The following is a 56,749-nucleotide window of genomic DNA, read 5'->3' as shown; positions in this document are numbered from 1 at the left end:
GGATTCGGGGACGCGCAGTCGGCGGTGGACCTCGCGCTCTACAGCTCGCAGACCTGGCCGGGCATCACCAAGGGACTGACGGAGCTGACCCAGGGGCGCGGCGACACCCTGCTGCGGCTCGCGGACGTCGCGAACTCGCCCGGTTTCGTCAACCGCGACCTGCAGCAGGCCGTGTTGTGCACCGAGGACGAGCGGATCACCGACCGGGCCGAGGCCGCCGATCAGGATCGCCGGATACGCGCCGCCGCACCGTTTCTCGACGACGGGCACGGCACCGATCAAGCGCCACTGCCGATCTGCGCGTTCTGGCCGGTACCCGTGCGCAGCAAGCCGCACACACCCGAAGTGACCGGCCTGCCGAAGGTCGTGGTGGTGGGGACGACCGGCGATCCGGCGACGCCGTACGCGGGTGGCGTCAATCTGGCCCACGATCTGGGTGCGGTCATGGTGACCTACGAGGGCCTGCAGCACGGCGCGTTCGGTGAAGGCATTGCCTGCGTGGACGATCCGGTGACTCGCTACCTCGTGGATCTGACTCCGCCGCAGGCGGATCTGCACTGCCCCGCCGCCACCTGACGAGTACTCAGGACGCGGTGGTCGAGTTCTGGAACTGGGCCAGCAATTCCCAGGACCAGGTGAGGCGACCGGCCGCCAGGTCCTCGAGAACGCCTTCCAGCCAACGGAGTTCGGCGGCGGTGACCGCACGCTGGAATTCGTCCTCGAGCATGGTGATGCGGGGCAGGCCGTACTGCTGGGCCTGCTCCATGCCGGATTCGATCTCGGCGAGGGTGGCGCGCAGGGCCGTGGCTCGCTTGTCGAGTTCGACGCGGGCGTCGTCGGGGCCCAGCAGCATCAGAAACGACAGGGCCGCAGGGAATTCCGGGAATTCGTTGCGCGGGGTGCTGATCATCTCGTTGATCCAGGTGAGGCAGGCGGCGCGGCCCGCGTCGGTGATCTCGTAGACCGTGCGTTCGGGGTACTGCTGGTCGCGGCCGGTCTCGCGGACCGAGACGAGACCGGCCTCTTGCAGTCGGGCGATCGTCTTGTAGAGCTGGGCGCGCTGGCCGACATTGACGACCTTGTCCTTGCCCCACTCCTTGATGCGGCGCTGGATGGCGTAGGGGTGCATCGGTTCCAGGTGCAGGATGCCGAGCACTGCCATCGCCAGGGGCGAGCGCTTGAACGGGGTGGCCTGCGTCGATGCTGTCATGCCCCCAATCTTACTAGGTGCCCCAAAACTAGTTCCATCGCACTAGTTGCCAAGTAACTAGTTTGTGTGCCACTATTGAGGAGCAGGCGAACCCGACCAGCACCACACTCCGAAAGGACGAGGCAATGAACGCCATCGACACCACCAAGGCCACCGTCTCCACCGACACCGTCAAGATCCACACCGACCACGCCACCGAGAAGCACCTGGGCGACTGGACCCACGCCAGCTCCTTCGAGGTGAAGGCTCGCTACGGCAGCGTCGTCATCGACCTGCGCTCGCCCTGGATCGAGGGTGAGCAGGAGATCGTGGTGAACGCCAATCTCGACCACGCCATGGTCAAGCTGTTGGTCCCCGAGGACGCGGTCATCGATGCGTCCGGGCTGGAGTGGACCGGCCGCGGCAAGGTGAAGGACATGTCCCGCCCGCAGGATGCGTCGGGTCGCGTGGTCCGCCTGGTCGGCACCAGCACCAAGAGCGAGTTCCGCATTCACCGCGGCGGCATCGCGGTGCTGTCGGCGCTGTTCAGCCGCGAGTTCTTCGAGGAGGCCAAGCAGGCCCGCCGCGAGGGCCGCACCCCGACCCTCCCGGACCCGGCCAACGCCCCGCGCTGACCCCGCCGAACCGGTATCGGCCGACGGCGGCTGCAAACGCCGTCGGCCGCGACCAGCCCGAATGACGAACGAATGGCCCGTCCAGCTAGTCACTTTGACTAGCTGGACGGGCCATTGTTGTCTAGATCACACACCGGTGCTTGCATCGACGTATGTTCACGGAGGCTCAGCTGTATTCGCCGGTTACCCAAGGTGCCGACGGCGATGTGACGGTGCACTTGAGCGACGAGCATCCGGGTGTGCACGATCTCGCCTACCGGGCCCGCCGCAATGCGATCGCCGCGAAGGCCCTCGAGTACCGGCCGGGGGAACCGGTCCCCCGGGTCGACTACACCGACGAGGAGCAGGGGGTCTGGCGGATCGTCTCCGCCGAATTGGCCCGCAAGCGCGAGCGGTACGCGTGCACGGAGGTGATCGACGCCGCCGAGCGGCTGGCCCTGCCGTCGGATCACATTCCGCAGCTGGACGAGGTGTCCGCGAAACTGGTGCCGCTCACCGGATTCCGCTACGCGCCCGCCGCCGGACTGGTGCCGCTGCGGGACTTCTTCGGTTCGTTCGCGGATCGGACCTTCCACTCCACCCAGTACATTCGTCATCACTCCGCCCCGCTCTACACTCCGGAGCCGGACGCGGTCCACGAAATCCTCGGGCACGCCAATCAATTGGCCAGTCCCCGCTTCGCCGCCGTGTACGAGACGGTCGGCGCGGCGGTGGCCCGGCTCGAGACCGCCCGGGCGCTGAAGTTCCTGGCCGACGTGTTCTGGTTCTCGATGGAGTTCGGCGTGCTGCGCGAGCACGGCGAGATCCGGTGCTACGGTGCCGGATTGCTGTCCTCCTTCGGCGAGATCGAGGAGTTCCGCGCGGCCGAGTTGCGCCCCTTGGACATTCACGCCATGGGAACCATCGCCTACGACATCACCCACTATCAGCCGATTCTCTACTGCGCCGAATCCGTCAGTGAGATAGAGGATGTGGTGGGCGGGTTCTTCGAGACGATGACCGATGACACGGTGACGCGGCTGGTGAGCGTGAAGCCGGTCTAGAGCGGCATCCCGGCCTCGAGGAAATCGATGACCCGGATGATCTGTTCCGGCTCGAATGTCTCGCGGTCGATGAAGCTCAGCATGGCGCCGCTCAGCGCCCCCGCGAAGATGCGGACCTCGAAATCGCCGGGCGATCTGCCGGTTCGGCGCGCGACCAGTTCGGCGATCAGTTCGTTGCTGCGCTCCAGTTCCCGCGCGACCGCGCCACGCAGTTCCGGCACCGTGGACAACAGCGCCACCCGCTGCCGCTCGAACTCCCGATCTTCGGGGCTGAGGGCGGCGAACGATTCCGTGGTGGATTTCCGGAAGGCGGCCAGCACCGACAGGTCCGCGGGCTGGGATTCGAAGGACGCGATCATGAACGGGTCCATGTCATCGGCCATCGCCACTTGTTCCTTGGACGGGAAGTAGCGGAAGAAGGTGCTGGGCGAGATGTCGGCGGCCGCGGCGATCTGCTCGACCGTGGTCTCGGTGTAACCCTGCTCCCGGAACAGCCGGAACGCCTCCATGCGGATGGCGCGGCGGGTGCGTTCCTTCTTTCGTTCACGCAGGCCGCCCCCGGCCGCGGTTTTCACCGGGGCGGGGGGCGGTGCGGAGGCAGTCTCAGCCGACATGGACCGATTGTCCCGCATCGACATCGATAGGTTCGCCAGACTCCTTGCCTCGGATCACGAAAGTCGCCAGGATCGCGGCGACCACGCAGATCGCGGCACACACCCAGAGCATGGCGCTCATCCCGTCGACGAAGGCCGACTGCACGTGGCCCAGCAGTACCGGGTCGCCGAGCTTGCGGGCCACGCCGACACCGGCGTTCACCCCGTCGGAGATGGGCGAGCGGTCCAGTTCGCCCAGGCTGGAACGGTATTGGGTGGACAGGACGGTGCCGAGGAGGGCGACGCCGATGGTGCCGCCCGCCTGCCGCAGCGCCTGCAACAACGCCGAGCCGGAGCCCGCCCGCGCGGGGTCGAGGTCGTTCATGGCCGCGCTCATGGCCGCGGGCATCACGAATCCCATTCCGGCGCCGATCAGGACGAGCGCTCCGGCGGCGAGTCCGTAGCCGCTGTCCACACTGATCACGGCGCCCAGCCCGATGCCCACGGCGAGCAGCACGAAGCCGGTCACCACCGCCACGCGCATTCCAAACCTCGGCAGCACCTTGTCGACCAGCCGGGTGCCGACCAGGAGTCCGCCGATCATGGGCAGCAGGCGCACACCACTGCCCAGCGTGTTCACGCCGAGCACGGCCTGGAAGTACTGCGGCATGGTGAAGAAGAGGCCGAACATCGCGAAGTTCGCCAGCACCAGGAACACGGTGCCCCAACGGAATCCGGACTCACCGAACAGACCGAGGTCGACCAGCGGATGCGCGGCGCGGCGCTGCCAGAGCACGAAGGCCGCGCCCAGCACCACACCCGCCGCGATGGCAGTCCAGGCCACGGCGTCACTCCAGCCCTCCTGGCCGCAGCGGATGAAACCGTAAGTGATGCCCAGCATTCCGGTTGCCGCCAGCAGCGCACCCGGCACGTCGATGCCGAAGGTGCTGCCGCTCTTGGATTCCGGCACCAGCAGGGCCACCGCGCTCGCGCCGACGATCACCAGCGGCACATTGAGCAGGAAGACCGAACCCCACCAGTAGTGCTGCAGCAGCCAACCGCCCACGATCGGGCCGAGTGGCAGTCCGATGGCGGTCGAGGTGACCCAGATGGTCATGGCGCGCTGCCGGTCACCGGCTTCCGGGAAGAGGGACGGCAGCACGGCCATGGACAACGGCATCATGATCGCCGCGGCCAGCCCGAGCACCACGCGGGCCGCGATGAGCTCACCCGAGGAGGTGGCGAAGGCGCAGGCTATCGAGGCCACGCCGAACAGCACCAGCGCGGCGAGCAGGAACTTCTTGCGTCCGTAGCGGTCGCCGAGGGCACCCGCCGGGAGCATGAAGGCGGCCAGGGCCAGGGTGTAGGCGCTGCTGAACCACTGCAGCGCGGAGGTATCGGCATGCAGGTCGGTCGCGAGGGTGGGCAGGGCGACAGTGAGCACGGTGACGTCGAGTCCGATGGTCAGCATCGCGACGGCCAGGGCTCCCAGCGCCAGCCAGCGGCGCACTCCCTGAGCTTCCATGACAGATCCAATCATTTGAGTGTTACTCGATAATGAGAGAGTCTCTCATTTCATAGAGACTGTCAATTCTTGTCGTGTCATGGGCTCGGGACGGGTCTTGTCATGGACTCGAGACAGTACGAATGGGGTGTGTCACCATTCCGCCTTCTGGTACCGGAGTCCCAGATCCTTGTCGCGACATGAAGTTGCCGTACTGATACCGTCGCGTGGTCCGTTTTGAGATCTTCGACCCCCCAACGGGTCTGGACAGGTGAGGCACGAAATGACCGATCAAGCAACCGAATCCGTCGCCGAGACCCCGCTGCATCTGCAGGGCCGGGACGCCGTCATCGCCGCCGCGGCGCCCGAGGACTGGCGCGAGGGTGCCCCCGACTACCACCTGAGCAAGGAAGTCATCCCGGTCGAGCGCTCCACCCAGCACGCCCCGGATTCCTTGGAGCACATCGTCGAAGAGCTCGTGAAGGTCTTCGAGATGGAGGTCTCGCACAAGAAGGATCCGGCCAAGTGGGTCTCGGTCGTGGCCGAGCACTACCGCGGCCAGGTCAACGGCGGCCAGTGGCAGGACGCCGAGGAGTTCGCCCGCATCGGGTCCTACAACATCCTGATCGGCGAGAACCCCTTCTACGACGTGCAGGGTGAGGACTTCGAGTCCTCGCACCACATCTTCCACACCGCGTTCCCGGGCGGCTTCTTCTGGGAGGTGACCGAGGTGCTGGCCGGTCCGCCGTCCGTCACCTTCAAGTGGCGGCACTGGGGTCGCTACGAGGGTGAGTACAAGGGCCACCAGCCCACCGGCGAGCTCATCGAGATGACCGGCATCACCATTGCCAAGGTCTCCGAGGACCTGCGCATCCTCGAGCTCGAGCACTTCTACGACAACAACAAGCTGCTCGGCCCGCTCGCCCACGGCTGCCCGGTCAACCACACCGCGAACTAGCCTGCGCGACAGCGTCTTCCACTTCGGCGAGCCCCTGATCCCACAGCCCACGAGATCGGGGGCTCACTCGCATCCCGACTGCGCGGCGACACGAGCACAGCAATCCTGTGAACCATCGCGCGCCCGGGCGACCGGTCGGCGTTAAAGTCGGGCGCGATGAGTATCCGCAGGTATTCGCGCCGGGCCATGGGCCACCCGCGCGCCACCCACCGCACCGCCGTGACGGTGGCGGCCGTTCTCACCGCTGTGACCGGGTTCGCCTTCGCGCCGCTCCCGGCGCCCGCGACGGCCCAACCCTCCACCACGACAACGCCGTTCACGACGCCCAATACCGACAGCTGCCCGAACAAGACGTCGCCGCCGGCGCCCATCGACACCTCCGAGGTACCCGAACCCGGGCAGACGGCTCCGGCGGCGCTGCCGATTCCGGACTCTCCGGTCGGCGGCAAGCAGTTGGGTGGCTGCGGCGTGATCCTGCCCTCGGGCGCGGGACCGCTGCCCGAGGGCATCTCGGCCACGGCTTGGGAAGTCGCCGACCTCGATACCGGCAAGGTGATCGCGGCCAAGGATCCGCACGGCCGCTACCGGCCCGCCTCCACCATCAAGGTGCTGCTGGCCTCGGTGGCGATTCCGGCGCTGGATCTGAACAAGACCGTGGTCGGCACCCAGGACGACGCCAACGCCGACGGCACCCGGGTGGGTATCGGGGCGGGCGGGCAGTACACCAACAAGCAGCTGTTCCAGGCCCTGATCATGGCGTCGGGAAATGACGCGGCGCATGCCATCTCGGCCCAGCTGGGCGGGGACGAGGCCACCGTCGCGAAGATGAACGCATTGGCGAAACAGTTGCAGGCGTTGGACACCCGGGCCGCGACTCCGTCGGGTCTGGATGGGCCCGGCATGAGCATCTCGGCCTTCGATCTGGCGCTGCTGTTCCGCCACGCCATGACGCTGCCGCTGTTCGCGGAGCTGATCCACACCGAGCAGGTGGACTTCCCCGGCTTCCCGGCCGATCCGAAAAACCCTGACGACAAGGATCATCCGGGCTTCCCGATCGCCAACGACAACCATCTGCTCTACGAGTACGACGGCGCGATTGGCGGCAAGACCGGGTACACCGACGATGCCCGGCAGACCTTCGTGGCGGCGGCACAGCGCAATGGCCATCGTTATGTGGTGACGTTGTTGAAGGCGGATGTGCGCCCGTTCCGGCCGTGGGAGCAGGCCGCCAAACTCCTCGACTACAGCTTCGCGCTGCCCAGCGGCGCGAATGTGGGCAGCATGCCCGACGAGAACACGAAGACGCCGAATTCCTCGGTGGCACTGGCGAGTCCGCCCGCATCCGACAATGCCGTGCCCGGAGGTGACCTGCGGGGCGATCAGACCACCGGAGACAATCACACGCTACGCATGGTCCTCATCGTCGGCGGCGTGATCCTGATCGTGGTGCTGCTGCTGGCCGCGCGCCGCCTGAGCCGCCGTCGGTGAGATTCAGCGGCGGCGCAGCATCGAAAGCGCGGTCGCGGCAAGGGCTCCCGCGCCGAACAGCGCCGCGCCCGTCGCGGTGGAGAGTCCGCCGACCGCCGCGCGCGGCCGGATGACGGCCGGGGCGGGCGCCGGAATGTCGGCGGGCACCTCGTTTTCCGAGGCGGTGGCGGCCCAGGCGGTGGCGAACAGGATGATGCGGGCGGTGAAGTAGCTGAAGACCATCAGGCCGATGATCGGTCCGAAGACCGCGCCCGCGGGCCCGTTGACGACCGTTTTCAGGATGACCGAGGCGAGTTGCTTGAACCCCTCGAAGATCACCGCGGCGATGAGGGCGGCCTTGGCGGCGCTGCGGAAGGTGACCGGGTGCCGCGGCATGCGGGCGATGATCCACACGAACACGGCCCAGTTGGCCAGGATGGCCAGCACCAGGGATGCGATGGTGAGCAGGATCTGTACCCAGCTCGCCTCATGGATGTGCAGCCGTTTCAGCAGCGTGTTGATCAACCCGCTGGAGGCCAGCACCGACAGCCCGATGGAGACGTTGAACGCCACGAACAGTCCGACCAGGGCCAGCAGGTCGGAACCCTTGGATACGAACCAGTTCCGTGGTTTGAACGGCTGATCCCATTGCTCGGTGAGCGCGGCGCGCAGGTTGGCAATCCAGCCGAGTCCCGCGTACAGACCGGTCGCCAGACCGATGCTGCCGACCCCCGCCCGCGACGACACCGCCTTGTGGATCAGGTCGTTGATGGAGCTGCCCGCCGACCCCGGAATGTTCTCCACGATCTTGTTCTGAATATCGGTGAGCAGCTGCGGATTCCGCGACAGCACGAACCCCGCCACCGCGAAACCCACCATCAGCAGCGGAAACAGCGACAGCACCGTGAAATACGTGATGCCCGCGGCGTAGTAGTCACCGCGCTGCCGCTGGTAGCGCCCGCCCGCGCGGACCACGTGATCCAGCCAGGGTCGCCGCTGGATCTGCCGTTCGATCCACGCCTTGACGTTCTCGACAACCTTCCCGAACACCGCCCACCTCCGCCACCGTGCGCGGCGGACGGCCGGAGTCAGCGGGCCAGGAAGCCCACCCGGTCGTACACCTGCGCGAGAGTCCGCCCGGCGACCTCCCGTGCCCGCTCCGCGCCGGTGGCCAGGATACGGTCCAGTTCGCCCTGGTCAGACATGTATTCTTCCACCTTCGTCCGCAACGGTGTCACGAACTCCACGAGTGCGTCCGCCGTGTCCGACTTGAGGTCACCGTATCCCTTACCGGCGTAATCCTGTTCGAGCTTGACGATCGGGGTGTCGGTGAGCGCGCTGAGGATGACCAGCAGATTGCTGATGCCCGCCTTGGTCTCCGGGTCGTAGCGGATCTCGCGCTCGGTGTCGGTGACCGCGGAGCGGATCTTCTTGGCCGAGACCTTGGGATCGTCGAGCAGGTTGAGCAGGCCCGCGGCGGTGGTCGCCGACTTGCTCATCTTCGCGGTCGGATCCTGCAGGTCGTAGATCTTGGCGGTGCCGGTCACGATGTGCGGCTCGGGCACCACGAAGGTCTTCTTGTAGCGAGTGTTGAAGCGCTGCGCCAGGTTTCGGGTCAGCTCCAGGTGCTGGCGCTGATCCTCGCCGACCGGCACCAGCTGGGCGCGGTAGAGCAGGATGTCGGCGGCCATCAGCACCGGGTAGGTGAACAGGCCGACGGTCGCGTTGTCCGCGCCCTGCTTGACCGACTTGTCCTTGAACTGGGTCATCCGCCCGGCCTCGCCGAAGCCGGTGATGCAGTTCAGCACCCAGGCCAGCTCGGCGTGCTCGGGGACTTGCGACTGCACGAACAGCGTCGACTTCTTGGGGTCGACGCCCAGCGCGAGCAGCTGCGCGGCCGAGATCTTGGTCCGCTTGCGCAGTTCCTTGGGGTCCTGGGCCACCGTGATGGCGTGCAGGTCCGGAATGAAGTAGAAGGCGTCGAACTCGTCCTGCAACCGCACCCAATACTGCAGCGCGCCAAGGTAGTTGCCGAGGTGGAAGGAATCGCTGGTGGGCTGGATTCCGGACAGTACCCGCTGCTTACGCTCAGCAGTCGCTTCAGGACTCGACATACCCCGATCTTCGCATGTCGGCTAGGCCGTATTTCTGGCCACCCAGTTACGCGGATCGACCCCCGGCATGCTGGTGCGGCCGGAGCCGACGAGCTGTTGTTCGCGGCGGGTGACCAGCTTGTAGAGGGGGTAGCTGGGGCCGGTCATGGGAGTCGCGAAGGGGTTGCCGACCAGGGGCGGGGAGACGTGGGCGGTGCGGATGGCGCGGGAGAGGGCGCGGTAGGAGGCTTCCTCGCGCAGGCCCCAGCGCAGGTCGTACATGTCGCGGATGCGGCGCGGCAGGCTGCCCTGGACCAGCAGGTTGAAGCCGGACATGGCCTGCTGCACGGGCATCGGGAGGGGGTGGGCGATGCGCTGGCCCATGAGGTACGAGCCGACCAGCTTGGCCTCCTCGGTGAGGAAGGGCTCGTCGGAGGCCAGGTAGCCGTCGAAGTAGTCGCGGAATTCGCGGTAGGTGTAGGGCGCGGCGGTGCGCGGCATGCCGAAGAGTTCACCCCAGCGCACGTAGTCCTGGTAGAGACCCTCGCGTTCGGTCGGGGTCAGGCGGCGGACCAGCAGATCGTGCATGACCTCGGCGGAGTCGAAGGTGAAGGCCATGGTCATGAACATCAGGTGTGGGTCGTTGGCGGAGTAGTGGGTGCCCGCCGGGTTGGCCGTGCCCGCGCTCTCGGGCAGTGCGCCCTCGACGGGGGCGTGCCGCTTGCGGGTGAAAGCCCGTGCGCGATCGGCTTCCTCGCGGGTGCCCAGCGAGACCGCCTCGAACAGGCGGCCGGTCAGCGCGAGCCGGGTGTAGGGGGTGGTCCGATGCTGGGTGTTCTCGGCAGTGCCGACGTAGAGCAAGGGATGGACCGCACCGATCACCAGCGCCCGCTGGCCGTAGGTCAGACCGACCGCGCGCCTGCGCATGACGCGTCTGATCATGGAATCGTCGGAGAAATAACCGCTCTGAGCCGCACGTGCAGGCACCGTTGCCTCCTCATACTGTGATGCGCAGCACCGCATCTGGAAACAGAGTCCCCCAGATCTCGTATTCTGGCAAGATCTACTGCCAGAATCGCCGCCGTGCCAGAATCGGTTCGTGACCGGCCAACGGACCTACGGTGGTATCTCCGCGGACGAGCGCCGCACCCAACGCCGCACCGCCCTGCTCGACACCGCCCTCGACATCCTCGGCACCCAGGGCATCGACAAGCTCACCGTCTCCGCCCTGTGCTCGGGCGCGGGCCTCAACGAGCGCTACTACTACGAGAACTTCGACGGCCGCGACGCCGTCCTCTCGGCCCTCTTCGACGCCATCGCCGAGGAGTTGGCCGCCGCCCTGCTGGCCGGCGTGCACACCGCCCCCGACGACCCGCGCGCCAAGGCGCACGCCGCCATCACCGCGGGCATCGGCGTCCTCACCGACGACCCCCGCAAGGCCCGGGTAGCACTGCTGGTCAGCACCTCGACCCCCGAATTGCGCACCCGCACCACCCACACCATCAAGGCGTTCGCGAATCTCGTTGCCGCCGAAGGCATCGACTTCTACGGTCTCACCGAGGCCGACCCGAACCCCGTAATCGGCTTCCGCGCAACCTATCTCGTCGGCGGCCTGGTCCAAACCCTCAGCGCCTGGCTGGAAGGCGACCTCCCCCTGACCCGCGACGAACTCATCACCGCCACCACCGACGTCTTCGTACTACTGGGTGAGGATCTGGCGCGGCAGATCCGGCGCTGAGACGGTCAGCGCATGACTGCGACCAGGGCTGTGCTGTCCTCGGATTCGACGTAGCAGTGGGCGGGGCCGACCGAGAACTGCACGGCTGCGCCGTCCTTGTCCGGGATGGTGTGCATCCAGCGGATCCGGCTGGTTTGCGGGTGGATGGCGCGCAGGTTGCCTGCGGCCAGGAGGTAGCAGGCGCCCGGTACGGCGTATCCGGCCACCTTGGCGGCCGCGTTGGCGTCGGCCACGGTGAGGGTCCACAGCGGGGCGGCGTCGCCGCCGGGGCGCATGGCGTGCAGTTTCGCGCCGTCGTAGAGGTAGTAGGTGTCGCCGGAACCGAAGACGGCGTCGGCCGGATAGGCCGAGACGGTGGTGTTCCAGAGGGCCGCACCGGTTTTCGGGTCCAGGCCGGAAATGCTGTGTGCGCCGTCGACGGTCAGCACGGCCCCATCGACCAGGGCGGATCCGGGAGCATTGCCGGAGTCGCCGGTGTGCGACCAGACGGTCGCGCCCGTGCCGAGATCGAGGGCGGTGAGATCGCCGCCGGAGCCGCGGGCGTAGAGCAGCGAATCGGTGTCGGGCACGGTGAGGCCGTCGGCGTCGCCGGGCACCTGCCACTTCACGCTCTTGGTCCGCATGTCGACGGCCCACACTTCCCGCGTGCCCTTGTCGGGGCCGGAGGCGGTCAGGTACAGCACCTGATCCCGTACCCCGAACGCCCCTTCCAGGGCGACGCCCTCCAGGGCGTCGAAGGACCACTTCCGCTCCCCCGTCACCGCGTCCAGCGCCAGCGCGCGCTGCACGGGCGCACCGGGTTCCGTTCCGCAGACCACGAATGCGCCGTTCCAGAAGCAGGATCCGCGGCCGATTCCCGACGTGGCGATCGGCAACTGCCACGCCTGCTGCCCGTTCTCGGCCTTCAGTCCCGTCACCCCGGTGTCGGATTCGACCGCGACCGTGCCGGTGCGGTCGTCGCCGTAGCGCACCCCGCGCACGCTGCCCTCGACCTTGTGTTCCCAGGAGACGCTGCCGGAGGCCGCGTTGTCCACGGTGACCCGCGGTCCGGAGGAGCAGGCCGCGGCCGCTCCGGTCGCGACCAGAATCATGCCGCCGCGCAACACGTTTCGACGATGGATCAAGGCCCTACCCCACTCGCTGGACGCACCGTCGCCGACTGGACGCGCTGTCGCCGACTATAGGGGTTGACGGCCCGCCGCAAACACGAAACCGCCCGGCCTTTTCGGATCGAAAAGGCCGGGCGGTCAACGCAACTGCGACTAGCTGGTAGCGCCGGTCTTCGGGTCGAGGGACAGCGCGGGCTGCGCGGCACCCTTGAAGTCGAACATGGCGTCCAGGGTGCCCGCCTTGTCGTCGAAGGAGTCGTCGCCGATGCGGCCGATCTTCCAGTTGTCCTCGATGAACTTCAGCACCGAGGACTGGTCGGTCACGCCGTGGTCGACGAAGTTGGCCTTCGAGTAGGGCGAGATGACCAGCAGCGGCACGCGCTGGCCGTAACCGCAACGACCCTGGTACTTGGCCGGATTCGCCTTGGCGTCACCGCAGGTGCCGGCCGAGGTATAGCCGTCCTGCTCGGAGGCGGAGTTCATGACCAGCTTCGGAGCCTGGTGGTCGTACCAGCCGTCGGAATCGTCGTAGGCGATGACGACCGCGGTGTCCTTCCACTCCGGCAGCTTCTGCAGGTGGTTGATGGAGTCGACCAGGAACTGCTGCTCGTCCAGCGGGTCGGAGTAGGCGGCGTGCCCGTCCTGGTAGCCCGCGGCCTTCAGGTAGCTGACGGCGGGCAGGTTGCCCTTGTCGGCGGCGGCCCAGAAGTCGCTCAGGTCGTACTGGTGGTTGGCCTGATCGGTCTGGCCGATCTTGTCGACCGAGGTCGGCGGCAGGTGGTGCGGGTTGGCCGTCGACTGGAAGTACTGGAACGGCTCGTGGTGGGGGATGTAGTCGCCCTTGGTGTCCCAGCCCTTGTCACCGGTCTTGGCGCCGGTACCGCCCAGGGCCACACCGACATTGTGGGTGGCGCCGCAGACGGCCTTGCCGTCCTTGGTGTCGGTGGGCTTGAAGCCGCCCTGGAAGAAGCCCCAGGAGATGTTCTTCTTGTTGAGCAGGTCACCGACATTGGTGCCGGTCATCTGCACGGTGTCGCGGTTGGAGCAGTCGTCGCCGTACGGCTGCGGGTCGCCGACCACGGTGCCCTGGCCGTTGCCGGCGTTCTCCAGCACGGTGTCGACGGGGAAGGGCTGACCCGGCTTCGGCGGCTCCATCTTGGTGACGCCGTGGGTCTGGCCCGCGACCAGGTTCAGCGCGCCGACGCTGGACGGGCCGAAGGTGGAGGTCCAGGAGTTGTCGCTCATGGCGTAGTGCTGCGCGTAATTCCACAGCGCCGTCACCGAATTGCCGTCGTAGTAGCCCATGACCAGGCCCTGCGGACCGTAGGTCGGCGCCTTGCAGGCCGCACCCTCGGACACGTTGGTGTGCTCGACGAACTGGTCCATCTTGCCGCCGTTGAGGGCGAGCTGCTCGTCCTTGTACTCGTGGTCCTGGTCGCAGGTGATCTGCTGGTTCGGACCGCCGAGACGCATGGGCTGCGCCTTGTTGGGGTTCTTGGTCAGCAGGTCCGGCGTCAGGCCGTTCACGCTCGGGGTGTTCGGCAGCGCGGTGAACTTGGTGCCGTCGGTGTTGGCCGCTGTCGGGTAGGTGCCGAAGTAGTGGTCGAAGGAGACGTTCTCCTGGAAGATCACCACCACGTGCTTGATCGGGGTCGCGGTGTCGGTGTCCGGGGCCGCCTTGTCGGACGACGACGAACACGCGGTGGCGCTCAGCGCGACGAGCGCGGTGAACGCGGCGGCAGCGCGGCTTCGTTTACCGAAGCGACGACGAGCCGAGGCGGGCATGGAACCTCCAGGGTCGATCCGGATCGCGTCAGGCCGCGATCGCATAGCGTGACCATTGCAGCGGTTATGACCTGTTTGTTCGACCGCAGGTTAACGGGAGTGGAAACTCCGGTGAATCAAGAATTCCGGGATTCGGGGTCCAAAACTAGAGGTATTACCGGCAATCCGGGCGGAGGCGCGTCCTGCAACACCACTCGGAAGGCCACACCGTCGGTCGCCCACGCGGCCGCGGCGTCGGCCATGGCGTCGGCGAACCAGGCCCGCTCCCCCGGCTGCTGATCCAGCATCAGCGCGGCGTTCCGTACGACGACCACGTATCCCTGTGCGTCCCCGACGAATTCGTCGAGATCGCGCAGGCATTCGTCGAAGGCGTCCTTGTTCTCCCCGAAGTAGTAGGGGAACTGGAACGCGGCCGCGAACTCGTCGAACACCTCGGCGACCGTGCGCATCTTGCGACCCCGCAGCTCACGCGAGACGAACCCGTCCGGTATCCGGTAACTGACACCGGAGAATTCGGCCGCCCCGATCGGCAGCACCCCGAGCACGGGAGCCGCGGTCTTGCGCGCGGTCTTGTCGGCGGTGACATCGGAAGCGGCGGAGAGGAACTGCGACAGCGGCATCGGCTGGGTCATCAGCGCATCCTCGTGAAGGTCTTGTAGTGGTCGCCCGTGTAATAGGCCGAACCGTCGCTGCCGGTGATGATGCGTTCGGCGTCGCGGCCCTGGCCGGGCTGCTTGGGATTCACATCCCATTCTTGATAGTTGATCGCCTTGCCGGACGAATCCTTGCGCGCCAGACTGCCATCCCGGTTGTTCCAGGTATCGCCGCCGTGCGTGCCGGGCGCATTGGCCGAGCCGGGCCAGCGCCCGGCATCGATCTCGACCAGCGTCTTATAGGCACGGTCGGGAACTCCGGCCACCTTCGTCGGCGCGACCGATTGGTCCACGATGCCGGGCGCACCAGGCTTGGCGGTGGTCCGAACCGTGGTGGTGGCAACGGCTTTGGCGCCGGGGCTGTCCTTGTGTTCGTTGGCCTTGTTGGCCACGAACGCGACGAGCAGCAGGAGCACCGCGACGCCCAGCGTGAGCCAGGCGCGCGTCTTCTTGGAAAGGGTCATCGGTACTGCACCGTGACCGGTGCGTGGTCGGACCAGCGTTCGGCGTAGGTCGCGGCCTTCTCGACCACGGCCTGCTTGGCGCGCGACGCGATGTCGCCGCGGGCCAGCTGGTAGTCGATGCGCCAACCGGCGTCGTTGTCGAAGGCGCGGCCACGGTAGGAGTGCCACGAGTACGGGCCGGGCACACCCGGATTCAGGTCGCGCACCACGTCGCGGTAGCCCGCGGCCAGCATGGACGACACCCAGGCGCGTTCCTGCGGCAGGAAGCCGGCGTTCTTGACGTTGCCCTTCCAGTTCTTGATGTCGAGTTCGGTGTGCCCGATATTCCAGTCGCCCATGATCACGAACTCGCCCGGGTGGGCGAGCATGCGCGCGCCGATGGCGTCGAGGAAGCGGTACTTCTCGTCCTGCATCGGGGTGTCGGCCTCGCCGGTGTGGACATAGACGCTGGCTATGGTCAAATCGTCGAAGTCGGCCTCGACGTAGCGGCCCAGCGTGGCGAATTCCTCGACGGGAGACCAGGTTCCGTCCGCGAGGAGGCCGACCCCGACGCGCACGGCGTCGGGCTGCTTGCGGGACAGGATGGCCACGCCCGCGCGGCCCTTGAGTCCCGGCTCGGCATGGCTCAGGAACCACCCCGCATCGAGTGCGGGCGCTAGTGCGCTACGCGTTTGCTCATCGGTCGCCCGAGTCTCCTGCAGGCAGACGATATCGGCCTCGGTAGCGGCCAGCCACTCGAGCAGTCCCTTGCCCGACGCGGCACGCACCCCATTGACGTTGCACGTACTGATGATTTTCGCCACTTCACGACCGTACAATGCGGCTTACCGACTCTCTTCACGGACATCGAGGTCCAGGAAGGGGTGACGACGATGACGTCAGGCACCGCCAAGCCCTCCACCCCGCCCGCGCCCCTGCGCGCACTCCACACCGGCTCCGGTGAACCCCTGCTCCTGTTGCACGGGTTCATGATGTCCCCGCATTGCTGGGAGCAGGTGGCGCAACGCATGGCCGGCCATTGCGAAGTGTTCGCTCCGGCCTTCGCCGGACATTGGGGCGGACCCGATTTCGACGGCTGGTATCTCGATATCAGCGCCCTGGCCGACCGCGTCGAGGACCAGCTCGACGAGATGGGCTGGCGCACCTGCCATATCGCGGGCAATTCGCTCGGCGGCTGGGTGGGCTTCGAACTGGCCCGCCGCGGCCGGGCCCGCACTCTGACAGCGATCGCTCCCGCCGGTGGCTGGCAAACCCCCTCCACGCAGCAGGTGCGGATCGGGTTGAAGTTCCTGTCGCTGGTGCCGCTCGTGGAGATCGGCAAGCATCTGCCACATGCGGTCGCCTACAGCGCGCTGGCCCGGCAGGTGGTGGCCATGCTGCTCACCAAGCACACCTCGGCGGCCTCGCGCGCCGGCATCGAGGCGGCCATCACCTCGGCCATGCACTGCAAGGCCATGCTGCCGATGCTGGTGAGCGGCCTGCGTTTCCCCGCGCTCGAGGACCTCTCGACGCTGCGCACGCCGGTGCGGCTGCTCATGTGCGAGAACGACCGGGTCATCCCCAACCGGGTCTACGCCCGCCGATTCCTGGAGGAACTCCCGGAATCAGCGGACCGCATCCTGGTGCACGACGTGGGCCACGTCCCCATGCTCGAGGCCCCCGACCGCATCGCGACGCTGATCGCCGAGCACGTCTACGCGAGCCGCACCCGCCTGCGCGCGGTCTGACGGATCACTGCGGCGGAGGCGGCGGAGTCGGAGCCCCGGACGGGACCGGAATCTTCGGGAACGCCAGGGAGTTCGGCCGGGCGATGGCCTCCGTCACCGCCTCGGTGCGGGTGATGCCCAGGGCGCGGTCGCGGGCCGCGCCCGGATCCCAGCCGGTGGCAACGACTTTGGTCTGCACCAGGATGGCGATCAGCAGGATCACCACGCCGATGGCCAGCGACGCCAGCACCGCGCCCGCACCGCCGAGTTTGGCGGCGGTGCCGATCGCGGTGCCGAACCAGCCGAAGTCGGCGTCACCGAAGGTGGTGTTCTCCTCGCCGAAGGGGCCCAGCACCTTCAGCAGGATGGCGGGCAGGAAGGTGATGAGGCAGCCGTTGACGAACGCGCCCGCCACAGCGCCGCGGCGACCGCCGGTGGCATTGCCGTAGACACCGGCCGCGCCGCCGGTGAAGAAGTGCGGGACCAGCCCCGGCAGCACCAGTGCCCAGCCGAAGAGCGGGTTGAAGATCCAGCTCAGCAGGCCCAGGCTGACCAGGCCGCCGACGAAGCTGCTGATGAAGCCGAGCAGGACGGCGTTCTGCGCATACGGGAAAACGATCGGGGCGTCCAGGGCCGGAATCGCCCCGGGCACCACCTTTTCCGCGATGCCCTGGAAGGCGGGCACCAGCTCGCCGAGGATGGTGCGAACACCGAAGAGGATGACCGCCACCGCGATTCCGAAGGCCAGACCCTGCCCGACGCCCTTCATCAGGTAGTTGCCGACATTGGTCGCGCCGGTGTCGAACGCCTTGAACGCGGTGTCCTGTCCGGCACGGGCGAGGTAGGCCAGCGCCAGCACGAGATACAGCAGCACCATGGACAGCGCGGTCGCCACCATCGAATCCCGCAGGAAGCGCAGCCCTTCCGGGAGATCCATCTCCTCGGTGCTGCGACTGCGCTTGCCGACCAGCTGCCCGGTCGCGCCCGCGGCGATGTATCCCGCCGTGCCGAAGTGTCCGATGGCCACGTCGTCGCCGCCGGTGATCCGCCGCGTATACGCCTGCGCCAACGCCGGGAACGACACCATGACGATGCCCAGCAGAATGCCGCCCGCGATCACCACCACCGGCGTGGACAGGCCCGCCACCGCCAACACCATGGTGAGCAGGGTCGCCATGAACAGCATGTGGTGGCCGGTGAGGAACACGTAGCGCAGCGGCGTGAACCTCGCCAGCACCAGGCTGATCGCGAAGCCGAGGATCATCAGCCAGGTCACCTGCGCGCCATACTCTTTCTGCGCGATCGCCACGATGGCCTCGTTGGTGGGGATGACGCCGTGCGCACCCAGCGCGCCCTGGATCATGACGCCCAGCGGCTTCAGTGATTCCACCACCAGTCCCGCACCCGCACCGATGAGCAGGAAGCCCAGCGTCGCCTTGATGGCGCTGCCCGCCACCTGCCCGGCCGATTTGCGCAGCGCGATCAGACCGACGGCGGTGATGATGCCGATCAGATAGGCGGGCTGACTGAGGATTTCGTTGACGACGAACTGGGCGATGGCCAGTACGACATTCATGCTGCCCGCCTTCCTAGACGTCGAAGAGTTCGCGCAGGGCCCGGTCGACTTCGCCCGCGCTGGTGAAGTTTTCGATCACGCGCACCGGAATGCCGACATCCCCAAGGGTTTTGGCGATCTCACCGGAGGTGAGGACGGCGACGGCCTCCCCCGCCTTGCCCTTGGCGGAGATGGTGTCGGTGGCCTCGACGGTGATGTACGGGGACCAGTGCCAGCGGTCGAGCACGGATTCGAGGGTGCTCTTGAGAAACAGGCTGGTGCCGACGCCGTTGCCGCAGACGGTGAGGATCTTCAGCGGACCCGACCGCGGGCGGCCGGTGGCCGGGGCGGCGGAAACCTTTGCCGGGGCGGGCTTTTCAGCGGTTCGCGCCGCGATCACCGCGTCGTCGAGCAGCAGGGCGCGCAGCTGCCGCGGTGTCTGCACGGCGCGCAATACCTCCTCCGCCCCCGGTTCCAGCAGCACCTTGGCGAGCGCCGCCATGGCGTCGGTGTGCACCTCGGAGTCGGCGGCGGCCAGCGCCACCACCAGATCGACCGGGTCGTTGGGGCTGTCGAACTCCACCGGCTTGTCCAGCCGCACCCACGACATCCCGGTCCGATGCACCGCCGGTGACGGCCGCGCATGCGCGAACGCGAAGCCCGGCGCGATGACGATGTAGGGCCCGTTCTCCTCGACATTGCCGATCATTTCCGAGGTGTAGTCGGGCGTGGTCACGCCGGTGGCAACCAGCAAATCACCGGCGGCGCGAATCGCCGCCCGCCAGTCCTCGGCGTGACCGTGCAGATCGATCGCTTCCGCAGGGAGCAAATCCACCAGCGATGTCATGCCTGGATCCTCGCACGAATCGGCAACCGGCAAATATTCGGCACACCGGACGGCCATCCGGCTTCCCGGTCGGCTCCGAATCACTCACGGCCTCCGGCACACCCGGCGTTACCGGGAACAGTGCGCCGGAAGCCGTTCTCTTACATAGGATTACTGCCACAACGGAGTCCCTCGAAAAGGGTGTGGAAGATGACGGATCAAACGCAGGTCGACCAGTCCAAGCCGAGCATCGCCCGCGTGTACGACTATCTCCTGGGTGGCAAGGACAACTACGCGGTCGACCGGGAGATCGGGGACTTCTTCATCAAGGATCTGCCCGGTTCGGTGGATATCGCCTACGCCAACCGCAATTGCCTGGTCCGCGCGGTTGGCGAGATCTCCCGCAGTGGCATCCGGCAGTTCGTCGATATCGGCAGTGGTCTGCCCACCGCCGACAATGTGCACCAGGTGGCGCAGCGGCATCTGACCGACCCGCACGTGGTCTACGTCGACAACGACCCGATCGTGCTGGCCCACGGCCGCGCCCTGCTGGAAACCGACGAGCACACCACCGTCATCCAGGCCGATCTGCGTGACTCCGAGGCCATCCGCAATCACCCGGAAGTGGCCCGCCTCATCGACTTCACCCAGCCGGTGGCCGTCATCTTCAGCGCCATCCTGCACCACCTCAACAATGACGAGAAGCCCGAACAGGTGGTCCGCTTCTGGGCCGACCAGATCCCGTCCGGCAGCATGCTCTACATCTCCCACTTCCGCTCCGGCTTCAACGAGGAAACCCGGGTAGCCGAGCAAAAACTGCAATCCACCTTCGGTCGCGGCCGCTGGCGCACCGACGAGGAAATCCTCTCCCTCTTCGGCGATCTCGAAATCCTCGAGCCCGGCCTGGTCCCCTGCACCCTCTGGCGCCCCGAACCCACCGCCGACGGCGTCCCCCGCATCGGCAGCGACCACCACGACCTGAGCGTCTGGGAACAGCTCATCTCGGCGGCGCTGTCCCGGAAACCGTAGCGGTTAGCGGAGGCGGTGCCGACGCCGCGAAACCTGTCTGGAAATTTCACATTTGAGATTTGAGACTCACAGCGTTCATTGAGCTGAATTCACAGTGAGCGGGGTTAATGTCGTCGAGTCAACGGCCGATACGAGCGCTCCCGACCGGACATCACCCTGTTTCGTGAAAGGAAGTTTCGTCATGCGTGCTGTTCGATTCGCTGTGCTCGCTGGAGGATTGCTGCTCGGTCTGGCCGTGCCCTCCATCGCCTCCGCAGATCCGGTGAGCTGCGGCAACGACCTCAATGGCTGCGCGACCACCTGTCGTGACACCATCGGCAACCCGAACGTCCGGCTCAATGACTGCGTCATGACCGACTCCGGCTGGACCTGCTCCGCCTGCCTGTACAACTCGGAGACGTAGTCCGCGACAAGACGTAGTCGAAGCCGGGTGCGGGTCGGATCGGAATCCGGCCCGCAATCCGGGCGCGAACATACACAGTTGTACGTAAGTGTAAGATCCTCACATGACCAGCTCCGCCGTCTCGAAACAGCCGCGCCGCACCCAGGAGCAGCGCAGCACCGAGACGCGCACGCGATTGCTGGACGCCACCATCGAATGCCTCGTCGAATACGGGTATGCCGGCACCACCACACCGCGGGTCGCGGAGCGTGCGGGTGTCACCCGGGGTGCGCAGGTGCATCACTTCGGTTCCAAGACCGACCTGGTGGTGGCCGCCGTCAGCCATCTGGCGCAGCGCCGTACCGAGGCCGCCATGAAGGAGATCGCGCGGATGCGCGCGGGCGGCGATCCGCTCGGCAGCGCACTGGAATACATGTGGGAGCTGCATCAGGGCCCGCTGTTCATCGCGGCCGTCGAGCTGTGGGTGGCCAGCCGGACCGATCGCATGCTGGCCGCCGAGGTCGAGAAGGTCGAGCCGTTCGTCAACAACGCCGTGCTGCTGGCGGTTGCCCAGCTGGTGCCGAATGAGCTCTACCGCAAGAGCGTTCGCGATTTCGCGTACACCGCCATGGACACGCTGCGCGGAATCCTGGTGAGCAACTTCATCTCTCCCGATACCGAGCGGGCGCACCGGCGCTGGCAGCGGGCGTCCGCGCAGCTGCGCCTGGCCGCCGACGCGGGCATGCCGGACATTCGCATCGCCGACTGATCCGGCCGTAACTCCGGCACCACCCCGAAGCCGCGTCGGTCGATACCGACGCGGCTGTATGTGCCGCTGCATCAATCCGACCTCTTGATCTTGTCACTCCTGCCGGGATTCATCGCACCCTCTTGCCTACTTACATACAGCTTTGTATGTTTGTTTACGCACCACTACGTGAGGAGTTCGATGACGAACAAGGTCTACGTCGTCGGCGTCGGCATGACGAAGTTCGAGAAGCCGGGGCGGCGCAAGAACGAGGACGGCAGTGCCTGGGACTACCCGGACATGGCCCGCGAGTCGGGGACCAAGGCCCTCGCGGATGCCGGAATCGACTACCGCGAGGTCGAGCAGGCCTACGTCGGCTACGTCTACGGTGAATCCACCTCCGGCCAGCGCGCCGTCTACGAGCTGGGCATGACCGGCATCCCGGTGGTCAATGTCAACAACAACTGCTCCACCGGCTCGACCGCGCTCTACCTTGCGGCACAGGCGATTCGCGGCGGCCTGGCCGACTGCACGCTGGCCCTGGGCTTCGAGAAGATGCAGCCGGGCTCGCTGGGCTCCACCTGGGACGACCGCGAACAGCCGATGGCGCGCCACATCATGGCGCTCGCGGAGATCTCCGAGGTGCTGTTCCCGGTGGCCCCGTGGATGTTCGGCGCGGCCGGGCGCGAGCACATGAAGAAGTACGGCACCACCGCCGAGCACTTCGCCAAGATCGGCTACAAGAACCACAAGCACTCGGTCAACAACCCGTATTCGCAGTTCCAGGACGAGTATTCGCTCGAGGACATCCTGGGCTCGCGGATGATCTACGACCCGCTGACCAAGCTGCAATGCTCGCCGACCTCCGACGGCTCCGGCGCGGTCATCCTCGCCTCCGAGGCGTTCGTGGACCGCCACGACCTGTCGCGGCAGGCGGTCGAGATCGTCGGCCAGGCCATGACCACCGACTTCGGATCCACGTTCGACGGGTCCGCCAAGAACCTCATCGGCTACGACATGAATGTCGAAGCCGCGCGCAAGGTCTACGCGCAGGCCGGGCTCGGACCCGAGGACTTCCAGGTCATCGAGCTTCACGACTGCTTCTCCGCCAACGAGTTGCTGACCTACGAGGCGCTCGGCCTGGCCAAGGAGGGCGAGGCCGGACACCTCATCGACTCCGGCGCCACCACCTACGGCGGCAAGTGGGTCGTGAACCCGTCCGGCGGACTCATTTCCAAGGGACATCCTTTGGGCGCAACGGGTTTGGCGCAGTGCAGCGAGCTCACCTGGCAGCTGCGCGGCACGGCCGCGAAGCGGCAGGTCGACAACGTCACCGCCGCGCTGCAGCACAACATCGGACTCGGCGGCGCGGCCGTCGTCACCGCCTACCAGCGCGCCGACCGCTGACAACTCGACGAGGAGCGAATCACCATGGGACACATCGAAGCCAGCAAAGAACTGAACGCCACCCCGGACGGGCTGTGGGCGGTCGTCTCCGACCCGCAGACCTGGGACAAGTGGTTCTCCATCCACGAGCGCTGGATGGAGGAGCCGCCCGCCGTGCTCGCCCCCGGCGCAAAGCTGACCGCCAAGATCATGATGCTCGGCATGGCCAACAAGATCGAGTGGGTGGTCGAGAGCGTCGACACCCCGAATCGCCTGGTGCTCAGCGGAACCGGCATGGCCGGGGTGAAGGTGCAGTTCGCCTTCGACATCACCCCCGAGGGCGACGGCAGCAAGTTCTCGGTCTCCGGTGATTTCGAGGGCGCGCTGATCAAGGGCGCGCTGGGCAAGGCGGTGGAGAAGGATGGCCTCACGCAGCTGGACAAAACTCTCGCCGCGCTCGACGCTCTCGCCACGGCCTGAGCGGGTCGAGATGGCTTCCACAGCTGTCGAATTCGACGCGACCGGACTGGGCACCTGGTCCGATGAGGAGGCGTTCGAGGTCACGCGCGAGCGGATCGCCGAATACGCCGCCGCCACCAACGATCCCATCCCGGCACACCTGAAAGGCGATGTGGCGCCGCCGGTCTTCGCCATCGTGCCGGTGTTCGACGCCATGATGGTGCCGGTCATCGAGGTGGCGCCGATGAACATTTTCGGGCGGGTGGTGCACGGGGAGCAGGACTTCCACTTCCACCGGCCCATCCGGCCCGGCGACAAGCTGCTGTCACGGGCCAAGGCCATCGGCTACGAGGGCAAGGACAACGGCTCGACCATCACCATCCTCATCGAAAGTCGGTCCGAGGACGGCGAACTGGTCAACGAGCAGTATCTGACCGCGTTCTTCCGCAATGTCGACGCGGGCGAGCAGGTCGGCGACCACGCCCCCGCGCACCGGTTCGATGCGGCGCTGCTGGAGCAGTCGCCGCTGGCGACGGCCGCGGCGCACGTGGACGCCGACCAGACCTATCGCTACTCCCCCGCCTCCGGCGATCCGGTGCCGCTGCACCTCGACGAGCAGGTGGCCAAGGATGCCGGGCTGCCCGGCATCATCGCGCACGGCCTGTGCACGATGGCCATGTCCTCGTGGGGTGTGCTGAACGAGGTCGCGGGCGCGGATGTGGCTCGGCTGCAACGGTATGCGGTGCGCTTCTCGAAGCTGGTGTTCCCCAACGACGACCTGACCACCCAGATCTGGAAGGTCGGCAGCAGCGACGGGATCACCACCTACGCCTTCCGGACCGTGCGCGGCGACGACACCGTGCTCAGCGACGGTCTCGCCGAAATTTCCGACAACTGAGGAGACATTCATGGGTGCACTCGACGGACGGGTCGCCATCATCACCGGGGCCGGTCGGGGGATCGGCCGCGAGCACGCGCTGCTTTTCGCGCGTGAGGGCGCGGCAGTTGTGGTCAATGATCTCGGCGGCAGCAATGCCGGTGAGGGCGTCGATACCGGCCCGGCACACGACGTTGTGAACGAGATCGTCGCCGCAGGGGGGCGCGCGATCGCCAACACCGACAGCGTGACCGACTGGCAGGGCGCGAAAGCCCTGGTGGATCAGGCTGTTTCGGAGTTCGGGCGGCTGGATGTCGTGGTGAACAATGCGGGCATCCTGCGCGACGCCTTCCTGGCCAGCATGGACGAGTCGCAGTGGGACGCGGTCGTGGCCGTGCACCTGAAGGGGCACGCGGCGGTGCTGCGGCACGCGGCAGCGTACTGGAAGGAGCAGTCCAAGGCCGGGAATCAGCCCAGCGCCGCGGTCATCAACACCGCCTCGGCATCGGGCGTCACCGTGCCGAATGCCGGGCAGGCGAATTACGGTGCGGCCAAGGCCGGTATCGCGGCGCTCACCCTGGTGGCCGCCGACGAACTGGCCCGCTACGGCGTCCGCGTGAACGCCATCGCACCGATCGCCCGCACCCGCCTCACCCTGGCGACCCCGGGCATGGGCCAGATGATGGCGGCCGAACAAGCCGGATTGGAAGAAGGCGAGTTCGATGCCTTCAGTCCGGCCAATATCTCCCCGCTGGTGGCGTATCTTGCCACCGAGAAGTGCCCGATCACCGGCAAGGTGTTCGCGGTGCAGGGCGGCGCGATCTCCGAACTGGCGGGGTGGCACGACGTGGCGACCATCGAGACCGAAGGCCCGTGGTCCATCGACGATATCGCCGGGCGACTGCCGTAAACAGGAAGGCGGACAACGATGTTCGAATGGTCCGAGACCGATGAGCTGATCCGGGGCGCGGTCCGTAGCTTCATCGACAAGGAGCTGCGCCCGCACCTGGACGCCCTCGACAGCGGGGACATGCTGCCCTACCCGATTATTCGGAAGCTGTTCTCCGAGTTCGGCATCGACGCCCTGGGCGCCGAGTCGATCGGCAAGCTGCTGGCCCGGCAACGCAAGCGGGAAGAGGCGATCGCGGCCGGGGAGCCACTGCCGGAGAAGAAGGCGAAGTCCGGCGACGGCGGGCCCTTCTCCGGGCAGGAATCGCTGATGGCGGTGCTGGTCAGCGAACTGTCCGGGGTGTGCATGGGCCTGGTCACCGCGATGGGTGTGAGCATCGGGCTCGGGGCCACCACCATCCTCTCGCGCGGCACGCTGGCGCAGAAGGAACGCTGGCTGCCCGATATCGTGACCATGAAAAAGGTTGCGGCATGGGCGATCACGGAACCGGACTCGGGCTCGGACGCCTTCGGCGGCATGAAGACCTATGTCCGCCGCGACGGGGACGACTACATCCTCAACGGCCAGAAGACCTTCATCACCAACGGCCCCTACGCCGACACCGTCGTCGTCTACGCCAAACTGGACGAGGGTGACGGCGTCGACAAACGTGACCGCAAGGTGCTGACCTTCGTGCTCGACAAGGGCATGGAAGGCTTCACCCAGGGCAAGCCGTTCAAGAAGATGGGCCTGCACGCCTCGCCCACCGGTGAATTGTTCTTCGACAATGTGCGATTGGGCCGCGACCGCCTCCTCGGCGAGACCGAGGCGCACGAGAGCGGCGACGGACGCGAAAGCGCCCGTTCGAGTTTCACCGCCGAACGTATCGGCGTCGCCTTCATGGCGTTGGGCATCGTCAACGAATGCCACCGGCTGTGCGTGGATTACGCGAAAACCCGCAAGCTGTGGGGTCAGGAGATCGGCCGCTTCCAACTCGTCCAGCTCAAACTGGCCAAAATGGAAGTCGCCCGCATCAACGTGCAGAACATGGTCTTCAACGCCCTCGAACGCTCCAGCGCCGGGAAACCCCCAACCCTGGCCGAGGCGTCCGCCATGAAGCTGTACTGCTCCGAAATCGCCACCGAAGTAGCGATGGACGCCGTCCAACTCTTCGGCGGCAACGGCTACATGTCGGAATACCACGTGGAACAGCTGGCCCGAGACGCCAAGTCCCTCATGATCTACGCGGGCAGCAACGAAATCCAGATCACCCACGTCGCCAAGGGCCTGCTCGCCCACTAGGCGAGCAGCGGGGCCGCCGCCTGTCGCCGGCGGCGGCCCCACCACTACCACCCCGATGAATTCGGCGGACTACGGGCGTCAACACTCGTACGCAGTCCGTAGGAATCGGAGGAGGCTCGCCATGCCGAAGTTCGTCACGATCGGGTACGGGGATCGAGCGGGGTACGACGCTACCGCCGCGGCGGTACGGGATGCGGCGCACGCGCACGACGCACGCCTGCGGGCGGGCGGCGTCGAGATGGGGATCGCCGGTTCGCCGGTGCAGGTACGCAATCACGACGGCGCGGGTACGACAGTGACGGACGGTTCGTTCCTGTCGTCGACGCTGCCGGTCGCCGGGTTCGCGATCATCGAGGCCGAGACACTGGAGGAGGCCGTCCGGCTCGTGTCGCAGACGCCCTGCGCGGTAGCGCGCGGGGTGGTCGAGGTGTGGCCGCTGCGCGAAACGCCCTAGGACGAGGCCGAATTCGCCGCCGGGTAGGTCGCGGTGAGCTGGGCGGTGGCCAGGGTGTGGGCGTCGATGGCGGCGCGGGCGGTTGCGTTGTCGGCGCCGTCGGGGAGGTTAAGGGACGCGGTATCGAGGGCGTACACCGTGACGGTGTAGCGGTGCGGTAGTCCGGGCGGCGGGCAGGGGCCGTCGTAGTGCGGCTGGAAGCTGGAATTCGCCGCCTGGCGGGCCAGCGGGCTGGCGGCGGGCAGGCCCTCCGGCAGCGCGGTGATCGACGACGCGATATCGAAAGCCACCCAGTGCCAGGCGCCGCCGAACGGAGCGTCCGGGTCGAACATCGTCACGGCGTAACTCTCGGCCGATGCGGGGCCGTCGGACCAGCTCAGATCGGGTGAGCGGTCATGTCCACCGCACAGCGGAAGCAGTTGGGCCGCAGCGACGGTCGAACCGTCGGGCATGGCGACGCTGGTCACGGACATGGGCGGCGCCGCCGACGCGGCGCCGCGGTGACGGCGAGCCCGGCCAGGGCGAGCGCACACGACAGCTGCTTGATGTTCATCCGACTACCTCCCACGGTGTGTCTCTGATGGTTGAATCCTGCTGATTGTCAACGGTTCTCGTAGGTGCCATCGAGGCGAGCGCGCCCGATCACATGTCCGGCGAGCGCCGTCACCACCTGGTCGAGCGTCGCACCGGCCGCCAGCTCGCAACGCCGGTCGAGAGCGAAGAGCTGGAAGACGTACGCGTGCGGCCCATGCGAGGGAACCGGCATCGGACCCGCCCAGCCCCGGCGGCCGAGCGGACCTTTTCCGTGCCGAAGTCCTTGGATCGGACTGGGATTGGCGAGGGCGTTCTCGGGCAGGCCCTCCAGCGCGGGGTCGACGCCGAGTGCGAGGGCGTGAATCGCGGCCGTCCCGAACGGCACATCCGGATCCTCCACGATCAACACCAGGTCGACGGTCCCGACAGGCGGACGCGTCCAGGCCAGCGCGGGTGAGATGTTCGCCCCGAACACCCGGCCCCGATGCTTGGCCGGGATGGGTGCGCCATGGTCGAAGGCGGGACTGGTCAGCGTGAAGTTCTCCGGCGCCTGCAACTCCGGTCGAGCCCAGGCGAGGGTGTGGTGCCCCGCGCGCCGATTGCGCAGTAGGACACCAATGGGATTGGCGGGCATACGATCTCCTTGTTTCCGGCCGTGTTCAGTAACGCGCGAGCCTGGCGAACAGCTCGAGAGCCGCAGCGACCTGCTCGATCTCCTCGGCCGAGAGCGTCGCGTTCATCGCACGCGTAAGCCAGTCCTGCCGGGCGAGTTCCCCGGTCCGATACTGTTCGCGCGCACTGTCGGTAATGGCGAGCACACTCTTGCGGCCGTCACTGGGATCCGCACTCCGCGTGACCATCCCGGCAGCCTCCAACGCAGCCACAATGGCCCCCATCGATTGCGGCCGTATCCCTTCGGCCCGAGCAAGCTCCGTAGCCGTCCGCGCCCCGTCCCGCTCCAGCCGAATCAACGTGGAAATCTGCGACTTCGTCAGCCCGCTCTCCTCGGTCTGCTCCCGCACCCGCCGCACCAGCTGCCCAACCACCACCCGAACCTCCGCGGCCACCTCGGAAGCCCTCGATTCCCGCTCGTCTGCCATACCCGACGCTAACACATACTCAGCCAACTGCGAAGTTGCCTTACTAGTTTGTAGGCAAAAGCGGGCCCGGCGGGTGGAAATCGACAGCGATCAGTGAGTGCGGCGGGCCAGGAAGGTGGTGGCGGCGAAGAGGAGGGTGCCCAGGACTGCGAGGCCTGCGCCGACTGCGGCGGGGGCGGTGTAGCCCATGCCCGCGGCGATCACCAGGCCACCGACCCAGGCGCCGGAGGCATTGGCGATGTTGAGCGCGGCGTGGTTCAGGGCCGCAGCCAAGGTTTGTGCGTCGTGGGCGACATCCATCAGGCGGGTCTGCAGGGCCGGGGCCAGGGAGGCTCCTGACGCACCGACCAGGAAGGCGCCGATGGCCGCCGTGTACGGATTGTGGGCCGCTGCAACGAATCCCGCGAGAATGACCACCATGGCCAGCATCGAGGCGTAGATGGCGCGATCCACGCCGCGGTCGGCGAGGACACCGCCGATGATGTTGCCCGCCACCATGCCGAGGCCGAAGAGCATGAGCACCACGGGGACCAGACCGACGGACAGACCGGCGACGTCGGTGAGGGTGGTGGTGATGTAGGTGTAGACGGCGAACATGCCGCCGAAGCCGACCGCGCCGACCAGCAAGGTCAGCAGCACCTGGGGACGGCGCAGGGCGGTCAGTTCGGTGCGGGGGTCGGTCATGCGGACGCCGTGCAGTTCCGGAACGAAGCGGAAGATGGCGGCGACGGTGGCGAAACCGATGACCGCGACCACCACGAAAGCGTCCCGCCAACCGAGATGCTGGCCCAGCCAGGTGGCGGCGGGAACGCCGACGACATTGGCGGCGCTCAGGCCCAGCATAACGGCAGCTACCGCTTTGGCCCGTTGCCCCACCGGCGCGAGCGAGGCCGCCGCCAGCGAGGCCACACCGAAGTACGCCCCGTGCGGCAGGCCCGAGACGAAGCGGGCAATGGTCAGGGTCGCGAAGCTGGGCGCGATCACGCTGGCCGCATTACCCAGCGCGAATGCCGCCATCAACACCATCAGCAGGCGCTTGCGCGGCACCCGGGCGCACAGCGCGGCGATCACCGGAGCGCCGATCACCACACCCAGCGCGTAGGCCGAAACAATGTGCCCGGCAGTCGGTTCGGAGACCTTCATGGAGGTGGCGATATCCGGCAGCAAACCCATGGTGACGAATTCGGTGGTACCGATCCCGAATCCGCCCAGCGCCAGCGCCAGCATGGCGGGGATGTGCCAGCTGTCGCGCGGGGCCGCGGCGAACGCCGATTCATCGGTGGCCGCCGCGACGGGACGGCTCATCTCGTCGGGGGTCGATGCGGCGGTGGCGGCGGAGACAGATTCGGGCACAACCAAGCGCAACACAGTGGCGAACCATCCCGATACCGTCCAGTCCGGTGATTTCACTCACCGACCGGCGCGAACCATGGGACCGCTCACTCCGCCGCGACCGACCCGCAACGGCACTCCCGATCAGGCCGGAGCGTCGAGAATGGCGCGATCCAGTTCGGTGAGCGGCGCGGCCACCGGGAAGTTGCTGCGGAAGACATCCTGAGGGTCGTTGCGGCGCTTGATGTCCCGCAGGCGGTCCAGAGTCGCGGATTCGAAGGCGTCGGACGGAGTGTCTCCGGCGTCCAAGTAGGTGAAGGGTTTACGACCCGACGAGTAGATCGACAACTCGGTCGCGACCTCGGCGCGACGCTCCAGCACGGCCGCCGCGTGCTGCGGCGATGGGGCCGGGCCGAGCATGGACAGCAGGAACGGCTCCGTAATCCCGCCCGCCACACCGGCATCCGCGGACGGACGCGTCAGCGCCCCGCCCAGATGCCGCACCTGCACCAGGGCCAGCGGATACACCGAGCCGTTCGGTGCGGCCGCCGCGAGCAGGGAATCACCGACCTCCGTGGAGAATTCGGTGAGCAGCTCCCCGCGCACCCGGGCCGGAGTGGGATCGACCGGCTCCATGCAGATGCCGCCGATCTCGGTGGGATCCAAGGGGCGGCGGGTATCGAGCACCACGCCCGGGATCTCGTCGAACAGGCGCAGCGGACCGGTGACGTCCCCCTGCGCGAGCACATCCACGGCCACCATGGACTGTCCGCGCAGAAACTCGGGAACCGAAGGGAAGGGCGGGAATTGGATGAACGTGAGCCACACGCTCAGCTCCTCGGCCGCGACCGCGGTCACCTCCCGGAAGGCGGCCAGCACCGCTTCGCCCCGCTCCGCCGGCCACAGCAGGCGACCACCGAAAAGCGCACCGGCCTCGAACAATTCGAATTCCAGCGCGGTCACCAGCGCATAGTCACCCCCGCCGCCGCGCAGCGCCCAGAACAGCTCCGGCTCCGAATTCGCGCTCACCCGAACCCGATTCCCGTCACCGGTCACCACGTCCAGCGCCCGGACCAGATTGGCCGCCTGCCCCCGGCTCCGCGCGAACCACCCCAGGCCACCGCCCAGGGTGTATCCGGTCAACCCGACCACCGGCGAACTCCCCATCGCGCCCACCAGCCCGTGCTTCGCGGACTCGGCGATGACGCCACCCCACTGCACGCCCGCCTGCACCCAGGCGACCCGCGCCTCGGCGTCGATCTCGACGCCGTTCAAGGACCCGGTCTTCACCAGCACGGTCCCATCGGCGGCCGCGGTGGGCGTGTGCCCGGTGGCCCGCGTGCTCACCGCCAGGCCGGAGCGGCTCGCATAGTGCACCACCGCCGCGGCATCATCGGCGTCGGCGACCTCGACCACGGCCGAAACCTGCTGCTCCACAGACAGATTCCAGGCCCGGCGAGCTTCCGCGAACCCGTCCTCCCCCGCCCCGAACACCCGTCCGCGCACCACGCGCCGCAAATCGTCACCGATTGCCGACATAGCTCCTCCTTCACCGCCGCGCCGCGCCGCGGTCCACCCCTCGAGAGACCGCGACGAGACAACTCATCGTCGCGATCGGATCATGACCGTTTCATGACCAGACCATGATCACCCGAAAACAGTTCGGGCACCCGCCCACCCACCCGGATTCAGGTGGGGGCAGGTGCCCGTTGTGGCGCGGTGGATGTTCAGGCCGGGACTGTGGTCCCGGCCCCCATCGTCCACCGCTTCGCGCTGTTCACGTTCGTCGGCGCGGAAATCCCAACTCTCGAAACCCTCAGGGGCAAGCCCCTGAAACCCCGAGAGAGGCAGAGCGTTTCGGGGCGAGCCCCGGGCCTTGCTAGCGAATCTCGCGGGCCAGGTTGGCGTCCAGCACGCCGAGGAACTCCTCGGTGGTCAGGTAGCCCTGGTCGCCGCCGACCAGCAGCGCGAGGTCCTTGGTCATCTGGCCGGACTCGACCGTCTTGATGACGACATCCTCGAGCGTCTGGGCGAAGCCGATCACCTCGGGGGTGTTGTCCAGCTTGCCGCGGTGGGCCAGGCCACGCGTCCACGCGAAGATCGAGGCGATCGGGTTCGTGGAGGTGGGCTTGCCCTGCTGGTGCTGACGGTAGTGCCGGGTGACGGTGCCGTGTGCGGCCTCGGCCTCACAGGTGCGGCCGTCCGGGGTCAGCAGCACGGAGGTCATCAGACCCAGCGAGCCGAAGCCCTGCGCCACGGTGTCGGACTGCACGTCGCCGTCGTAGTTCTTGCAGGCCCAGACGTAGCCACCCTCCCACTTGAGCGCGGAGGCGACCATGTCGTCGATGAGACGGTGCTCGTAGGTCAGGCCCGCCGCGGCGAACTCGTCCTTGAACTCGGTCTCGAAGATCTCCTGGAAGGTGTCCTTGAACATGCCGTCGTAGGCCTTCAGGATGGTGTTCTTCGTCGACATGTACACCGGGTAGTTCTGCTGCAGGCCGTAGTTCAGCGAGGCCCGCGCGAAGTCCCGGATGGACTCCTGGAAGTTGTACATGCCCATCACCACGCCGCCGTCTTCCGGCATGCGCACGACCTCGTGCTGGATCGGCTCGGAGCCGTCCTCCGGCGTGAAGGTCAGGGTGACGGTGCCCGCCTGGTGCACCTTGAAATCGGTGGCACGGTACTGGTCACCGAAGGCGTGGCGGCCGATGATGATCGGCTTGGTCCAGCCCGGCACCAGCCGCGGGACGTTCGAGATGATGATCGGCGCGCGGAAGATCGTGCCGCCGAGGATGTTGCGGATGGTGCCGTTGGGCGACCGCCACATCTTCTTGAGATCGAACTCCTCGACGCGAGCCTCGTCAGGGGTGATCGTCGCGCACTTGACGCCGACGCCGTGCTTCTTGATGGCGTTGGCCGCGTCGATCGTGACCTGATCATCGGTCTTGTCGCGGTACTCGATGCCGAGGTCGTAGTACTCGAGGTTCACATCGAGATACGGGACGATCAGCTTGTCCTTGATGAACTGCCAGATAATCCGGGTCATCTCGTCGCCATCGAGTTCGACGACGGTCCCTTCAACCTTGATCTTGGACATGGATCTTCGTGTCCTCCTAGGAAGGTGGTGCTCCCATTGCACGGCCGGTGAGCACCGCTTGTAGCGGACCCCAGCTGTTCAACAGACAACGTATACGCATGGCGCTCGGCACGGGACCTGTGGTGCCAAGTCCACGTACGCTGTGGCGTCAAGCAAGACAAGCGTACTGCTGCTATCGATCTCACCGCGACGGCGGCCCCCGCTGTGCGGGAATTCAGTGCGGTTACCGATAAGTAGCTTTTCGCGTGACTTTCGGCACTTCCCAGCATGCGAAAAGGAAAGGGCCCTGGCAACCCCTCATCCCGCGCAATGCGGAATGGGGGTGCCACGGCCCACGGATATATCTTTTCGCCGGTCAGGCGCTGCGTTCAGACAGCGACAGCAACGGCGTGCTCGTCGCCCTCGAGCAGGTTTTCCGGCTTGTCGCGGATCATGAAGGCCGCGATCGGAATGCAGAGCAGGAAGAACACCGCACCGATCAGGAACGCGACGCTGTAGGAGTGCACCGACGCGCGTTCCATCACATGGTCGATGGTCCCGTTGTTGCGCACGTACCGCTGGGCCACCTGCACCGAGATGGTGGTCAGCAACGCGGTACCGATCGAACCGCCGACCTGCTGCGCGGCATTCAGCAGCGCACTGGCGACACCCGAGTCCTCGGCCTCGACCTGGTGCAGCGCGGTGGTCTGCATGGACACGAACAGGAAGCCCATGCCCAGCGCGATCAGGATCATGGCGGGCAGCAGGGCGACCGCGTAGCTGTCGCCGTACTCCAGCCGCGACAGCCACAGCAGGCCCGCCGCGCCGAACACCGAACCCGTCAGCATCAGCGGACGCGGCCCGATCTTCGGCAGCACCGTCGAGGCGATACCCGCCGACACCACGATCCCGGCCGGGAACGGCAGGAACGCCACACCCGTCTTCAGCGCCGAATAGTGCTGCACGATCTGCAGGTAGAAGCTCAGGTTCAGGAACATGGCGAACATCGCGATCGGCACCAGCAGCGCGATCAGGTACGCGCCGCCGCGGTTGATCTCGGCCGGAATACGCAGCGGCAGCAGCGGATTCGCGGTGCGGCGTTCGATGGCCACGAAGGCCGCCAGCAATGCCACGCCCGCCACGAACAGCGCCAGCGTGGTGGCGGCGGTCCAGCCGTCGGAGGCCGCGCGGCTGAAGCCGTAGACGATGGAGATCAGACCCAGGGTGACGGTGACCGCGCCGGGCAGGTCGTAGCCGCCGGTGCGGGGTGCGGGCACATCCTTGATCACGAAGATGAACGCGCCGACCAGGGCCAGCAGCGCGACCGGGGTGTTCACCAGCAGTGACCAGCGCCAGTCCGCGTACTCGACCAGCGCGCCACCGGCGATCAGGCCGAGCGCCGCACCGGCACCGGACACCGCGGCAAACACGCCGAAGGCGCGAGCGCGTTCCTTGGCCTCGGTGAAGGTCACCGACACCAGCGACAGGGCCGCGGGAGCCAGCAGTGCGCCGAACGCGCCCTGCAACGCACGGCCCGCGAACAGTTCGGCCGAGTTCTGCGCGAGACCGGCTACCGCGGAGGCGGCGGCGAAGCCGACCAGGCCGATCATCAGGATCCGGCGGCGGCCGAGGTAGTCGGCGAGGCGGCCGCCGAGCAGCAGCAGACCACCGAAAATCAGAGTGTAAGCGGTGAAGATCCACTGCTTGTCGCCGTCGCTGATGTGCAGATCCTGCTGCGCGAACGGCATGGCGATGGTGACGATCGTGGCGTCCAGAACCACCATGAGCTGTGCCATGGCGATCACCGCCAGCGCCCACCAGCGCCTGGAATCTTTTGCGGGACTTGCTATTTCGTCGGACTCGAGAGCATCCGTGGCTACGGTCATGAGCCTCTCCTCTAGGGGGTGCGAAGGCAGCTGTCACCATAGTGGCCCCCACCGACAATTGGCGTCAAGGGAAAAATGTCGCAGTGCGACAGTTGTCATATCGGGACAAGAAGAGCCCGGAATCCACTAACATGGGGTCATGTCGGAGTTGTCGAGCCACATCGGTGTGGTCATGCGCCATCGCCCCGGCCTGCGCGAACGCAAGAAGCAGCAGACCCGGGATCGGATCATCGACGTTGCCCTGCGCCTGTGCGACGAACAGGGCTTCGATGCCACCACCGTCGAACAGATCGCGGACGCGGCCGATGTCTCACCGCGCACCGTGAACCGGTACTTCGACAGCAAAGAGGCGATCGTCATCGCCCCCATCGAAGGCTTCGGTTACGCCCTCGCCGACGCGCTGCGCGTGCAGCCCGTCACCGGCGACGAGATGCAGGCGCTGCTCGATGCTTTCCTGGCGGTCGTGGACCAGATCATCGAATCCGATGCGCCGGTGCCCTTCCGGTGGTTCCAGCAAATGCAGCGCATCACGCGCGACAGCGTCGCCGTGCGCGCGCTCAGCATGGAATCGGCCGACACCAAGACCCGTGCCATGACCGAAGTCCTCGCCCAGCGCCTCGGGCTGCCCGAGGAGCACCTCACCGTGCGGCTCATCGCCGGCACCTGGCACAGCATCGTCCGGGTGGGCATGGAGTGCGAATTCGAGGCCGAATCCGACTTCGCGGGCTGCACAGCCCCCGCCACGGCCCGCCTGCTCGCCGACAATGTGCTGGCCGCCTTCCACGAATTCCGGCGTGTCTGTTGCGGATCCACTGTGGCGAGCCCCACTTCCGAGACTGCCGCCTCCGCCCGCTAGAATCTCGCAAAGGTCCAGAGCATCAGCGTTAAGGCCCCGGCTTGCTGATCGGCAACCCTCCAGCTGCGGTGGGGTGCTTCCGGGTGCAGACCGGGCGTTCGAAGGCCGAACGCAAGCGCAATCAGGAGGTCTACCGAAATGTGTTGTTGTCGAAGCCCATTCGCTTCTAGATAACGTCAAACTTCCCGCCATTCGGCGACCTTGTTTTTGGAGCAGAACACATGAGTGACTCGACCGCGCCCGCGGCCGTCGTGGCTGACGGCACCCTGGATCCGGCCAACTGGTCCTTCGAGACCAAGCAGATTCACGCCGGACAGAGCCCCGATCCGGCCACCGGAGCCCGCGCACTGCCCATCTACCAGACCACTTCCTACGCCTTCCGCGACACCGATCACGCCGCCGCGCTGTTCGGTCTCGCCGAGCCGGGCAACATCTACACCCGCATCATGAACCCCACCCAGGACGCGGTGGAGCAGCGAGTCGCCGCCCTCGAGGGTGGCGTGGCGGCCTTGCTGCTGGCCTCCGGGCAGGCTGCGGAGACCTACGCAATCCTGAATCTGGCCGAGGCGGGCGACCACATCGTGGCCAGCCCGCACCTCTACGGCGGCACCTACAACCTGCTGCACTACTCGCTGCCCAAGCTGGGCATCGAGGTCAGCTTCGTCACCGATCCCGACGATCTGGACCAGTGGCGCGCGGCCGTTCGCCCGAACACCAAGGCGTTCTACGGTGAGACCGTTGCCAATCCGAGCAGCTCGGTCTTCGACATTCCGGGTATCGCCGAGGTCGCGCACGCCGCGGGCGTGCCGCTCATCGTGGACAACACCGTCGCCACGCCGTACCTGATCCAGCCGCTGCAGCTGGGCGCGGACATCGTCGTGCACTCGGCCACCAAGTACCTGGGTGGGCACGGTTCCGCGGTCGCGGGTGTGATCGTCGACGGCGGCACCTTCGACTGGACGGTGCAGAACGAGACGGGCGAGTCCCGTTTCCCCGGCTTCACCACCCCCGACCCGAGCTACAACGGCGTGGTGTTCGCCGATCTGGGCGCGCCCGCGTTCGCGCTCAAGGCGCGCGTGCAGTTGCTGCGTGATCTGGGCGCGGCGGTTTCGCCGTTCAATGCCTTCCTCATCGCGCAGGGCATCGAGACGCTGAGCCTTCGTGTGGAGCGGCACGTGACCAATGCGCAGGCGGTCGCGGAGTTCCTCGAGGCCCAGTCCAGCGTCGAGAAGGTGTACTACGCAGGGCTTCCCAGCTCGCCGTGGCATGAGCGTGGCAAACAGCTGGCACCCAAGGGTGTGGGCGCCATCGTGTCCTTCGAGCTGGCCGGCGGCATCGACGCCGGCAAGAAGTTCGTGGAGGCGCTGGTGCTGCACAGCCATGTCGCTAACATCGGGGATGTGCGCTCGCTCGTCATCCACCCGGCTTCCACCACGCATTCCCAGCTGACGCCCGCCGAACAGCTGGCGTCCGGCGTCACGCCTGGTCTGGTGCGGTTGGCCGTGGGTATCGAGGGCATCGACGACATCCTGGCGGATCTGCGGGCCGGACTGACGGCGGCGGCAAGTTGACCGTGAACATCGAATCGAGCACCTCCCGTCCGGCGGCGGAGCTTTTGCTCCCGCCGCCGGACGGGACGCTCGGAACCATCGCCATCGGGGATGTGGAGCTGGAGAACGGCGCCGTCATCCCCGATGTGACGCTGGCCGTGCAGCGGTGGGGCGAACTCTCGGCGAACGCGGACAACGTGGTGCTCATCGAGCACGCGCTGACCGGCGACTCGCACGTGGTGGGCCCCGCCGATGTGCACCACAGCCAGCCCGGCTGGTGGGACGGCATCATCGGGCCCGGTGCCGCGGTGGACACCCGCGAATGGTGTGTCATCGCCACCAACGTGCTCGGCGGCTGTAAGGGCAGCACCGGCCCGGCCTCCCTGGCCCCGGACGGAAAGCCTTGGGGCGCAAGGTTTCCCGAGATCTCCATCCGGGATCAGGTGACCGCGGAGCGCAAACTGTTCGACCTGCTCGGCATCGACCGCCTGGCCGCCGCGATCGGCGGTTCCATGGGCGGTATGCGGGTGCTCGAGTGGATGATCGGCAGCCCCGAACGCATCGGCGCGGCCCTGGTGCTGGCGGTCGGCGCGCGCGCCACCGCCGACCAGATCGGTACCCAGACCACCCAGGTCGCCGCGATCACGGCCGATCCGGACTGGCAGGGCGGCAACTACCACGGCACCGGGCGCGCGCCCATGACCGGCATGGGCATCGCCCGGCGCATCGCGCACCTGACCTACCGCACCGAGTCCGAGCTCGACCACCGTTTCGAGAATCATGCCCAGGGGGACGAGAACCCTTGGGCGGGTGGGCGTTACGCGGTGCAGAGCTACCTGGAGTACCAGGCCGACAAGCTCATCTCGCGCTTCGACCCGGCCACCTACGTGCTGCTCACCGAGGCCATGAACCGCTACGACGTGGGCCGCGGGCGCGGCGGCGTCGCGGCGGCGCTGGCGGCCACGCCGGTGCCGTGTGTGATCGGCGGGGTGGACTCGGATCGGCTCTACCCGTTGCGCACCCAGCAGGAGCTGGCCGATCTGCTGCCCGGTTCCAAGGGGCTGGAGGTCATCCACTCGCGGGACGGCCACGACGGCTTCCTGACCGAGTTCGACGCGGTGAGCAAGCTGGTGCTCGAGACCATGGATCTGGCGCGCGCCCAGCGGGTGTCGCACCGCTGAATAAGCGCTGCCCGACCGCTGTCTCTACGCTGCCTCAGCGGGCGGCGCGTTACCTCACGTATCGTGGCTGTTTCGCGTGAATTGTCCTGACGCGCTTCCGGTTTCGTCGACATGACACCTCCGTAACCGGTGGCCCCGAATACGTGTGCGCGGGGCCTTCCGGTCGTAATCTGTCAGACATGACCGCCGCATTCGATGACATGGATCTCCGCGATCTCGTCGATCTGCTCTCCGAGGACGAGCAGCGTGAACTCCGCCCGGCCATACTCCGCGTCCTGCACAGACTTCCCGACCAGGAAGTACTACGCCGAGAACTCGGCCGCCGCATCACCACCGTCTAGCAAATCCCCGATCGCCTTTTCAGCGCCGCGACTCCGGTCGCGGCCCCGACCTCGGCCGCTTAAGTGACACCGAGGCTGCTGATGGTCGCGGCCAGCGCGATGATCGCGCCGCCCAGCACCGTCAGCCACCCGACATCGAAACCCTTGCTGCGCACCGCGAGCAGGCCCACCCGCTCGGTCGGCAATGCCATCCGCAGCGCCGCCGCGAGCAGCGTCGCCCCGCCGAAGATGTAGGTCCCGCGCCGCCAGCGATCCCAGGCCAGGAACACGATGGCCACCACCAGCACCGCTCCCACCAGCATCATGGGCAGATTCTCACGCAGGAACTCCCCCGCACGGCTGCTGCGACTCTCGGGTGCGGCATGGGCTGGACTCACCGCACGAGCTTATCCGGCGCTCTGAGATGCTGGAGCCCGTGTTCCATCTCGTGTTCTTCGAACCCCGCATCTTTCGACACACGACGACGACGATCGGTGCCCGCCCGGACACAGATGATCACCCCGACCTTATGACCACCCGGGTGATTCACGGCGAACCTTCCCGCCGGCAAGCGGGGTTTGCCGGGCCCGGAATCGCGCTGTCCGGACTGATCACGGCGGAGCCCACCTCCGTCGTCGGCTTCTGACTTGCTCGACGAAGGCACGTATCTGTGCTCGACCTCGACGACGCACCGGCTGCTGCACGACCACGGCGAGGTACGCGGCGAACCCGGGCCGGTTCCGATGGTCTTCCACCCCATCCAGGCTGCCGAGCACGGCCTGGATCAACGAACCGGCGAAGGAGAACATCAACACCGAATTCGCGGCATGACCGTCTCACCGGGTTTGACAGATTCCGAGGTGGTCCGCGATCCGACGTTTGTCTGGCGTTACTGAACCTCAATTCGTGAAGTCGTCATGATCGGTTGGCGGGGTCGAGGCCGGTCGCGGCCAAGCAGCCGTCGATTAGGTGGGGACGGTGCTGGATGCGTTTGAGGCCGGTGCGGAGGGCGGCGATGAGGTGCTCGGTCGGTGAAAGCGGTGTTGGCCATGGGCCGCCGCAGCAGTGACCAGACCACCTCGACCAGGTTGAGATCCGCGGCGTAAGCGGGCAACTGGTAGACCGTGAGCCAGTCGTGGTCGGCAACGAACTGCCGCGTTGGCGGCATGGTGTGGGTGCCCAGGTTGTCCCAGACCACCACCAGCAGCGCGCCGAGTTGATGGTGGGCGCAGATGAGCAGGTCGCGGTAGTCGGTCCAGGCGAAACTCTTTCTCCGGTTACGGTTTTCGCTGTCGCGGCGGGGCCGGTAGATCAGCCTCGACCGGTGGCCGGGCCGGTAACAGGCCAGCGCGGCGATCGAGATCCGGCGTCGGGAACGGCCCCGCACGGTCACGACCGGGGTATGTCCGCGCGGTGCCCAGGTGCGGGCGGTCGGCGGCGTCATCGAGAACCCAGCTTCGTCTTCGAAGACAAGCCATCCGCCCGACGCCGCCGCACTCGTTTACCTGCGGCCACTGCTCTTTCACCCAGACCGCCACCGCGCCGCCTCCAACCGCAACCGCTCCCGCGCCTGCCGACCCCGCTCCGTCAACCCGCCTCCCTGGGCATACCTCACCCGACAGGTCTACCTCGAAAGCCCGCCAGCACGGTCATGCCCCCACGACATCACCCATTAAGGCTCAGTAGGTGTCCGGCTACCTGGTTTTGCCAATCCGCCCAACTCGGTAAAGCAAGCACGCCGGAAGAGGCATCGGCCAACTCCAATGGGATTGATCGCGGTCTCCGCGCGGGTGCGGTCTGTGGTTTCTCGAGAGCGAATCCCGTCGGCTGGCGGTACGGTGTCATACCCGTCGTTCGCCGCGCACATAGCAATCCACTGGCTATTCCAGGGGTAGGTCCACCGGAGCGACACTCCGCAGGGCGGATCCCGGGAGTAACGGCACGCTTTCAGTGTTGGACGCATGTGTAGTAGCGTCCGTGTTGCTGAATTGAAGGTAAGGGCGAAGGGGAACTATGTCTTACGATGCTACGCCGCCGACGTTGGGGGGTACATCGCTAACCGTGCCGTCCGGTCAGACCGTCGACAGTGTGACGGACTGGTTCACAGAACTTGGTGCGGATGCGCTGTTGAAGTCTGAAATTCAGCGCCAATATCCGGTGAACTTTCTGGACTTCCTCGGGCAAAGCCGCCTCTTGGTCGATAGCCTGGTGCCTACGCAGCTCAGTAATAATCCGAGCGGCTGGCATCCGTACTCGATTGCCGCCCTAAGCGAGCACCTCGCCTTCTGCAGCTTCACACATTGGCTGATGTGGCACGTGACCAATCTCTCGGTGCTTCCTGTATGGATGTCGGACAACGAGCATGTCCGTCGAGCCTATGTGGATGAATTGAGTCAGGGTATCGTTGGATCTTTCGGAATGTCGGAGAGAACAGCTGGTGCCGACTGGCGGGCAACCGCTATGAGGGTGCTCGAAGATTCCACGGGGTACGTAGCCAGCGGTCGAAAAGACTACACCGGCAATGCGAACGTTTCGACGATAATCACGACATTTGCGCGTAAGGATTCTGGAGGCGACCGCGATTATCTCCTCTTTCGAGCGAGCTCAAGGAATCCCGGTTTCACCCTGCTGGGCAATTCGGTTGCGGAGCAGATGTACGTCGCCGAGTTCGAACTGGATTCATATAAAGTCTCGGAAAATGATGTAATTTCTCGTGGCCCTCAGGCATTCGCGGATGCAGTCAATACGATCAATATCGGCAAGTTCAACCTGGCAACTGCTGCCGTAGGATTAGCGTCTCGCGCACTGATTGAGACCTACCGTCACACTTGCAGCCGTCAGATTTTTGGTCGCAAGGTAAGTGAATTCGGGCAGAATTCCATGGCTATGGAACGCGCGGCGATCCGGCTCGTCGCCATGAAGGCATACACTGCTCGATGTGTCGATCACATGACCTCGGCTAATTCTGACGACAATCGATACGTCGTCCTGAACTCTATCGCCAAAGTTAAGGTGACGGAGGATGCAACGGCTGTCGTGCATTCGCTCTCGGATGTTATCTCAGCAAAGGCCTTTGAAGCCGATTCGGTCTTTCGCGTTATCCAGAAGTTCGTTGAGTACCTTCCACGATTGGAGGGCACGAAGTACGTGAACCTAATGCAGTCGATTCGTGCGGCCAAGGGCTTTTTCAACCCGTCGACCCCTGAATTCAGATCTCCGCGGCGGACCTTGCATGCCGGTGAGTCTCCGGCATACCTGTTGACGCGACGGACCCTCGGCGGTATCGAAGGTGTCTCGTTCGCACCTTGGTCCGAGGCGCTTGGCAAGATTGATCACCTTCCTTCTGCGAAGTCCTTTGGTCACCTCCTCGAGCAGTTGAAGCCTCATTTCGACGTCGATATTGACCAAAAGGACCAGCGTAAGGTTCTTGCTCTTGGCGAACTGTTTGCACACGCAGTCTACGGTTCAATTATCGCCGAATATGCGGCGATCGAATCAGATGACGAGATCTGGAGCGCGGTATTTAGCATTCTGCTTGAAGATTTCGTCGCAATCATCGTCAGATCAACGAATGAACTGCCTGATCTTCAGGAAATTGCCGAGACGGCCATGCGGTCCGTATACGAGTCGCGCTCGGATTGGCCTATCGAACGTCTTCAGAATTATCTTGAAGGCAGCCTGAAGTCTTGCAATCTCATTTCGTGAGTACCAATCTGGATGGTGGAATCGCATTATGGCGGAGATGACCGGGAACCGATTCCCTCTTACTTCTGCACAGAAGTACATTTGGCTACTTCGAGAAATCAATCCGGATAGTCCGGTCCTCGTCCTCTCTACAGTTCTCCACATTCCAGGTTTCATAGACTTCGAGATCTTCCGCAAAGCTGTTGAGCTTCTCCTCCAAGAGGTTGATGCCCTTCGGAGTAGAGTGTACGTCGAGGACGGAGAAGTCTTCCAAGCCGTCACCGACAAGCAGCCCACAGTCGTATCGTTCTTTGATCTTTCCCTGGAGGTCGACCCGGAGAAATCGGCCGAGCAGCACATTCAGGAGGAGCTGAAAAAGGTCGTCAACCCCGATGATGCCCCTTTTGTCATTCAATTGATCAAGCTGTCGGAGAATGGCTACCTGTCGTTGCAGCGATTCCATCATCTGATGATAGACGGCTGGAGTGAAGGTCTTATATTCCAGAGGCAAGCTGAGATCTATACGCGCCTGCTCTCGGGTGAAGAGGTGGGGCTGACTCCATTTGGCCCCCTTAGCGTTCTGATCGAGTCCGAAGAGGAATACCGATCATCGGGCGAGTTCGAGAAAGACTCCGAATTCTGGCGCTCATGCCTGACGGGCGATCATGACCCGGCGGCCTTGTCCACCAAGCCGGATATCTTTCCGAGTCAGCTGTGGCGCTGCACTAAGGACCTTGATTCCGTGGTCTCAGCTGGACTGGAGCAGCTGAGCAGGGATGTCGGAGCTAGGACCTCTTCGATCGCGGTCGGTTCTGTCGCCATTTATCTGCATTCCATGACCGGTGCCCGAAAGTTGACACTTGGCCTGGCGGTTGGCGCTCGGCGATCTGCTGAAACCAGAATGGTTCCGGGCATGATGGCGAATGTCGTGCCTCTGCAGCTCGAACTTTCGCCAGACGATACCCTAAAAGAATATATTGAACGTATCTCCACTGCGGTTGCCGGTGCGCTTCGCCATCAGCGGTACCAAGGTGTTGATATAAAAAAGGATCAAGCACAGGTAGCCAATGGAGTTATCGAGTTCGGCGCGATTGTCAACATCTCCAATTTTGAATTCGACATCTGCTTCGACTCGACCGTCGCTGCTGTCGACTATTCATGCACCGGGCCCGCTGAAGATATTTCATTTCAATTTATTTCCAAATCTGGCGACTGGCGTGTTGAGGTAGTTGCGAACTCGAACCGCTATCAAAAGATGGAAGTCGACAGCCATATCCGTCGGTTTTCCGAATTGATTGGAGCCCTGGCACAATCGGCACCCGAGACTCGTGTGTCGAGCCTGGGGGTGCTCTCGGCGCAGGAACGGCAGCAGTTGGCGGTCTGGAACGACACCGCTGTCGAGGTTCCGACCGCGACTCTGCCCGAACTGTTCACCGCGCAGGCCGAGGCGACTCCCGACGCGACCGCGGTCGTATTCGGCGAGGCCGGCCGTACCTACCGTGAACTCGACATCCGCGCCAACCAGATCGCCCACTGGCTCACCGAGCAGGGGGTGGGACCCGAGCAGTTCGTCGCGGTGTGCATGCCCCGCTCGATAGAGCTGATCGCCACCATGCTGGGCATCAGCAAAGCCGGCGCGGCGTGGTTGCCGATCGACCCGAATTATCCGGCCGACCGCATCGCCTACATGCTCGACGATGCCCGACCGGTCCTGGTCGTGACGAATACCCACACGGAGGCGAAGCTGCCGGCGTCGGCGACTATCGCAAATATCGAGGAACAGACATTCGGCGTACGCGTGCCCACAGCGGACGCCAGGAAGATGCCGAACAAGCCGTCGCTTGATAGCCCGGCTTATGTTATCTACACCTCCGGTTCCACTGGGGCCCCCAAGGGCGTCGTGGTCACCCATGCAGGTTTCGGCAGCCTGATGACGGCGCACCGTGTGCACCTGGGGGTCGGCAGGACAAGTCGTGTCTTGCAATTTGCATCGGTTAGTTTCGACGCTTCTGTGTGGGAGCTGTGCCAGGCGCTGCTATCCGGCGGTTGTTTGGTGCTCGAGTCCGCGGATCAGATTGCCGCGGGCGCCGACTTGTTGAGAGCGGTCCGAAAGCATTCGGTGACGCATATAACATTGCCTCCGGCGGTAATGACTGTCGTTGAACAAGCGGGCGGGCTACCTCCGGGCGTGACTCTGGTTACCGCTGGTGAGGCTTTGGACGCAGCGTTGGTTGCGAGGTCATCCAATGGACGTCGCATGATCAACGCTTACGGCCCCACAGAAGCCACTGTATGTGTGTCGATGAGCGCTCCTCTATATGCGGAGGAGCGGACTGTTCCGCCGATCGGTGCGCCGATCGCGAACATGCGGACGCTGGTGCTTGATGCGTGGTTGCGTCCCGTACCCACCGGCGTGGTGGGTGAGTTGTATGTGGCCGGTGTCGGTTTGGCGCGGGGTTATCTGGGTCGGCCGGGTTTGACCGCGGTCCGGTTCGTGGCCGATCCGTTCGCTGTCGAGCCCGGTGAGCGCATGTACCGCACTGGTGATCTGGTGCGTTGGAACACCGACGGCCAGCTGGTGTTCGTCGGTCGTGCCGATGATCAGGTGAAGGTGCGTGGCTTCAGAATCGAGCTCGGTGAGGTTGAGGCCGCGCTGGCGGCGTGCCCGGGTGTCGGGCAGGCCGTGGTCGTGGCCCATGACAGCCAGACCGGCAAACGGCTGGTCGGGTATGTGACCGCTGCCGACAACGCCACCGGTTTCGAGACCGCTGCGGTGCGTGAGTTCGTGGCCGCGCGACTGCCGGAGTACATGGTGCCCGCGACGGTGATGGTGCTCGAGGCGTTGCCGTTGAACCCCAACGGCAAGGTCGACCGTAAGGCGCTGCCCGAACCGGTATTCACCGGTGGGGAGTACCGTGCCCCGCGTACTCCGCAGGAAGAACTGTTGTGCGGGATGTTCTCCACTGTTCTGGGTGTGGAACGTGTCGGTATCGACGACTCGTTCTTCGACCTGGGTGGCGACTCGATCGTCGCGATCCAGCTGGTGTCGCGGGCGCGGGTGGCCGGGCTGGTGTTCGGTGTTCGTGATGTGTTCGCCCACCGCAGCGTTGCAGAACTGGTGGCAGTGGCCACCGAAACCAACACCGAGATCCCGGTCGAGGTCCCCGGCGCGGGGATCGGTGAGCTGTCGGCCACCCCGGTCATGCAGGCCGTCGCTGCGCGGGGTGGCCGGCTGGACGGGTTCTTCCAGTCGATGGGCACACCGCTGCCGTTCGGCGCTGGGCACGATCATGTGCTGGCCGCGGTGCAGGCGCTGCTGGATCATCACGACGCGTTGCGCCTACAGCTGTCGTGGCCCCTGCAGCCCGGCGCCGCGCAGGAACTGCGTGTGTTGCCGGTCGGTGCGGTGGTTGCCGACCAGGTGCTGTGCCGTGTCGATGTGACCGGTGTGGCCGATTCGGAGCTGGGTGCCCTCGTTGCCGCGCAGACCCGTGCCGCGCAGGCGCGACTGGCACCGGAAATCGCGGTGATGGTGCAGGCGGTGTGGTTCGACGCGGGCGCCTCGAAGCCGGGCGCGTTGCTGCTGGTGATCAATCATTGGGTTGTCGATGGTGTGTCGTGGCGGATCCTGATTCCCGACACGATGGCTGCGGTCACCGCGGCCATGGCCGGGCAGCCGCCGTTGCTGGCGCCGGTGCCGACTTCCTTGCGTCGCTGGACTCAGCGACTGGTCGAACACGCTGCTACGCGGGAAACCGAATTGGTTCTGTGGCAGCGGATCCGCGCTACCGCCGATCCGTTGCTCGGTATCCGCGCGTTGGATCCGGCGCAGGACACCACCGCTACCTCCGCGGCGTTGGTGTTGCGGTTGCCCACCGAGGTGACTGCTTCGTTGTTGGCTGCTGTTCCGGCAGCATTCCAGAGTGAGATCAACGATGTGCTGCTGGCGGCGCTGGCACGTGCTGTCCGCCGGTGGCGCGGCACCGACGATGCGGTGCTGGTCGATCTGGAAGGCCACGGCCGCGAGGAATTCGCGGTCGATCTGGACCTCTCACGCACCGTGGGCTGGTTTACCTCCCTGTACCCGGTATGTCTGGACCCCGGCACCGGTGATGCCGTGTCCGCGGTCAAACGTGTCAAGGAACAACTGCGGGCTATTCCCGACAAGGGACTGGGCTACGGACTGCTGCGTTATCTGAACCCGCACACCGCCACACAGTTGACCGGGCCGAGCCCGCAGATCGGGTTCAACTACCTTGGCCGCTTCCGCACCGACAACACCCACCACACCGACGGCACTGATGGCGATATCGGCACACAGTCCAACGTCTGGCAGGTCCTGACCGGGCTGGCTGCCGGCGCGGACACCGATATGCCCTTGGCTCACGTGGTCGAGGTCAACGCCGCCGTCGACGACAACGGTGATGGCCCGGTGCTGTCGGCGGTGTGGTCGTGGGCGCAGAATCTGCTCGACCAGACCCATGTACGGCAGCTGGCACAGGCCTGGTTCGAAGAACTGACCGAGCTGGTGACAGTCGTGGCTGCGGGCAGCGGTGGCCACACGGTCTCGGATTTCGCGCTGGTGTCTTTGACCCGGCCCGAGATCGAAACGCTCGAAACCGAACTTCACACCACCGGTGAAGTGGTGGATGTGCGCCCACCTGATACGGCAACGGCACTCTATTGAGTGCGTGCTAGTTGTGTTGTGTGGTGTTGGATCGGATCCTGTTCCAATTTCACGCCGCGGTCGGTGCCCTGGAACGGCGATGTTCCGGGGGCCACCCAAACCTAACCCCGCCGAGAGCGGCCGGGACCGAGCCGCCGCCCGCAACATGGGCACTTCGATGCGGACTACTCCCCCGTACGGCTGCTGCGACTCTCGGGTGCGGCATGGGCTGGACTCACCGCACGAGCTTATCCGGCGCTCTGAGATGCTGGAGCCCGTGTTCCATCTCGTGTTCTTCGAACCCCGCATCCCGCCCAATACCGGCAATGCCATTCGGCTGGCCGCCGGTACCGGCTGCGCGCTGCACCTGATCGAACCGCTGGGCTTCGACCTATCCGAGCCGAAGCTACGCCGGGCCGGGTTGGACTACCACGACCTGGCCGTTGTCACCGTGCACCAGAGTCTCGCGGCCGCCTGGGAAGTCATCGCGCCCGAGCGGGTCTTCGCCTTCACCGCGACGGCCACCACCCACAACACCGACATCGCCTATCGCGACGGCGATGTCCTACTCTTCGGCCCCGAGCCCACCGGCCTACCCGAAGAAGTCCTCGCCGACCCCCACGTCACCGAGCAACTCCGCATCCCCATGCTCCCTGGCCGCCGATCCATGAACCTGTCCAACGCCGCCGCCGTCGCCGTATACGAGGCGTGGCGGCAGATGGGTTTCCCGGGCGCGGTCTAGTGACAGGGGATAATCGGGACGAATCCGTCCTCGTTCCGCGAACTCCGGAGGCTCCGGGCATGGCGAAATACCCTGATGACGTGTCGATTCCACACGTCGAGCGAGCCGATATCCCCGATCACATGACATGGGAAGAGCTCGAACAGCTCCCGGAGGAGATCGCGAATCGGATCGAACTCTGGCGAGGGCGGGTCGTCTGGGTGCGCCATGCCCCCGGCGAGCATCAGATTTTCACTCGCCGCCTGACCAACAGCCTCGAACTGTGGGCGCGCAAAGACATGTCGTCTCACCCGGAGCACTGCTGGATCACCAACTCGGAGACGAATATCTTCTTCGGAACGAGCGGTAAGTCCGACTTCGTGACCCCGGACTTTCTGGTTCACCGTTGTCTGGGGGCGGCCTGGCAGGATGTCCGCGCCGCCGATGTCCTGCTCGCCGGCGAGGTCCTGTCACCGTCCAACACGCCATCCGAGATCGTGGCCAAGAAGTCCCGCTATGCGGAAGCTGGAATCCCCTGGTATTGGGAGGTGGAACCGACTCGAGAGACAAGCACGGTCGTGACCATTCGCGCGTATGTGCTGGAGACCGGGCACGGGGAGTTGCCGGTAGGTGTTCATCCGCTACATCCGGTGAACTACATCCTCGCTGGTGAATGGATCCGTGCCGACGCCAACGATATCGAGATCGATCACCCGTTTCCGATTCGTATCCCGTGGACCGAGCTCGAATACTGACATCAGTCGTCGATTTCGAAGCGTTTGAAGCGGGAGGTCGCGCCGGCGGTGAGGCGGACCGCGGACTTGGGGACGCCGTAGTGGGTGGCGAGTAGTTCGATGGCGGCCTTGTTGGCCTTGCCTTCCACCGCCGGGGCGCGCACGTACAGCTGTAGCGCCCCGTCGTCGAGAATCTCGACCAGCGGTCCCTTCTTACTGCCGGGCTTGATGGTCGCCCGGACCACTGTGGGCATGCGCACTCCTCTCCGGATAAGCGATCGTGACGAACAGACCGTAGTGTCGCGTATGCCGTGGCGGCAGGGAGGTCGCCCAGACAAAGGAATGTTCAACATGGTCAAGCGTTTACTCATGCTGCTGTCAGCCGTGGTGGGGGTGATCCTGCTGGCGACGGGGACGGCTGCGGCCGGGCCGGTCACCGTGCACGATGATTCCAAGGTGCTGGATGTCACCAAGGTGACCAATGCCGCCATGCAACTCTCGGATCCGGTGCAGATCTTCACCACCGAGAAGTTCTCCGATGATCACGGCAAGTTCGATCAGGAAGCCCAGAGCCACGTCACGGGTACCTCCGACGTGGTGCTGGCGATCAATACCAAGTCGAAGTTCCTGAGCATCCGGACCGGTGCGAATTCGCACATCAAGGACACCTCGTCCGCCGGCGCGGCCTTCAAGAGCGCCTTCGGCAACAACGACTACACGGACGCGACCATCGCGGCCCTGGGCGCGCTGAAGTCGTCCACCGGCGCGGGCGCGCCCACCGGCGCCAAGGCCGGTAACCCGGCGCCCGCACCGGTCGCCAAGCCCGCCTCCAAGAGCAGCGGCTTCGGCTGGCTGGGCCTGCTGTGCCCGGTCATCGTCATCGGCGGCATCATCGCGGCCGTGGTGGCGTTCATGCGGCGTCGCCGCAACCCGCCGCCGCCCCCGATGGGTGGCCCCGGCGGCGGTTTCGGCGGCGGCTACGCGCCCGGCGGTCCGGGCTACGGCGGACCCGGTTACGGCGCTCCGGGTTACGGCCCGCCGCCCGGTCGCCCGGGCATGAGTCCCGGTGCCGCAGCAGGTTTGGGCGCGGTCGGCGGTGCCGTCGGCGGCGGCCTGCTCGGCTACGAACTCGGCCGCATGGAAGGCGAACACGAAGAGCGCGGCCGCGATAACTACGGCCCGCCCCCGGAATCCGGTGGCGGCGGCTACGACCCCGGCAACCAGCAGTGGGGCGGCGGAGGCGGCGACTACGACTTCGGCGGTGGCGGCGGCGATTTCGGTGGCGGCGGCGGTGACTTCGGCGGCGGCGACTCCGGCGGTGGCGGCGGCGACTTCTGACCGCAGCGAAACATCAGGGCGTGCCCGGTACTTCACCCGAAGTACCGGGCACGCCCGTTTCGACCGGAGACCTGCTACCCGGGTGGGGCAGCGACCGCCTGCATGCGGGTGTGGATGGCACGCATGCGGTCGACGGCAGCCGGGTGGCTGCTGAGCAGTCCGGCGCGCAGCGGGCGTGGGCCCGCGGCCATTTCGAGGTTGGCCCAGGCTTCGAGCACGGAATACAGGGCGGGGCCGTAGCCGAGGTCGACGGCGGTGCGGTCAGCGCGGAGTTCCTCGTTGCGGGACAACGCCGCCTGCAGGAACGGCATGGCCAGCACCAGCATGACCAGCACGACTGCGCCGCCGGGCCCGACCACTTGCTCGAAGGCCCGGAAGAAGCCGTAGACGAGGCCGAGGCCGCCACAGACGAAGACCAGCCACAGCACGGGCGCGAGTTCGCTCAGTACCGCCGCGATACCGCGTACCAGGGCCCGTCCCCAGCGCCAGGCGAGGCGCGCGGGCGCGCCGTACCAGTGCGCCATGAGCGCCGACCAGGTGTGCCCGCCCAGATGATGGCCGAGCTCGTGCGCCAGTACCGCCTCCAATTGCTGTGGCAGCAGGCTGGTCAGCGACCACCGGGTCACCGAGACCAGATGCCCGGCCGCCGCGAAGGCATTGAGTTGCTTCGAATCCTCCACCCACAGTGAGTATTCGGCACCGTTGATCCCGGCTCGCGCGCTCACCCGCCCCCAGGCCGTCCCGAGCAGTGCCGCTTCCTCCGGCAGCGGCTGGCGCACCCGGTAATACCAACGCGCCAGGGTGTTCTCGAACGCGGGCACGAAAACCATTGCCCCGGAGGCCAACCAGGCCACGGCGATCACCAGCGCCCACACCCCGCCCAGCAGCGACCCGAGCGCCAGCACGATGAGCAGACTCGCCAGCGCCGTCGGCACCGACAGCAGCAGCGAGGCCGCCGTGGACAAATGCAGCTCCCGCCGCGCCCCGGGCATGAAACCCGCAGCCGCCGAGTGACTTCCGGCCCCAGCCGGGGGGCCGCCCGGACCTCGAACGACCCGCTCGCCGGACGGCCCCGCGCTCGGCGGGCGAGCGGTCCCGGCCGCATTCGCCCCGGCACCGGATGCAGACCCTGCTGTCCCGACCCCACCCGCCCGCTGCGGTGCATCCCGGTCCCGGCCGGGCGCCGGCCGGGCGGTCGGCCGGTGGCCCCCTTGCGCAGCGCCCCAGGCCGACCAGTTCCAGCCGGGTGGCGCCCCGACCGTCGGCGGCTGCTGGTTCGCCCCGGCCTGATTCCAGCCCGGTGGCGTGGCGTTTCCCGGGCGCGCGGGATCGCCGGTGCTCATCGGATGGCTGGAAACCGGTGGCGCGTCGTGATTCTGCCGGGTGGGCGTGACCCGCGCGGTGGTCGCGACACCGGTCAGGGCCTGTTGGGCGGCCGCGGCGAAGGCGGTGCAGGAGGGGTAGCGGCGGGACGGGTCCTTGGCCAGAGCGGTGGCGAGGACCGTGTCGAGGGCCGCGGGGAGGTCCGGGCGAACGCTGCGGAGCGACGGGGTGGCGCCCTTGAGGTGGGCCTGGATGAGGGCGGCGGGGTTGTCGGTGGGGTAGGGCGGCGCGCCGGTGAGGAAGTGGAAGAGGGTGCAGGCCAAGGAGTATTGGTCGGTGCGGTGGTCGAGGGGGTTGCCGACAAGTTGTTCGGGGGCCGCGTAGGCGAGGGTGGCGGTGAAGGTGCCGGTGCGGGTGAGGCGGGTGGCCGCGTCGTGGAGTTGGGCGATGCCGAAGTCGGTGAGCAGGGCGCGGGCCTGCGCGCCGCGTTCGAGCAGGATGTTGGCGGGCTTCACATCCCGGTGCAGCACGCCGCGGGTGTGCGCGTGGTCGAGGGCGGCGGCCACCTGGGCGACGATGTGCACGGCGGCGGCGGGCGGCAGGGTGGCCGCTTCGGCGTCGGGGCCGTCGACGTATTGCATGGCGATCCACGGCACGTCGCGCTCCACGCCGCGATCGTGCACCGCAACGATATTCGGATGCTCGAGCCGCGCCACCGCCTCGGCCTCGCGTTCGAAGCGACCGCGAATCTCGGTGTCGGCGAACATCTCCGGGCTGAGCAGTTTCAGCGCGGCCCAGCGCGGCAGCCGCGGATGCCGGGCCAGATAGACCGATCCCATGCCGCCGCGCCCCAGCAGCCGTTCGATGGTGTATCCGGCGAAAACGTCGCCCCGCTGCAACAAATCCCCACCCCTGTATGTGTCTGTCGAGCCCGAACCCTACCGGCATCCTTGCCAGGTGTGCCCGTCGGTGACAAGCGAAATAGCTTGTCCGCGCACGTTTCAGCGGAAGTCGCGGGAGCGGCCCTCGATGCGCAAGTCCATGCGCTGCAAATGTTCGGCGACAATGGTGACCGCCCCCTCGGCGTTCTGCACCCGCCCGCGGATGAGCAGCGCGGGCGCGGTGGTGGCGAGGCGGCGGTAGCGCGCCCACAGTCCGACCGAGCAGACCACGTTCACCATGCCGGTCTCGTCCTCCAGATTCAGGAAGGTGACCCCGCCCGCGGTGGCGGGCCGCTGCCGGTGGGTGACCGCGCCGCCGACGAGAACCCGTGCGCCGTCGCGAATGTCGAGCAGTCGGTCGGCGGGGATCACGCCGAGCGCGTCGAGCCGCTCCCGCAGGAATTCGGTGGGATAGCTGCCGGGTGAGACGCCGGTGGCCCACACGTCGGCGGCGGCCAGTTCCAGGGCGCTCATGCCGGGCAGGGCGGGTGCGGCGGTGGCCGCGCCGGTGCCGGGCAGCCGGTCGGGGCGTTCCCCGGCGGCCGCGCCCGCCGCCCACAGCGCCTCGCGGCGGGTGGCGCCGAGGCTGCCCAGCGCACCGGCGGTGGCCAGCGCTTCCGCCTGCGGCACCGACAGTTCCACGCGTCCGGTGAGGTCCAGGAACGAGGTGTAGGGCCCGATCTCGCGGGCGGCCACGATCTGTTCGGCCAGTTCGGTGCCGATGTGCCGGACCGAGGCCAGGCCCATGCGGATCTCCATGCCCTTCGCCTCCAGGGTGGCCTCGGCCAGGCTGTGGTTGATGTCGGGCCCGTGCACCGCCACCCCGTGCCGACGCGCGTCGGCGACCAGGGATTGCGGGGAGTAGAACCCCATCGGCTGGGCGCGCAGCAGGCCCGCGCAGAAGGCCGCCGGGTGATACAGCTTGAACCAGGCCGAGTAGAACACCAGCGAGGCGAAACTCTGCGAATGGCTTTCCGGGAAGCCGAAATTCGCGAAGGCGTACACCTTCTCATAGATGCGGTCGGCCACCTCCCCGGTAATGCCGTGCAGGTCCCGCATGCCCTCGTAGAAGCGGGCCCGCAGCCGCTCCATCTTCTCCGTGGAGCGTTTGGAGCCCATGGCGCGGCGCAGCTGGTCGGCCTCGGCGGCGGTGAATCCGGCGATGTCCACGGCCATCTGCATGAGCTGCTCCTGGAACAGCGGGATGCCGAGGGTACGTTTCAGCGAATTCTCCAGGGCCGGATGGTCGTAGACGGCCTTCTCCCGCCCGTTGCGGCGGCGGATGTAAGGGTGCACCGACCCGCCCTGAATGGGTCCGGGCCGGATCAACGCGACCTCCACCACCAGGTCGTAGAAGGTGCGCGGGCGCAGGCGCGGCAGCGTCGCCATCTGGGCCCGGGATTCCACCTGGAAGACGCCCACCGAGTCGGCGCGGCACAGCATGTCGTAGACGGCCGGTTCGCCCAGATCCAGCTGGTGCAGTTCGACGGTCTGCCCCTTGTGCTCGGCCACCAGGTCGATCATGTAGTGCAGGGCCGAGAGCATGCCGAGCCCGAGCAGATCGAATTTCACCAAACCCGCTGCGGCACAGTCGTCCTTGTCCCATTGCAGGACACTGCGGTTGGCCATGCGCGCCCATTCGGTCGGGCACACGTCGGCGATGGGCCGGTCGCAGATCACCATGCCGCCGGAGTGGATACCCAAATGCCTTGGCAAGCCTTCCAATTCACCGGCCAGTGCGAGCACGTCGTCGGGAATCTCGGTGTGCTGTTCCTCCGCGACCCCGGTCCACCGGCTCACCTGCTTGCTCCAGGCATCCTGCTGTCCGGTCGAAAACCCCAGGGCACGTGCGGCATCGCGGACTGCGGACCGGCCCCGATAGGTGATCACATTGGCCACCTGCGCCGCGTATTCGCGCCCGTATTTGGCGTAGACGTGCTGGATCGCCTCCTCGCGCCGATCCGATTCGATGTCCACGTCGATGTCCGGCGGCCCGTCGCGCTCCGGAGACAGGAAGCGTTCGAACAGCAGCTGATTGTCGACCGGGTCCACATTGGTGATGCCGATGGCGTAGCAGACCGCCGAATTGGCCGCGGAACCTCTTCCCTGACAAAGGATGTCGTTGTCGTGGCAGAAGCTGACGATGTCGTGCACGACCAGGAAATACCCCGGGAAGTCCAGTTCCGCGATGACGCGCAGCTCGTGCTCGAGCTGCGCGTAGGCCGCCGTGTTCCCTGTCCCGTAGCGCCGGGCCGCGCCCCGGAAGGTGAGTTCGCGCAGCCACGAGTTCTCGTCGTGCCCGTCCGGCACGTCGAAGGGCGGCAGCTGCGGTGCGATGAGCCGGAGATCGAAGGCGCATTCCCGGCCCAGCGCAACGGCATTCGCGACGGCCCGCGGGCAGTCGGCGAACAGTCGCGCCATCTCGTCGCCGGAGCGCAGGTGCGCGCCGCCGGTGGGTGCCAGCCAGCCCGCCATGTCGTCGAGGCTGGATCGGGCCCGGATGGCGGCCAGCGCCATGGCGCGCCGCCGCTGCGGGGGTGCAGCGAAATGTGCTCCGGTGGTGGCGAGTACGGGCAACCCGACCCGGTCGGCGAGGGCGATGAGCCGGGCATTGCGCTCGTCGTCCTCGGGGATGCCGTGGTGGGTGAGCTCCACGCTCACGTGCTCGCGGCCGAAACGCTCCACGAGGTCGCGTAGCGCCGCCTCGGCGGCCGGGTCGCCCTGTGAGAGCGCCTGCCGCACGGTGCCTTTGCGGCAGCCGGTGAGGATGTGCCAGTGCCCGCCCGCCGCCTCGGTGAGCCGGTCCAGGTCGTAGCGCAGAATGCCCTTCTCCCCCGCCGCCATGTGCGCGGCGGCCATCTCCCGCGACAGTCGCCGGTAGCCTTCCTGCCCACGCGCCAGCACCAGCAGGTGGGGTCCGGCGGGATCCGGTGTGCCGGTGCGTGGTTCGGAGTTCAGCGCATCCGCTTCGGGGTCGCGACCGCGTCGACGGCCGCGCGGCACCAGGTGCGCTCCGGCGCGAGCGGCGGTGCCGATGGAGAGTTCGGCCCCGAAGATGGTCGGCATTCCCCATTCCCGCGCGGCCTCCGCGAAGCGCACCACCCCGTAGAACCCGTCGTGGTCGGTGAGCGCGAGGGCTTCGAGGCCCAACCGCACGGCCTCTTCCACGAGTTCCTCGGGCTGGCTGGCCCCGTCGAGGAAGCTGTAGGCCGAATGAGTGTGCAGTTCGGCGTAGGGCACCGCCGGTCGCTCGACGCGCCCGAGTTCCCCCGCCTCGTATTTCTCCCGTTTGCGGGACCAGGCCGGGCTGTCGCCGCCGTCGCCGTCGACCTGCGGCCGGGTGCGCGTGGGATCGGGTCGCCCGGAAAGCACCCGTTCCATTTCCGCCCAGGACGGCGGGCCGTTGTGCCAGTCCACGACCCACCTCCTCCGCGAATCCGACCGGTCTCGAGTATCGAACATACATTCGAAACCGAGTGGTCTCTACAGCGGCTCGCCCAACCCTCTCGAGAGTTCGGCCACGCCACCGTGGCGCCGGAACTTACTTTGGAGTAAGTTCGAGGCAATTCCACCTGCAAGGGAGCAGCGATGAGTGATACCTCCGCAGATCACGCCGGTTACCTGGCCCGTCGGCGCGCTCAGCGCGATCTGACCGGCAAGCACATCGTCATCACCGGCGCGTCCTCCGGCATCGGCCGTTCGGCCGCGTTCGCCGTCGCGGAGAAGGGGGCGGTCGTCATCCTGCTGGCCCGCCGCGCCGACGAGTTGTCCACCGTGGTGGACGAGATCACCGCCGCGGGCGGGCGCGCGTTCGGTTACCCGTGCGATGTCACCGATCAGGAATCCGTCGACACGGCCCTCGCCACCATCCTGGATGTGCACGGGCACGTCGACATGCTGGTCAACAATGCCGGGCGCTCCATCCGCCGCGCCGTGCACCGCTCCACCGACCGCATGCACGACTTCGAACGCACCATGGCCGTCAACTACTTCGGCGCGGTGCGCATGACGCTGGGCCTGCTGCCGCAGATGCGCGAGCGCAAAGACGGTCACATCGTGAACATTTCGAGCGCCGGCGTCCAGGTCGCCACCCCGCGCTTCGCCGCCTACCTGGCCAGCAAGGCCGCCCTCGACAAGTTCGCCGAGGTGACCGCCGCCGAAATGCGTTCCAGCAACATCACTTTCACCACCATCCACATGCCCCTGGTGCGCACCCCGATGATCACCCCCAGCGGCGACCAGGGCGCGGGCACCCAATCCCCCGAATGGGCCGCCGCCCTCATTGTCCGCGCCCTCACCGAGCGCCCCCGTCAGATCGATGTACCGATCGGCACCCTGGCCGAGTACGGCCAGCTCTTCGCCCCCGGCATCAAGGAACGAGTGCTGCACCGCTACTACCGCGCCCTCCCCGACTCGGCCGCCGCCAAGGGTGAAGCCACCCCCGAGCCGGATACCACCGACGTGGAAATCATTACCCCCCAACGCCGCCGCCGCACAGTCCCGCCCGCCGTCCGTGTCACCGGCACCGCCCTCCGCCGCGCCGCCCGCCTGGTCCCCGGCACCCACTGGTAGCCCGCCCACCGATATTCGCCGCCGCGGTCCCGTCCATGCCGAACGTGCGTGGGCGGGACCGGCTCGCTCTCGGGTATGACCGCGGGATCAT

At 66.5% G+C, this 56,749-nt stretch carries 53 protein-coding genes and 1 riboswitch (1 of these 54 running past the window's edge); of the genes, 28 read left to right on the top strand and 25 right to left on the bottom strand.

What is annotated here, in order from left to right:
* Nucleotides 1-576, top strand: partial view of an alpha/beta hydrolase gene (locus ACYVN4_RS43250; protein ID WP_460729776.1) — the final stretch only. It extends 930 nt beyond the left edge of the window; only the last 576 of its 1,506 coding nucleotides appear in the window; its start codon lies beyond the left edge, outside the window; the stop codon is at nt 574-576.
* Between the two features lie 7 nt (nt 577-583).
* Here the strand turns inward: ACYVN4_RS43250 and ACYVN4_RS43245 are convergent, their stop codons facing one another.
* On the bottom strand, nt 584-1,210 hold the full coding sequence (locus ACYVN4_RS43245; protein WP_460729774.1) for a PadR family transcriptional regulator: 627 nt from the start codon (nt 1,208-1,210) through the stop codon (nt 584-586).
* A 125-nt stretch (nt 1,211-1,335) separates the two neighbouring features.
* On the opposite strand from ACYVN4_RS43245, the gene ACYVN4_RS43240 reads away from it, so the two are divergent.
* Together ACYVN4_RS43240 and ACYVN4_RS43235 are read left to right on the top strand one after the other, a co-directional pair.
* Entirely contained in the window at nt 1,336-1,824 is a 489-nt protein-coding gene (locus tag ACYVN4_RS43240) for a hypothetical protein (protein ID WP_460729772.1), read from the top strand.
* 152 nt (nt 1,825-1,976) lie between these two features.
* The gene (locus ACYVN4_RS43235) at nt 1,977-2,867 is read left to right on the top strand and encodes a phenylalanine 4-monooxygenase (protein ID WP_460729770.1); all 891 of its coding nucleotides are present in this window, start codon (nt 1,977-1,979) and stop codon (nt 2,865-2,867) included.
* Here the strand turns inward: ACYVN4_RS43235 and ACYVN4_RS43230 are convergent.
* Nucleotides 2,864-3,481, bottom strand: a complete 618-nt coding sequence (locus ACYVN4_RS43230; protein WP_460729768.1) for an acyl-CoA-like ligand-binding transcription factor — start codon at nt 3,479-3,481, stop codon at nt 2,864-2,866. The two genes, ACYVN4_RS43235 and ACYVN4_RS43230, sit on opposite strands and share 4 nt — an antisense overlap.
* Nucleotides 3,471-4,985 carry an MFS transporter gene (locus ACYVN4_RS43225; RefSeq protein ID WP_460729766.1) on the bottom strand — a complete coding sequence of 505 codons (1,515 nt, stop codon included), beginning with the start codon at nt 4,983-4,985 and terminating at the stop codon, nt 3,471-3,473. The genes ACYVN4_RS43230 and ACYVN4_RS43225 overlap by 11 nt, the downstream gene beginning before the upstream one ends.
* 262 nt (nt 4,986-5,247) lie before the next feature.
* On the opposite strand from ACYVN4_RS43225, the gene ACYVN4_RS43220 reads away from it, so the two are divergent.
* Together ACYVN4_RS43220 and ACYVN4_RS43215 are read left to right on the top strand one after the other, a co-directional pair.
* Nucleotides 5,248-5,922, top strand: a complete 675-nt coding sequence (locus tag ACYVN4_RS43220; protein ID WP_460729764.1) for a SnoaL-like polyketide cyclase — start codon at nt 5,248-5,250, stop codon at nt 5,920-5,922.
* Nucleotides 5,923-6,078: 156 nt separating this feature from the next.
* The gene (locus ACYVN4_RS43215; protein ID WP_460729762.1) at nt 6,079-7,410 is read left to right on the top strand and encodes a D-alanyl-D-alanine carboxypeptidase family protein; all 1,332 of its coding nucleotides are present in this window, start codon (nt 6,079-6,081) and stop codon (nt 7,408-7,410) included.
* A 3-nt stretch (nt 7,411-7,413) separates the two neighbouring features.
* Here ACYVN4_RS43215 and yhjD read toward each other — a convergent pair whose 3' ends face one another.
* The 3 genes from yhjD to ACYVN4_RS43200 are packed head-to-tail and all read right to left on the bottom strand — an operon-like array spanning nt 7,414 to nt 10,469.
* Complete coding sequence (gene yhjD / locus ACYVN4_RS43210) at nt 7,414-8,439, bottom strand: inner membrane protein YhjD (RefSeq protein WP_460729760.1); 1,026 nt, start codon at nt 8,437-8,439, stop codon at nt 7,414-7,416.
* Between the two features lie 38 nt (nt 8,440-8,477).
* A complete protein-coding gene (trpS, locus tag ACYVN4_RS43205) occupies nt 8,478-9,503 on the bottom strand; it encodes a tryptophan--tRNA ligase (protein ID WP_460729758.1) in 1,026 nt (341 codons plus the stop codon).
* 21 nt (nt 9,504-9,524) lie between these two features.
* Nucleotides 9,525-10,469: an oxygenase MpaB family protein gene (locus ACYVN4_RS43200; protein ID WP_460729756.1), complete on the bottom strand. Its 945-nt coding sequence runs from the start codon at nt 10,467-10,469 to the stop codon at nt 9,525-9,527.
* 112 nt (nt 10,470-10,581) lie between these two features.
* Between ACYVN4_RS43200 and ACYVN4_RS43195 the strand changes: the two genes are divergently transcribed.
* Nucleotides 10,582-11,220, top strand: a complete 639-nt coding sequence (locus tag ACYVN4_RS43195) for a TetR/AcrR family transcriptional regulator (RefSeq protein ID WP_460729754.1) — start codon at nt 10,582-10,584, stop codon at nt 11,218-11,220.
* 5 nt (nt 11,221-11,225) lie between these two features.
* On the opposite strand, the gene ACYVN4_RS43190 is transcribed toward ACYVN4_RS43195, so the two are convergent.
* From ACYVN4_RS43190 to ACYVN4_RS43170, 5 genes are all read right to left on the bottom strand, one after another.
* On the bottom strand, nt 11,226-12,344 hold the full coding sequence (locus ACYVN4_RS43190) for an outer membrane protein assembly factor BamB family protein (protein ID WP_460729752.1): 1,119 nt from the start codon (nt 12,342-12,344) through the stop codon (nt 11,226-11,228).
* 138 nt (nt 12,345-12,482) lie between these two features.
* Entirely contained in the window at nt 12,483-14,114 is a 1,632-nt protein-coding gene (locus ACYVN4_RS43185; RefSeq protein ID WP_460729750.1) for a phospholipase C, read from the bottom strand.
* A gap of 116 nt (nt 14,115-14,230) precedes the next feature.
* Nucleotides 14,231-14,746 carry a barstar family protein gene (locus ACYVN4_RS43180; protein WP_460729748.1) on the bottom strand — a complete coding sequence of 172 codons (516 nt, stop codon included), beginning with the start codon at nt 14,744-14,746 and terminating at the stop codon, nt 14,231-14,233.
* Entirely contained in the window at nt 14,746-15,231 is a 486-nt protein-coding gene (locus ACYVN4_RS43175; protein WP_460729746.1) for a guanyl-specific ribonuclease, read from the bottom strand. The genes ACYVN4_RS43180 and ACYVN4_RS43175 overlap by 1 nt, the downstream gene beginning before the upstream one ends.
* The gene (locus ACYVN4_RS43170; RefSeq protein WP_460729743.1) at nt 15,228-16,034 is read right to left on the bottom strand and encodes an exodeoxyribonuclease III; all 807 of its coding nucleotides are present in this window, start codon (nt 16,032-16,034) and stop codon (nt 15,228-15,230) included. Before ACYVN4_RS43170 ends, ACYVN4_RS43175 begins: the two co-directional genes overlap by 4 nt.
* A gap of 69 nt (nt 16,035-16,103) precedes the next feature.
* Between ACYVN4_RS43170 and ACYVN4_RS43165 the strand changes: the two genes are divergently transcribed.
* The gene (locus ACYVN4_RS43165; protein ID WP_460729741.1) at nt 16,104-16,958 is read left to right on the top strand and encodes an alpha/beta fold hydrolase; all 855 of its coding nucleotides are present in this window, start codon (nt 16,104-16,106) and stop codon (nt 16,956-16,958) included.
* 4 nt (nt 16,959-16,962) lie between these two features.
* Here ACYVN4_RS43165 and ACYVN4_RS43160 read toward each other — a convergent pair whose 3' ends face one another.
* Complete coding sequence (locus tag ACYVN4_RS43160; RefSeq protein ID WP_460729740.1) at nt 16,963-18,513, bottom strand: PTS ascorbate transporter subunit IIC; 1,551 nt, start codon at nt 18,511-18,513, stop codon at nt 16,963-16,965.
* Nucleotides 18,514-18,526: 13 nt separating this feature from the next.
* A complete protein-coding gene (locus tag ACYVN4_RS43155; protein ID WP_460729738.1) occupies nt 18,527-19,339 on the bottom strand; it encodes a PTS sugar transporter subunit IIA in 813 nt (270 codons plus the stop codon).
* A gap of 189 nt (nt 19,340-19,528) precedes the next feature.
* Here ACYVN4_RS43155 and ACYVN4_RS43150 point away from each other — a divergent pair, with 189 nt between their 5' ends.
* The 9 genes from ACYVN4_RS43150 (at nt 19,529) to ACYVN4_RS43110 (ending at nt 26,844) form a co-directional block, all read left to right on the top strand.
* Entirely contained in the window at nt 19,529-20,347 is an 819-nt protein-coding gene (locus ACYVN4_RS43150) for an SAM-dependent methyltransferase (RefSeq protein ID WP_460729736.1), read from the top strand.
* A gap of 181 nt (nt 20,348-20,528) precedes the next feature.
* Nucleotides 20,529-20,750: a hypothetical protein gene (locus ACYVN4_RS43145; RefSeq protein ID WP_460729734.1), complete on the top strand. Its 222-nt coding sequence runs from the start codon at nt 20,529-20,531 to the stop codon at nt 20,748-20,750.
* Between the two features lie 103 nt (nt 20,751-20,853).
* Nucleotides 20,854-21,498, top strand: a complete 645-nt coding sequence (locus ACYVN4_RS43140; protein WP_460729732.1) for a TetR/AcrR family transcriptional regulator — start codon at nt 20,854-20,856, stop codon at nt 21,496-21,498.
* Between the two features lie 180 nt (nt 21,499-21,678).
* A complete protein-coding gene (locus tag ACYVN4_RS43135) occupies nt 21,679-22,884 on the top strand; it encodes a lipid-transfer protein (protein ID WP_460729730.1) in 1,206 nt (401 codons plus the stop codon).
* A 24-nt stretch (nt 22,885-22,908) separates the two neighbouring features.
* Nucleotides 22,909-23,343, top strand: a complete 435-nt coding sequence (locus ACYVN4_RS43130) for a type II toxin-antitoxin system Rv0910 family toxin (RefSeq protein WP_460729728.1) — start codon at nt 22,909-22,911, stop codon at nt 23,341-23,343.
* A 10-nt stretch (nt 23,344-23,353) separates the two neighbouring features.
* Nucleotides 23,354-24,220, top strand: coding sequence for a MaoC/PaaZ C-terminal domain-containing protein (locus ACYVN4_RS43125; RefSeq protein ID WP_460729726.1), 867 nt, complete (start codon nt 23,354-23,356; stop codon nt 24,218-24,220).
* A 10-nt stretch (nt 24,221-24,230) separates the two neighbouring features.
* Nucleotides 24,231-25,109, top strand: a complete 879-nt coding sequence (locus ACYVN4_RS43120; protein WP_460729724.1) for an SDR family oxidoreductase — start codon at nt 24,231-24,233, stop codon at nt 25,107-25,109.
* Nucleotides 25,110-25,127: 18 nt separating this feature from the next.
* Entirely contained in the window at nt 25,128-26,390 is a 1,263-nt protein-coding gene (locus tag ACYVN4_RS43115) for an acyl-CoA dehydrogenase family protein (RefSeq protein WP_460729722.1), read from the top strand.
* A 121-nt stretch (nt 26,391-26,511) separates the two neighbouring features.
* On the top strand, nt 26,512-26,844 hold the full coding sequence (locus tag ACYVN4_RS43110; protein ID WP_460729720.1) for a YciI family protein: 333 nt from the start codon (nt 26,512-26,514) through the stop codon (nt 26,842-26,844).
* On the opposite strand, the gene ACYVN4_RS43105 is transcribed toward ACYVN4_RS43110, so the two are convergent.
* The 7 genes from ACYVN4_RS43105 to ACYVN4_RS43075 all read right to left on the bottom strand — a co-directional run bounded on the left by ACYVN4_RS43105 (nt 26,841) and on the right by ACYVN4_RS43075 (nt 34,772).
* Nucleotides 26,841-27,317 carry a YbhB/YbcL family Raf kinase inhibitor-like protein gene (locus tag ACYVN4_RS43105; RefSeq protein ID WP_460729718.1) on the bottom strand — a complete coding sequence of 159 codons (477 nt, stop codon included), beginning with the start codon at nt 27,315-27,317 and terminating at the stop codon, nt 26,841-26,843. The genes ACYVN4_RS43110 and ACYVN4_RS43105 overlap by 4 nt on opposite strands.
* Before the next feature lie 128 nt (nt 27,318-27,445).
* Nucleotides 27,446-28,012, bottom strand: coding sequence for a YbhB/YbcL family Raf kinase inhibitor-like protein (locus ACYVN4_RS43100; RefSeq protein ID WP_460729716.1), 567 nt, complete (start codon nt 28,010-28,012; stop codon nt 27,446-27,448).
* Nucleotides 28,013-28,037: 25 nt separating this feature from the next.
* Nucleotides 28,038-28,478 (bottom strand): MarR family winged helix-turn-helix transcriptional regulator, encoded by a 441-nt coding sequence (locus tag ACYVN4_RS43095; RefSeq protein ID WP_460729714.1) that lies wholly within the window; start codon nt 28,476-28,478, stop codon nt 28,038-28,040.
* A 90-nt stretch (nt 28,479-28,568) separates the two neighbouring features.
* Nucleotides 28,569-29,783, bottom strand: a complete 1,215-nt coding sequence (locus tag ACYVN4_RS43090) for an MFS transporter (protein ID WP_460730057.1) — start codon at nt 29,781-29,783, stop codon at nt 28,569-28,571.
* Nucleotides 29,784-29,954: 171 nt separating this feature from the next.
* Nucleotides 29,955-31,349 (bottom strand): FAD-binding oxidoreductase, encoded by a 1,395-nt coding sequence (locus ACYVN4_RS43085; protein WP_460729712.1) that lies wholly within the window; start codon nt 31,347-31,349, stop codon nt 29,955-29,957.
* Nucleotides 31,350-31,689: 340 nt separating this feature from the next.
* Complete coding sequence (locus ACYVN4_RS43080; protein WP_379353549.1) at nt 31,690-32,907, bottom strand: NADP-dependent isocitrate dehydrogenase; 1,218 nt, start codon at nt 32,905-32,907, stop codon at nt 31,690-31,692.
* Between the two features lie 368 nt (nt 32,908-33,275).
* A complete protein-coding gene (locus tag ACYVN4_RS43075) occupies nt 33,276-34,772 on the bottom strand; it encodes an MFS transporter (RefSeq protein WP_460729710.1) in 1,497 nt (498 codons plus the stop codon).
* A gap of 139 nt (nt 34,773-34,911) precedes the next feature.
* Between ACYVN4_RS43075 and ACYVN4_RS43070 the strand changes: the two genes are divergently transcribed.
* From ACYVN4_RS43070 to ACYVN4_RS43055, 4 genes are all read left to right on the top strand, one after another.
* Nucleotides 34,912-35,628 (top strand): TetR/AcrR family transcriptional regulator, encoded by a 717-nt coding sequence (locus tag ACYVN4_RS43070; RefSeq protein ID WP_460729708.1) that lies wholly within the window; start codon nt 34,912-34,914, stop codon nt 35,626-35,628.
* Nucleotides 35,629-35,639: 11 nt separating this feature from the next.
* Nucleotides 35,640-35,752, top strand: a riboswitch (SAM riboswitch).
* A gap of 97 nt (nt 35,753-35,849) precedes the next feature.
* Nucleotides 35,850-37,199: a bifunctional o-acetylhomoserine/o-acetylserine sulfhydrylase gene (locus ACYVN4_RS43065; protein ID WP_460729706.1), complete on the top strand. Its 1,350-nt coding sequence runs from the start codon at nt 35,850-35,852 to the stop codon at nt 37,197-37,199.
* Entirely contained in the window at nt 37,196-38,359 is a 1,164-nt protein-coding gene (metX, locus tag ACYVN4_RS43060) for a homoserine O-acetyltransferase MetX (protein WP_460729704.1), read from the top strand. The genes ACYVN4_RS43065 and metX overlap by 4 nt, the downstream gene beginning before the upstream one ends.
* Nucleotides 38,360-38,538: 179 nt before the next feature.
* Complete coding sequence (locus ACYVN4_RS43055; RefSeq protein ID WP_379353559.1) at nt 38,539-38,700, top strand: hypothetical protein; 162 nt, start codon at nt 38,539-38,541, stop codon at nt 38,698-38,700.
* Between the two features lie 59 nt (nt 38,701-38,759).
* On the opposite strand, the gene ACYVN4_RS43050 is transcribed toward ACYVN4_RS43055, so the two are convergent.
* Nucleotides 38,760-39,005 carry a DUF3017 domain-containing protein gene (locus ACYVN4_RS43050; RefSeq protein ID WP_460730055.1) on the bottom strand — a complete coding sequence of 82 codons (246 nt, stop codon included), beginning with the start codon at nt 39,003-39,005 and terminating at the stop codon, nt 38,760-38,762.
* 98 nt (nt 39,006-39,103) lie between these two features.
* Here ACYVN4_RS43050 and ACYVN4_RS43045 point away from each other — a divergent pair, with 98 nt between their 5' ends.
* Both ACYVN4_RS43045 and ACYVN4_RS43040 read left to right on the top strand, forming a co-directional pair.
* A complete protein-coding gene (locus ACYVN4_RS43045; protein WP_460729702.1) occupies nt 39,104-39,325 on the top strand; it encodes a hypothetical protein in 222 nt (73 codons plus the stop codon).
* Nucleotide 39,326: 1 nt separating this feature from the next.
* The gene (locus ACYVN4_RS43040) at nt 39,327-39,575 is read left to right on the top strand and encodes a hypothetical protein (protein WP_460729700.1); all 249 of its coding nucleotides are present in this window, start codon (nt 39,327-39,329) and stop codon (nt 39,573-39,575) included.
* Here ACYVN4_RS43040 and ACYVN4_RS43035 read toward each other — a convergent pair.
* The gene (locus ACYVN4_RS43035; protein WP_460729698.1) at nt 39,569-40,123 is read right to left on the bottom strand and encodes a transposase; all 555 of its coding nucleotides are present in this window, start codon (nt 40,121-40,123) and stop codon (nt 39,569-39,571) included. The two genes, ACYVN4_RS43040 and ACYVN4_RS43035, sit on opposite strands and share 7 nt — an antisense overlap.
* A gap of 644 nt (nt 40,124-40,767) precedes the next feature.
* Between ACYVN4_RS43035 and ACYVN4_RS43030 the strand changes: the two genes are divergently transcribed.
* The 4 genes from ACYVN4_RS43030 (at nt 40,768) to ACYVN4_RS43015 (ending at nt 48,505) form a co-directional block, all read left to right on the top strand.
* A complete protein-coding gene (locus ACYVN4_RS43030) occupies nt 40,768-42,384 on the top strand; it encodes an acyl-CoA dehydrogenase family protein (RefSeq protein WP_460729696.1) in 1,617 nt (538 codons plus the stop codon).
* Between the two features lie 28 nt (nt 42,385-42,412).
* The gene (locus ACYVN4_RS43025) at nt 42,413-47,050 is read left to right on the top strand and encodes an amino acid adenylation domain-containing protein (RefSeq protein WP_460729694.1); all 4,638 of its coding nucleotides are present in this window, start codon (nt 42,413-42,415) and stop codon (nt 47,048-47,050) included.
* Between the two features lie 256 nt (nt 47,051-47,306).
* Nucleotides 47,307-47,771, top strand: coding sequence for a tRNA (cytidine(34)-2'-O)-methyltransferase (locus ACYVN4_RS43020; RefSeq protein WP_460729692.1), 465 nt, complete (start codon nt 47,307-47,309; stop codon nt 47,769-47,771).
* A 122-nt stretch (nt 47,772-47,893) separates the two neighbouring features.
* Nucleotides 47,894-48,505: a Uma2 family endonuclease gene (locus ACYVN4_RS43015; protein WP_460730053.1), complete on the top strand. Its 612-nt coding sequence runs from the start codon at nt 47,894-47,896 to the stop codon at nt 48,503-48,505.
* A 2-nt stretch (nt 48,506-48,507) separates the two neighbouring features.
* Here the strand turns inward: ACYVN4_RS43015 and ACYVN4_RS43010 are convergent, their stop codons facing one another.
* Nucleotides 48,508-48,738, bottom strand: coding sequence for a DUF167 domain-containing protein (locus tag ACYVN4_RS43010; protein WP_460729690.1), 231 nt, complete (start codon nt 48,736-48,738; stop codon nt 48,508-48,510).
* 97 nt (nt 48,739-48,835) lie between these two features.
* On the opposite strand from ACYVN4_RS43010, the gene ACYVN4_RS43005 reads away from it, so the two are divergent.
* Nucleotides 48,836-49,822, top strand: a complete 987-nt coding sequence (locus ACYVN4_RS43005) for a hypothetical protein (protein WP_460729688.1) — start codon at nt 48,836-48,838, stop codon at nt 49,820-49,822.
* Nucleotides 49,823-49,896: 74 nt separating this feature from the next.
* Here ACYVN4_RS43005 and ACYVN4_RS43000 read toward each other — a convergent pair whose 3' ends face one another.
* Together ACYVN4_RS43000 and ACYVN4_RS42995 are read right to left on the bottom strand one after the other, a co-directional pair.
* Nucleotides 49,897-52,047: a protein kinase domain-containing protein gene (locus ACYVN4_RS43000; protein WP_460729686.1), complete on the bottom strand. Its 2,151-nt coding sequence runs from the start codon at nt 52,045-52,047 to the stop codon at nt 49,897-49,899.
* Nucleotides 52,048-52,146: 99 nt separating this feature from the next.
* Nucleotides 52,147-55,503 carry an error-prone DNA polymerase gene (locus ACYVN4_RS42995; protein ID WP_460729684.1) on the bottom strand — a complete coding sequence of 1,119 codons (3,357 nt, stop codon included), beginning with the start codon at nt 55,501-55,503 and terminating at the stop codon, nt 52,147-52,149.
* 171 nt (nt 55,504-55,674) lie between these two features.
* Between ACYVN4_RS42995 and ACYVN4_RS42990 the strand changes: the two genes are divergently transcribed.
* The gene (locus ACYVN4_RS42990) at nt 55,675-56,658 is read left to right on the top strand and encodes an SDR family NAD(P)-dependent oxidoreductase (protein WP_460729682.1); all 984 of its coding nucleotides are present in this window, start codon (nt 55,675-55,677) and stop codon (nt 56,656-56,658) included.
* The last annotated feature ends 91 nt before the right edge of the window (nt 56,659-56,749 follow it).

This window comes from Nocardia heshunensis (assembly GCF_054782115.1).
Note: the sequence above shows the minus strand (reverse complement) of the source record. Positions and strands in the feature narration are given on the sequence as shown.

Coding starts and splice junctions, on each gene's coding strand:
- ACYVN4_RS43240 (WP_460729772.1), top strand. CDS start 1,336: ATGAACGCCATCGACACCACCAAGGCCACCGTCTCCACCGACACCGTC.
- ACYVN4_RS43175 (WP_460729746.1), bottom strand. CDS start 15,231: ATGACCCTTTCCAAGAAGACGCGCGCCTGGCTCACGCTGGGCGTCGCG.
- ACYVN4_RS43225 (WP_460729766.1), bottom strand. CDS start 4,985: ATGGAAGCTCAGGGAGTGCGCCGCTGGCTGGCGCTGGGAGCCCTGGCC.
- ACYVN4_RS43050 (WP_460730055.1), bottom strand. CDS start 39,005: ATGATGCTGGTGGGAGCGGTGCTGGTGGTGGCCATCGTGTTCCTGGCC.
- ACYVN4_RS43140 (WP_460729732.1), top strand. CDS start 20,854: ATGACCAGCTCCGCCGTCTCGAAACAGCCGCGCCGCACCCAGGAGCAG.
- ACYVN4_RS42990 (WP_460729682.1), top strand. CDS start 55,675: ATGAGTGATACCTCCGCAGATCACGCCGGTTACCTGGCCCGTCGGCGC.
- ACYVN4_RS43085 (WP_460729712.1), bottom strand. CDS start 31,349: ATGTCGGCAATCGGTGACGATTTGCGGCGCGTGGTGCGCGGACGGGTG.
- ACYVN4_RS43115 (WP_460729722.1), top strand. CDS start 25,128: ATGTTCGAATGGTCCGAGACCGATGAGCTGATCCGGGGCGCGGTCCGT.
- ACYVN4_RS43015 (WP_460730053.1), top strand. CDS start 47,894: ATGACATGGGAAGAGCTCGAACAGCTCCCGGAGGAGATCGCGAATCGG.
- ACYVN4_RS43165 (WP_460729741.1), top strand. CDS start 16,104: ATGACGTCAGGCACCGCCAAGCCCTCCACCCCGCCCGCGCCCCTGCGC.
- ACYVN4_RS43065 (WP_460729706.1), top strand. CDS start 35,850: ATGAGTGACTCGACCGCGCCCGCGGCCGTCGTGGCTGACGGCACCCTG.
- ACYVN4_RS43185 (WP_460729750.1), bottom strand. CDS start 14,114: ATGCCCGCCTCGGCTCGTCGTCGCTTCGGTAAACGAAGCCGCGCTGCC.
- ACYVN4_RS43235 (WP_460729770.1), top strand. CDS start 1,977: ATGTTCACGGAGGCTCAGCTGTATTCGCCGGTTACCCAAGGTGCCGAC.
- ACYVN4_RS43110 (WP_460729720.1), top strand. CDS start 26,512: ATGCCGAAGTTCGTCACGATCGGGTACGGGGATCGAGCGGGGTACGAC.
- ACYVN4_RS43055 (WP_379353559.1), top strand. CDS start 38,539: ATGACCGCCGCATTCGATGACATGGATCTCCGCGATCTCGTCGATCTG.
- ACYVN4_RS43155 (WP_460729738.1), bottom strand. CDS start 19,339: ATGACATCGCTGGTGGATTTGCTCCCTGCGGAAGCGATCGATCTGCAC.
- ACYVN4_RS43215 (WP_460729762.1), top strand. CDS start 6,079: ATGAGTATCCGCAGGTATTCGCGCCGGGCCATGGGCCACCCGCGCGCC.
- ACYVN4_RS43070 (WP_460729708.1), top strand. CDS start 34,912: ATGTCGGAGTTGTCGAGCCACATCGGTGTGGTCATGCGCCATCGCCCC.
- ACYVN4_RS43095 (WP_460729714.1), bottom strand. CDS start 28,478: ATGGCAGACGAGCGGGAATCGAGGGCTTCCGAGGTGGCCGCGGAGGTT.
- ACYVN4_RS43220 (WP_460729764.1), top strand. CDS start 5,248: ATGACCGATCAAGCAACCGAATCCGTCGCCGAGACCCCGCTGCATCTG.
- ACYVN4_RS43075 (WP_460729710.1), bottom strand. CDS start 34,772: ATGACCGTAGCCACGGATGCTCTCGAGTCCGACGAAATAGCAAGTCCC.
- ACYVN4_RS43045 (WP_460729702.1), top strand. CDS start 39,104: ATGCTGGAGCCCGTGTTCCATCTCGTGTTCTTCGAACCCCGCATCTTT.
- ACYVN4_RS43125 (WP_460729726.1), top strand. CDS start 23,354: ATGGCTTCCACAGCTGTCGAATTCGACGCGACCGGACTGGGCACCTGG.
- ACYVN4_RS43100 (WP_460729716.1), bottom strand. CDS start 28,012: ATGCCCGCCAATCCCATTGGTGTCCTACTGCGCAATCGGCGCGCGGGG.
- ACYVN4_RS43145 (WP_460729734.1), top strand. CDS start 20,529: ATGCGTGCTGTTCGATTCGCTGTGCTCGCTGGAGGATTGCTGCTCGGT.
- ACYVN4_RS43105 (WP_460729718.1), bottom strand. CDS start 27,317: ATGTCCGTGACCAGCGTCGCCATGCCCGACGGTTCGACCGTCGCTGCG.
- ACYVN4_RS43135 (WP_460729730.1), top strand. CDS start 21,679: ATGACGAACAAGGTCTACGTCGTCGGCGTCGGCATGACGAAGTTCGAG.
- ACYVN4_RS43120 (WP_460729724.1), top strand. CDS start 24,231: ATGGGTGCACTCGACGGACGGGTCGCCATCATCACCGGGGCCGGTCGG.
- ACYVN4_RS43245 (WP_460729774.1), bottom strand. CDS start 1,210: ATGACAGCATCGACGCAGGCCACCCCGTTCAAGCGCTCGCCCCTGGCG.
- ACYVN4_RS43130 (WP_460729728.1), top strand. CDS start 22,909: ATGGGACACATCGAAGCCAGCAAAGAACTGAACGCCACCCCGGACGGG.
- ACYVN4_RS43150 (WP_460729736.1), top strand. CDS start 19,529: ATGACGGATCAAACGCAGGTCGACCAGTCCAAGCCGAGCATCGCCCGC.
- ACYVN4_RS43230 (WP_460729768.1), bottom strand. CDS start 3,481: ATGTCGGCTGAGACTGCCTCCGCACCGCCCCCCGCCCCGGTGAAAACC.
- trpS (WP_460729758.1), bottom strand. CDS start 9,503: ATGTCGAGTCCTGAAGCGACTGCTGAGCGTAAGCAGCGGGTACTGTCC.
- ACYVN4_RS43005 (WP_460729688.1), top strand. CDS start 48,836: ATGGTCAAGCGTTTACTCATGCTGCTGTCAGCCGTGGTGGGGGTGATC.
- ACYVN4_RS43160 (WP_460729740.1), bottom strand. CDS start 18,513: ATGAATGTCGTACTGGCCATCGCCCAGTTCGTCGTCAACGAAATCCTC.
- ACYVN4_RS43035 (WP_460729698.1), bottom strand. CDS start 40,123: ATGACGCCGCCGACCGCCCGCACCTGGGCACCGCGCGGACATACCCCG.
- ACYVN4_RS43180 (WP_460729748.1), bottom strand. CDS start 14,746: ATGACCCAGCCGATGCCGCTGTCGCAGTTCCTCTCCGCCGCTTCCGAT.
- ACYVN4_RS43025 (WP_460729694.1), top strand. CDS start 42,413: ATGGCGGAGATGACCGGGAACCGATTCCCTCTTACTTCTGCACAGAAG.
- ACYVN4_RS43080 (WP_379353549.1), bottom strand. CDS start 32,907: ATGTCCAAGATCAAGGTTGAAGGGACCGTCGTCGAACTCGATGGCGAC.
- ACYVN4_RS43010 (WP_460729690.1), bottom strand. CDS start 48,738: ATGCCCACAGTGGTCCGGGCGACCATCAAGCCCGGCAGTAAGAAGGGA.
- ACYVN4_RS43090 (WP_460730057.1), bottom strand. CDS start 29,783: ATGAGCCGTCCCGTCGCGGCGGCCACCGATGAATCGGCGTTCGCCGCG.